At 73.2% G+C, this 55,661-nt stretch carries 53 protein-coding genes and 2 pseudogenes (2 of these 55 only partly in view); 27 read left to right on the forward strand and 28 right to left on the reverse strand.

All coding sequences use genetic code 11. The annotated features are described in order from the left end of the window. The 8 genes from ACZ5GP_RS28925 to ACZ5GP_RS28960 form a co-directional block, all read right to left on the reverse strand. Window positions 1-1,158 carry the 5' portion of an MFS transporter gene (locus ACZ5GP_RS28925; RefSeq protein WP_468753629.1) on the reverse strand. 63 nt of this gene lie to the left of the window's left edge, so the window shows 1,158 of its 1,221 coding nt (coding positions 1-1,158); the start codon lies at window positions 1,156-1,158; its stop codon lies beyond the left edge, outside the window. Window positions 1,159-1,267: 109 nt separating this feature from the next. Next, window positions 1,268-1,867, reverse strand: a complete 600-nt coding sequence (locus ACZ5GP_RS28930) for a TetR/AcrR family transcriptional regulator (protein WP_468753630.1) — start codon at window positions 1,865-1,867, stop codon at window positions 1,268-1,270. 43 nt (window positions 1,868-1,910) lie between these two features. Continuing rightward, window positions 1,911-2,846 carry a phosphotriesterase family protein gene (locus tag ACZ5GP_RS28935; protein WP_468753631.1) on the reverse strand — a complete coding sequence of 312 codons (936 nt, stop codon included), beginning with the start codon at window positions 2,844-2,846 and terminating at the stop codon, window positions 1,911-1,913. After that, entirely contained in the window at window positions 2,843-3,427 is a 585-nt protein-coding gene (locus tag ACZ5GP_RS28940; RefSeq protein WP_468753632.1) for a DUF4865 family protein, read from the reverse strand. The genes ACZ5GP_RS28935 and ACZ5GP_RS28940 overlap by 4 nt, the downstream gene beginning before the upstream one ends. Window positions 3,428-3,450: 23 nt before the next feature. Continuing rightward, window positions 3,451-3,846 (reverse strand): (R)-mandelonitrile lyase, encoded by a 396-nt coding sequence (locus ACZ5GP_RS28945; protein WP_468753633.1) that lies wholly within the window; start codon window positions 3,844-3,846, stop codon window positions 3,451-3,453. A 51-nt stretch (window positions 3,847-3,897) separates the two neighbouring features. Further along, on the reverse strand, window positions 3,898-4,503 hold the full coding sequence (locus ACZ5GP_RS28950; RefSeq protein WP_468753634.1) for a TetR/AcrR family transcriptional regulator: 606 nt from the start codon (window positions 4,501-4,503) through the stop codon (window positions 3,898-3,900). A gap of 298 nt (window positions 4,504-4,801) precedes the next feature. Then, window positions 4,802-5,275, reverse strand: a complete 474-nt coding sequence (locus ACZ5GP_RS28955) for an ATP-binding protein (RefSeq protein ID WP_468753635.1) — start codon at window positions 5,273-5,275, stop codon at window positions 4,802-4,804. A 608-nt stretch (window positions 5,276-5,883) separates the two neighbouring features. Then, window positions 5,884-6,213 carry a hypothetical protein gene (locus tag ACZ5GP_RS28960; protein WP_468753636.1) on the reverse strand — a complete coding sequence of 110 codons (330 nt, stop codon included), beginning with the start codon at window positions 6,211-6,213 and terminating at the stop codon, window positions 5,884-5,886. A 330-nt stretch (window positions 6,214-6,543) separates the two neighbouring features. Here ACZ5GP_RS28960 and cds1 point away from each other — a divergent pair, with 330 nt between their 5' ends. Beyond that, window positions 6,544-7,641: an L-cysteine desulfhydrase Cds1 gene (gene cds1, locus ACZ5GP_RS28965; protein ID WP_468753716.1), complete on the forward strand. Its 1,098-nt coding sequence runs from the start codon at window positions 6,544-6,546 to the stop codon at window positions 7,639-7,641. Window positions 7,642-7,653: 12 nt separating this feature from the next. On the opposite strand, the gene ACZ5GP_RS28970 is transcribed toward cds1, so the two are convergent. Continuing rightward, window positions 7,654-8,550 carry a DeoR/GlpR family DNA-binding transcription regulator gene (locus ACZ5GP_RS28970; RefSeq protein ID WP_468753637.1) on the reverse strand — a complete coding sequence of 299 codons (897 nt, stop codon included), beginning with the start codon at window positions 8,548-8,550 and terminating at the stop codon, window positions 7,654-7,656. A gap of 284 nt (window positions 8,551-8,834) precedes the next feature. Between ACZ5GP_RS28970 and ACZ5GP_RS28975 the strand changes: the two genes are divergently transcribed. Further along, a complete protein-coding gene (locus tag ACZ5GP_RS28975) occupies window positions 8,835-11,099 on the forward strand; it encodes a hypothetical protein (RefSeq protein ID WP_468753717.1) in 2,265 nt (754 codons plus the stop codon). On the opposite strand, the gene ACZ5GP_RS28980 is transcribed toward ACZ5GP_RS28975, so the two are convergent. The 4 genes from ACZ5GP_RS28980 to ACZ5GP_RS28995 all read right to left on the reverse strand — a co-directional run bounded on the left by ACZ5GP_RS28980 (window position 11,059) and on the right by ACZ5GP_RS28995 (window position 15,751). Continuing rightward, a complete protein-coding gene (locus ACZ5GP_RS28980; protein WP_468753638.1) occupies window positions 11,059-13,458 on the reverse strand; it encodes a right-handed parallel beta-helix repeat-containing protein in 2,400 nt (799 codons plus the stop codon). The genes ACZ5GP_RS28975 and ACZ5GP_RS28980 overlap by 41 nt on opposite strands. 173 nt (window positions 13,459-13,631) lie before the next feature. After that, entirely contained in the window at window positions 13,632-14,237 is a 606-nt protein-coding gene (locus tag ACZ5GP_RS28985; RefSeq protein ID WP_468753639.1) for an Rv1733c family protein, read from the reverse strand. Window positions 14,238-14,445: 208 nt separating this feature from the next. Continuing rightward, entirely contained in the window at window positions 14,446-15,270 is an 825-nt protein-coding gene (locus ACZ5GP_RS28990; RefSeq protein ID WP_468753640.1) for an MOSC domain-containing protein, read from the reverse strand. 46 nt (window positions 15,271-15,316) lie between these two features. Next, the gene (locus ACZ5GP_RS28995) at window positions 15,317-15,751 is read right to left on the reverse strand and encodes a DUF6643 family protein (protein WP_358913455.1); all 435 of its coding nucleotides are present in this window, start codon (window positions 15,749-15,751) and stop codon (window positions 15,317-15,319) included. 301 nt (window positions 15,752-16,052) lie between these two features. Here ACZ5GP_RS28995 and ACZ5GP_RS29000 point away from each other — a divergent pair, with 301 nt between their 5' ends. Beyond that, window positions 16,053-17,327, forward strand: a complete 1,275-nt coding sequence (locus tag ACZ5GP_RS29000) for a TerD family protein (RefSeq protein ID WP_468753718.1) — start codon at window positions 16,053-16,055, stop codon at window positions 17,325-17,327. A 4-nt stretch (window positions 17,328-17,331) separates the two neighbouring features. On the opposite strand, the gene ACZ5GP_RS29005 is transcribed toward ACZ5GP_RS29000, so the two are convergent. Beyond that, on the reverse strand, window positions 17,332-18,519 hold the full coding sequence (locus tag ACZ5GP_RS29005; RefSeq protein ID WP_468753641.1) for a glycosyltransferase: 1,188 nt from the start codon (window positions 18,517-18,519) through the stop codon (window positions 17,332-17,334). A 58-nt stretch (window positions 18,520-18,577) separates the two neighbouring features. Here ACZ5GP_RS29005 and ACZ5GP_RS29010 point away from each other — a divergent pair, with 58 nt between their 5' ends. From ACZ5GP_RS29010 to ACZ5GP_RS29040, 7 genes are all read left to right on the forward strand, one after another. After that, window positions 18,578-19,366, forward strand: coding sequence for a glutamate racemase (locus tag ACZ5GP_RS29010; RefSeq protein ID WP_468753642.1), 789 nt, complete (start codon window positions 18,578-18,580; stop codon window positions 19,364-19,366). Window positions 19,367-19,452: 86 nt separating this feature from the next. Continuing rightward, entirely contained in the window at window positions 19,453-20,010 is a 558-nt protein-coding gene (locus ACZ5GP_RS29015) for a hypothetical protein (RefSeq protein WP_468753643.1), read from the forward strand. A 95-nt stretch (window positions 20,011-20,105) separates the two neighbouring features. Continuing rightward, the gene (gene lnt, locus ACZ5GP_RS29020) at window positions 20,106-21,716 is read left to right on the forward strand and encodes an apolipoprotein N-acyltransferase (RefSeq protein ID WP_468753644.1); all 1,611 of its coding nucleotides are present in this window, start codon (window positions 20,106-20,108) and stop codon (window positions 21,714-21,716) included. A gap of 52 nt (window positions 21,717-21,768) precedes the next feature. Beyond that, window positions 21,769-22,248 carry an NUDIX hydrolase gene (locus ACZ5GP_RS29025; protein ID WP_468753645.1) on the forward strand — a complete coding sequence of 160 codons (480 nt, stop codon included), beginning with the start codon at window positions 21,769-21,771 and terminating at the stop codon, window positions 22,246-22,248. Between the two features lie 160 nt (window positions 22,249-22,408). Beyond that, window positions 22,409-23,578, forward strand: coding sequence for a methyltransferase (locus tag ACZ5GP_RS29030; protein ID WP_468753646.1), 1,170 nt, complete (start codon window positions 22,409-22,411; stop codon window positions 23,576-23,578). 295 nt (window positions 23,579-23,873) lie between these two features. Continuing rightward, entirely contained in the window at window positions 23,874-26,237 is a 2,364-nt protein-coding gene (locus tag ACZ5GP_RS29035; RefSeq protein ID WP_468753719.1) for a phosphoketolase family protein, read from the forward strand. Next, window positions 26,227-26,910, forward strand: a complete 684-nt coding sequence (locus ACZ5GP_RS29040) for an alpha-ketoglutarate-dependent dioxygenase AlkB family protein (protein WP_468753647.1) — start codon at window positions 26,227-26,229, stop codon at window positions 26,908-26,910. The genes ACZ5GP_RS29035 and ACZ5GP_RS29040 overlap by 11 nt, the downstream gene beginning before the upstream one ends. A 12-nt stretch (window positions 26,911-26,922) precedes the next feature. Here ACZ5GP_RS29040 and ACZ5GP_RS29045 read toward each other — a convergent pair whose 3' ends face one another. After that, a complete protein-coding gene (locus ACZ5GP_RS29045; protein WP_468753648.1) occupies window positions 26,923-27,417 on the reverse strand; it encodes a methylated-DNA--[protein]-cysteine S-methyltransferase in 495 nt (164 codons plus the stop codon). Window positions 27,418-27,638: 221 nt separating this feature from the next. Here ACZ5GP_RS29045 and ACZ5GP_RS29050 point away from each other — a divergent pair, with 221 nt between their 5' ends. Together ACZ5GP_RS29050 and ACZ5GP_RS29055 are read left to right on the forward strand one after the other, a co-directional pair. Continuing rightward, entirely contained in the window at window positions 27,639-29,660 is a 2,022-nt protein-coding gene (locus tag ACZ5GP_RS29050; protein ID WP_468753649.1) for an oxidoreductase, read from the forward strand. 21 nt (window positions 29,661-29,681) lie between these two features. Next, complete coding sequence (locus tag ACZ5GP_RS29055) at window positions 29,682-30,215, forward strand: PadR family transcriptional regulator (RefSeq protein WP_468753650.1); 534 nt, start codon at window positions 29,682-29,684, stop codon at window positions 30,213-30,215. Between the two features lie 98 nt (window positions 30,216-30,313). Here the strand turns inward: ACZ5GP_RS29055 and ACZ5GP_RS29060 are convergent, their stop codons facing one another. After that, window positions 30,314-30,820 (reverse strand): hypothetical protein, encoded by a 507-nt coding sequence (locus ACZ5GP_RS29060; RefSeq protein ID WP_468753651.1) that lies wholly within the window; start codon window positions 30,818-30,820, stop codon window positions 30,314-30,316. A 190-nt stretch (window positions 30,821-31,010) separates the two neighbouring features. Beyond that, the gene (locus ACZ5GP_RS29065; RefSeq protein WP_468753652.1) at window positions 31,011-31,436 is read right to left on the reverse strand and encodes a nuclear transport factor 2 family protein; all 426 of its coding nucleotides are present in this window, start codon (window positions 31,434-31,436) and stop codon (window positions 31,011-31,013) included. A 124-nt stretch (window positions 31,437-31,560) separates the two neighbouring features. On the opposite strand from ACZ5GP_RS29065, the gene ACZ5GP_RS29070 reads away from it, so the two are divergent. Beyond that, window positions 31,561-32,133: a PadR family transcriptional regulator gene (locus ACZ5GP_RS29070; protein WP_468753653.1), complete on the forward strand. Its 573-nt coding sequence runs from the start codon at window positions 31,561-31,563 to the stop codon at window positions 32,131-32,133. A gap of 9 nt (window positions 32,134-32,142) precedes the next feature. On the opposite strand, the gene ACZ5GP_RS29075 is transcribed toward ACZ5GP_RS29070, so the two are convergent. The 4 genes from ACZ5GP_RS29075 to dhaK form a co-directional block, all read right to left on the reverse strand. Continuing rightward, window positions 32,143-33,129, reverse strand: coding sequence for a fibronectin type III domain-containing protein (locus ACZ5GP_RS29075; RefSeq protein WP_468753654.1), 987 nt, complete (start codon window positions 33,127-33,129; stop codon window positions 32,143-32,145). 187 nt (window positions 33,130-33,316) lie between these two features. Further along, window positions 33,317-33,727 (reverse strand): PTS sugar transporter subunit IIA domain-containing protein, encoded by a 411-nt coding sequence (locus tag ACZ5GP_RS29080; RefSeq protein WP_468753655.1) that lies wholly within the window; start codon window positions 33,725-33,727, stop codon window positions 33,317-33,319. After that, the gene (gene dhaL / locus ACZ5GP_RS29085) at window positions 33,720-34,340 is read right to left on the reverse strand and encodes a dihydroxyacetone kinase subunit DhaL (RefSeq protein WP_468753656.1); all 621 of its coding nucleotides are present in this window, start codon (window positions 34,338-34,340) and stop codon (window positions 33,720-33,722) included. The genes ACZ5GP_RS29080 and dhaL overlap by 8 nt, the downstream gene beginning before the upstream one ends. 138 nt (window positions 34,341-34,478) lie before the next feature. After that, window positions 34,479-35,471, reverse strand: coding sequence for a dihydroxyacetone kinase subunit DhaK (gene dhaK, locus ACZ5GP_RS29090; RefSeq protein ID WP_468753657.1), 993 nt, complete (start codon window positions 35,469-35,471; stop codon window positions 34,479-34,481). 214 nt (window positions 35,472-35,685) lie between these two features. Here dhaK and ACZ5GP_RS29095 point away from each other — a divergent pair, with 214 nt between their 5' ends. Further along, window positions 35,686-36,348 (forward strand): hypothetical protein, encoded by a 663-nt coding sequence (locus ACZ5GP_RS29095; protein WP_468753658.1) that lies wholly within the window; start codon window positions 35,686-35,688, stop codon window positions 36,346-36,348. 60 nt (window positions 36,349-36,408) lie between these two features. On the opposite strand, the gene ACZ5GP_RS29100 is transcribed toward ACZ5GP_RS29095, so the two are convergent. Then, entirely contained in the window at window positions 36,409-37,272 is an 864-nt protein-coding gene (locus tag ACZ5GP_RS29100; protein ID WP_468753659.1) for a class I SAM-dependent methyltransferase, read from the reverse strand. A gap of 131 nt (window positions 37,273-37,403) precedes the next feature. Here ACZ5GP_RS29100 and ACZ5GP_RS29105 point away from each other — a divergent pair, with 131 nt between their 5' ends. From ACZ5GP_RS29105 to ACZ5GP_RS29120, 4 genes are all read left to right on the forward strand, one after another. After that, window positions 37,404-37,988: a TetR/AcrR family transcriptional regulator gene (locus tag ACZ5GP_RS29105; RefSeq protein ID WP_468753660.1), complete on the forward strand. Its 585-nt coding sequence runs from the start codon at window positions 37,404-37,406 to the stop codon at window positions 37,986-37,988. A gap of 182 nt (window positions 37,989-38,170) precedes the next feature. After that, window positions 38,171-38,860, forward strand: a complete 690-nt coding sequence (locus tag ACZ5GP_RS29110; protein ID WP_468753661.1) for an ABC transporter permease — start codon at window positions 38,171-38,173, stop codon at window positions 38,858-38,860. Beyond that, window positions 38,857-39,537 (forward strand): ABC transporter permease, encoded by a 681-nt coding sequence (locus ACZ5GP_RS29115; protein ID WP_468753662.1) that lies wholly within the window; start codon window positions 38,857-38,859, stop codon window positions 39,535-39,537. Before ACZ5GP_RS29110 ends, ACZ5GP_RS29115 begins: the two co-directional genes overlap by 4 nt. Before the next feature lie 86 nt (window positions 39,538-39,623). Then, window positions 39,624-40,619: an ABC transporter substrate-binding protein gene (locus ACZ5GP_RS29120; protein ID WP_468753720.1), complete on the forward strand. Its 996-nt coding sequence runs from the start codon at window positions 39,624-39,626 to the stop codon at window positions 40,617-40,619. Window positions 40,620-40,746: 127 nt separating this feature from the next. Here ACZ5GP_RS29120 and ACZ5GP_RS29125 read toward each other — a convergent pair whose 3' ends face one another. From ACZ5GP_RS29125 to ACZ5GP_RS29145, 5 genes and pseudogenes are all read right to left on the reverse strand, one after another. Beyond that, a complete protein-coding gene (locus tag ACZ5GP_RS29125; protein WP_468753663.1) occupies window positions 40,747-41,910 on the reverse strand; it encodes an ABC transporter ATP-binding protein in 1,164 nt (387 codons plus the stop codon). A 22-nt stretch (window positions 41,911-41,932) separates the two neighbouring features. Next, complete coding sequence (locus ACZ5GP_RS29130) at window positions 41,933-42,580, reverse strand: LutC/YkgG family protein (protein ID WP_468753664.1); 648 nt, start codon at window positions 42,578-42,580, stop codon at window positions 41,933-41,935. Beyond that, window positions 42,577-44,088: a LutB/LldF family L-lactate oxidation iron-sulfur protein gene (locus ACZ5GP_RS29135; RefSeq protein WP_468753665.1), complete on the reverse strand. Its 1,512-nt coding sequence runs from the start codon at window positions 44,086-44,088 to the stop codon at window positions 42,577-42,579. The genes ACZ5GP_RS29130 and ACZ5GP_RS29135 overlap by 4 nt, the downstream gene beginning before the upstream one ends. Then, complete coding sequence (locus tag ACZ5GP_RS29140) at window positions 44,085-44,846, reverse strand: (Fe-S)-binding protein (RefSeq protein ID WP_468753666.1); 762 nt, start codon at window positions 44,844-44,846, stop codon at window positions 44,085-44,087. The genes ACZ5GP_RS29135 and ACZ5GP_RS29140 overlap by 4 nt, the downstream gene beginning before the upstream one ends. A gap of 87 nt (window positions 44,847-44,933) precedes the next feature. Continuing rightward, window positions 44,934-45,765: pseudogene (locus tag ACZ5GP_RS29145) on the reverse strand (FGGY-family carbohydrate kinase); the annotation flags it as partial. On the opposite strand from ACZ5GP_RS29145, the pseudogene ACZ5GP_RS29150 reads away from it, so the two are divergent. From ACZ5GP_RS29150 to ACZ5GP_RS29160, 3 genes and pseudogenes are all read left to right on the forward strand, one after another. Beyond that, a pseudogene (locus ACZ5GP_RS29150) lies at window positions 45,762-45,905 on the forward strand (LacI family transcriptional regulator); the annotation flags it as partial. The pseudogenes ACZ5GP_RS29145 and ACZ5GP_RS29150 overlap by 4 nt on opposite strands. Window positions 45,906-46,010: 105 nt before the next feature. After that, window positions 46,011-47,312: an alpha/beta fold hydrolase gene (locus tag ACZ5GP_RS29155; RefSeq protein WP_468753667.1), complete on the forward strand. Its 1,302-nt coding sequence runs from the start codon at window positions 46,011-46,013 to the stop codon at window positions 47,310-47,312. A gap of 70 nt (window positions 47,313-47,382) precedes the next feature. Further along, a complete protein-coding gene (locus ACZ5GP_RS29160) occupies window positions 47,383-48,150 on the forward strand; it encodes a PIG-L deacetylase family protein (protein WP_468753668.1) in 768 nt (255 codons plus the stop codon). Between the two features lie 79 nt (window positions 48,151-48,229). Here ACZ5GP_RS29160 and ACZ5GP_RS29165 read toward each other — a convergent pair whose 3' ends face one another. Continuing rightward, on the reverse strand, window positions 48,230-49,291 hold the full coding sequence (locus ACZ5GP_RS29165; RefSeq protein WP_468753669.1) for an NAD(P)/FAD-dependent oxidoreductase: 1,062 nt from the start codon (window positions 49,289-49,291) through the stop codon (window positions 48,230-48,232). A 115-nt stretch (window positions 49,292-49,406) separates the two neighbouring features. Between ACZ5GP_RS29165 and ACZ5GP_RS29170 the strand changes: the two genes are divergently transcribed. From ACZ5GP_RS29170 to ACZ5GP_RS29195, 6 genes are all read left to right on the forward strand, one after another. Continuing rightward, window positions 49,407-50,018 carry a helix-turn-helix domain-containing protein gene (locus ACZ5GP_RS29170; protein WP_468753670.1) on the forward strand — a complete coding sequence of 204 codons (612 nt, stop codon included), beginning with the start codon at window positions 49,407-49,409 and terminating at the stop codon, window positions 50,016-50,018. Between the two features lie 75 nt (window positions 50,019-50,093). Beyond that, window positions 50,094-51,062, forward strand: coding sequence for an NADPH:quinone oxidoreductase family protein (locus ACZ5GP_RS29175; RefSeq protein WP_468753671.1), 969 nt, complete (start codon window positions 50,094-50,096; stop codon window positions 51,060-51,062). Further along, window positions 51,059-52,243, forward strand: a complete 1,185-nt coding sequence (locus ACZ5GP_RS29180) for an acyl-CoA dehydrogenase family protein (protein ID WP_468753672.1) — start codon at window positions 51,059-51,061, stop codon at window positions 52,241-52,243. Before ACZ5GP_RS29175 ends, ACZ5GP_RS29180 begins: the two co-directional genes overlap by 4 nt. Continuing rightward, window positions 52,240-53,331: an acyl-CoA dehydrogenase family protein gene (locus tag ACZ5GP_RS29185; RefSeq protein ID WP_468753673.1), complete on the forward strand. Its 1,092-nt coding sequence runs from the start codon at window positions 52,240-52,242 to the stop codon at window positions 53,329-53,331. Before ACZ5GP_RS29180 ends, ACZ5GP_RS29185 begins: the two co-directional genes overlap by 4 nt. A gap of 136 nt (window positions 53,332-53,467) precedes the next feature. Continuing rightward, a complete protein-coding gene (locus ACZ5GP_RS29190; RefSeq protein ID WP_468753674.1) occupies window positions 53,468-55,057 on the forward strand; it encodes an ABC transporter substrate-binding protein in 1,590 nt (529 codons plus the stop codon). Window positions 55,058-55,116: 59 nt separating this feature from the next. Next, window positions 55,117-55,661, forward strand: the 5' portion of a protein-coding gene (locus ACZ5GP_RS29195; protein WP_468753675.1) for an ABC transporter permease. 421 nt of this gene lie beyond the right edge of the window; the window shows 545 of its 966 coding nt (coding positions 1-545); it begins with the start codon at window positions 55,117-55,119; its stop codon lies beyond the right edge, outside the window.

Raw genomic sequence — 55,661 nt, forward strand, 5'->3', positions numbered from 1 at the left:
CGCGCTCGTCCTCTCCCCGGCCCGGTGGCGCAGCGCGTCCGGCACCAGCGTGCCGAGCCCGAGCGCGGCGAGTCCCGCGCCGATCCACAGGGGTGCCCGCAGCCCGAAGGCGTCGATGGCGGGGCCGCCGACGGACGTGGCGATGATGATGCCGAGGGTGATGAACGAGGAGTGGACGGTGTTCACCAGCGGCCGCGCGTTGCCGGCCCGCTGGACCCGGGTCGCCAGGGCCGGGTTCATGGTGACCCCGACCAGCCCGATGCCCATCAGCAACGCCACGGCGGGCACGGCCAGTTGGGCGAAGAGCGCGAATGCCGCCAGGAAGGCGACGTTCAGCGTGAGCCCCGCGACGAGGACGGCGACGGCGCGGCGGTCGGCGAGCCGCCCCACGATCGTGTTGCCGACGACGGTGGCGGCCCCGTACGCGATGAGCAGCAGGGGGACGGTCCCGGTGGCGAAGCCGGTGACCTCGGTGAGGATCGGGTTGAGGTAGCTGAAGGCGGAGAAGGTGGCACCGATGACGAAGGTGCTGGTGGTGAGGGTCAACCACAGGCGCCGCTTGCGGAAGGCGCCCAGCTCCGCGCGGAGACCGCCGCTCTCCTCGGCCCCGCCGTCCGTACCCGGCACGCCGGCGAGCGTGGCGAGCGCCGCGAGCACGGTCAGGGCGGTGATGGCCCAGAACGCGGCGCGCCAGCCCAGGTGTTCGCCGACGACGGTGGACAGCGGCAGGCCGAGCAGGGTGCCGAGCATCAGCCCGTTGAGGGCCACGGCGATGGCGCGCCCACGCATGTCGGGCCGGGTGAGGCGGGAGGCGAGGGAAATGGAGACGCCGAAGAAGGCCTGGGACGCGATGCCGGTGAGCACCCGGGCCACCAGCATCGTGCGGTAGTCCGGCGCGAGGGCGGCGAGCACGTTGCCGATGAGAAAGATGCCGAACAGCAGCATGAGCGCGGTTTTCTGACGCAACCTCAGGAGGGCCACGGTGAGGCAGGGCCCGCCGAGGGCCATCGCGGCGGCGAAAGCGGTGATGAGGTAGCCGATCTCGGGGATCGTGGCGTGCAGCCCCTCGGCCAGCTGCGGCATCAGGCCTGCCACCACGAACTCGCTGGTCACCATGGCGAAGATGCCGAGGGCCAGGATGTATACGGCACGGGGCATGACGGTGTGCTCCTGTCGGCGCGGAGTGCGCTTGTTTTGGATGGGTCAGTACAAAACGAGGGCATGCGAAGGCGAGGAAAGCGTGTGTGGGGCCCGACTCCGGGGCCGGTCAGCGAACCGCCAACGCGTCGAGGGCGGTCTCGGCGATGGCCTCCAGGGCGGCGCGGTCGGCACCGCCCTGCGCGGAGATCCGCATTCCGCCGATGACGGCGTTGACGTAGCGGGCGAGGGTGTCCGCGTCCCGCTTCCGCGTGATGTCGCCGTCCCGCTGCCCGGAGCGGATCGTGGCCCGCAGCGCCGTGAGCCGGATCGCGAGGTCCCGCTCCAGCATCGCGGCCGACTCCGGGTCGCGCGCGGCGAGTTCGACGGTCGTGTTGACGGTGAGGCAGCCGATGCTGCGCCCGTCCTCGCGGTGCTCGAACTCGCCGTCGATGATGCGGGCGAGCAGCGCGCGGACGCGCTCCGTCGCCGACCGCTCCCCGTCCTCGAGGATCTCGAGCTGGGCGGCGTTCATGCTCTGCATGTAGCGGGCCAGGGCGCGCCGGAACAGGTCGTGCTTGCTGGTGAACGTGTTGTAGATGCTGCTGCGGCCCAGGCCGGTGGCCTCGCACAGATCCTGGGTCGAGGTGGTCTCGTAGCCGTTCACCCAGAACGCGTGCATGGCCGCGTCCAGGGCCCGTTCCTCGTCGAAAGTCCTCGGGCGGGCCATGGGGAGACCGTACAGGTTTTGGAACGGGCGGTGCAATACGTTCCTACGCCCACTCGACCCCGAACGCCCGTCCCGCGTTGACCGTGAGCATCAGTTCCACCGGCTCCGCGCCGACGGCGGCCTCGAGCCGGGTCCGCACTCCCCGCAGCAGATGGGGCATCCCCGGCCCGCCCCGCACCGACCTCGCCCCTGCCGTGGTCGTGTCGCCGCCCAGCAGCAGGCGGTCCGCGTACCCCGCCTCCGCCAGGGCGCACACCGCTTCCGGCATGCGCCAGTCCGTGGCGTGATGGGCGCGGGAAGGGCCGTCGAAGGCCAGGAAGACACCTGCCTCGGCGGCCCGGCGGTGGACGGCGAGGTCGGGGGAGCGGTTGAGGTGCCCGAGGATCACCCGGTGCGGGGCGACCGCCAACTCGCCGCACAGCAGGTCGAGTACGTCCAGCGCGGCGGTGCCCAGCTCCAGGTGGACGGCGATCGGCGCGCCCGTCGCGTGGTGCGCCTCGGCCGCCGCGCCCATCGTCCAGCGCGCGTGGGCGTCCAGCCCGTGGAAACCGCCCGCGACCTTGATCAGCCCGGCGCGTACACCACAGTCCCCGATGCCTTCCGTGATCTCGCGGACGAACAGCTCCGCGAGCCCCTCGGCGCGCAGCCGCGCCGGCAGCTCCGGTGGGTAGTGCACGGCTTGGTGCAGGCCCGTCGCGGCGACGATCCGTACACCGGTCGCCCGGGACAGCTCCGGCAGGCGGGCCGCGTGCCGCCCCATCCCGTACGGCGTCCACTGCACGACGCCGCGCCCGCCCGCCGCGTGGAACGCGGCCAGCTCCTCCGCCGCGGCTTCCACCGAGTCCAGCTCCTGGCCCGGCAGTTGCGGGCTGCGCAGGAAGAGGTGGTCATGGGCGTCGCAGACGCCGAGGTCGGCCGGGGCGATGTCTCCGAGGACGGTACGTACCGTGGGGGCGGCGCCGGGGTCCGCCGGGTTCACCACTGCCGTCCCGTCGCCGACTTCTCGCGTTCGGGCGCGGACAGGTGCAGCACCTGGAAGACCTCCCCGGGGCCCTGGGGCGCCGCACCCTCCCAGAGCGAGAAGTGCACCGCCTCCCAGGTGCGTGGGTCGATCGCGGTCAGCGCGCCCACCGCGCCGTCGTGCCGCACCGACCGCCGTGCCTCGTCGGCGAGTTGCTCCACCAGCTCGGGCAGGCGTGACGTCGCGGGGATCGGTCTGCGGTGGCGTACCGCCGTCCGCGGTGTCACGGAGGGTGCGCCCGTGTCCTCGTACGCGAGGACCGACCAGTGCTGCACCACCGGCCGCCCGAAATCGTCGGCGAGCTGCTGGAAACCGGGCCCCCACAGGAAGGAGTTCATGCCCGCGGCGGTGTTCCAGCAGTAGAACGGCGCGTACTGGTTGACGGGCGAACCGTCCTTGCCGCGCTCGCGCATCAGGTACGCCTTGAAGCCGAGCCCGGCGAACGCGTCGAGGAGGTGGCCCTTCGAGGCGACGCGGTGGCGGATGATCCCCATGTCGTAGTCGGCGGGCAGTGTGATCTCGTACTGCATGGCACGCATCGTGTACTTCCTTGGTGACGGGCTCAGTTGGGGTAGGCGTCGGCGGCGACCAGGGCGCCCCAGTCGGCGGTCGTCCCGTCCTCGGCCGCCTCGACCACGGCCAGATGCGTCATGAACGTGCGTGGCCCTGCGCCGTGCCAGTGCGCCTGGCCGGCCTCGATCCACACCGTGTCACCCGCCCGGATGGGCTCCACCGGGCCGCCCTCGCGCTGCACGAGGCCCTCGCCCTCGGTGACGTGGAGGACCTGGCCGTGCGGGTGGCGGTGCCAGGCGGTCCGGGCGCCGGGCGCGAAGTGGACACTGAACATCCGCAGGCGTGAGGGGGGCGGAGGCGCGGCGATCTCGTCGAGCCAGACCGTGCCGGTGAAGTGCTCGGCCGGGCCCGGCCGGCTGTCGGGCCGATGACGGGTGATGTGCAACGGATGTTCCCTGCTTACTCGTTGGTGTTGGTGTTGGTGTTGGCATTGGTGTCAGGGGCGATGACGGTGGGTGGCGTGCAGGGCCGCGCAACCCCTGAGCAGCGCGAGCAGGCCGCGTACCGCCGCGTCGAAAGCGGCCGGTGAGCCGGCGGAGCGGGCCAGCACGTAACCGCCCTGCACCGTCGCGACGACCGTCGACGCGATCTCCCGCGCGTCGAGCGCGGACGTGAACTCGCCCCGCGCACGGCCCTCTTCGAGGATTCCCGCGAGCCGGTCACGCAGCCAGTCGAGGGTCGCGGTGACCGGGGCGCGCAGTTCGTCGCTCGCGATGACGTCCGGGTCCATCGTGAGCCGCCCGACCGGGCAGCCCCGCAACACGTCCCGCTCCCGCAGCAGATACGCCTCGATCCGCCCGTACGCGGACCCCGGGGCGCCCAGCACGGCCTCGGCGGCGGCCCGCATCTCCTCGGCCGTCCGCCGGATCGCGGCCAGCGCGAGATCGGGCTTACCCGCGAAGTGGTGGTACATGCTGCCCTGCCCCGCGCCCGCGTGCTGCTGGATCGCCTTGGGGCTGGTGCCGATGTAACCCCGCTCCCACAGCAGCTCGCGGGTGGACTCGATCAGACGCTCCGGAGTGCTCATGCGGACACTGTACATACTAGTAGGTACAGAGGTCTACGGGCGGTGTGTCTCTCGCGGTCCTCGGCACATCTGCCGCCAACATGCCGGCGCACCCGCCCTGTTGCGTGCTGCGAGTCGGGTCGGGTGGCGTCCGGTGGCGCGACGGACAGCTCCTTCAGGTCCGCCGTGCCGCCGGGGCGGCTCGCGGTGGTCGCGCCGGGGGGCCCGGCCGGGGGAGCCTCGGGGGCCCGCGCCCCGCTCGGCGGGCGGCACGCCTCGGTGTGCCGCCGGCCGTCTCCACCGGGTGAGGCCGAGGAGGACGGTCACCGCCCGGTCAGCCGGCAACGGCCGACCGGGCGGGAGTCTTCGCGGCCGACCCGTACGCGGGATACGCGGGCACGGTCGTCAAGGGGCAGGGCGCGGGCAGCGTGAACCACACGGTCTTGCCCGTGTCGCCCCGCGGGCACACGCCCCAGCTCTCGCTGACCGCCGCGACCATCGCGAGGCCGCGGCCGCAGGTGGCGAAGGGTTCGGCGTCGTGGACCTCGGGGAGCCGAGGGTCGTTGTCGTGGACGGAGACTGTGAGGCGGTCGAGCAGCAGCTCGATCTCCACGGTGCAGCCCTTGTCCGGTTCGGCGTGCCGGTGGACGTTGCTGAGCAACTCGGTCACACCGAGCGCGGCCTGGTCTATCAAGGGATCGAGATGCCAGTAGCGCAACTGCGCAGAGACGATTCTGCGGACCTGGCGGATCCGCGACGGCAGAGCCTGGAGCTCCACCGTGCAATGCCTGCTTGGTTGGCTGATCACGGCTGCGACTCCCCGAATTGAGGTCCGGAAGAAGACGACGTTCGGATCGAGCAGGGGGCCGCGTGGTCTGCCGCCTGCTGCGTGGCCGGCGGCGGGCTGGTTCTTCAGCGTCATCGCCGGTAAACCCAGAGTGATGTGAGACCAGAGTGACTCAGGGGGTGCGGGCGTGCAACCGCGCGCGCCGCCGGGGGTCCCGCCGCCCGGCGGCGCCCACGGCGCCGAGGCGCCTGCCGTCCGGCTCCGCCCAGGGCGGCGCCGGCTCTTCCCTCCGCCCCGGCCCACGGCGCCGGACGGCCTTCCGCCCGGCCCCGCCCACGGCACCGGGAATCCGGGTGTCCAGTTCCGCCCACGGCGGCCAACAGCCTTCCGCCCGGCCCCGCTCACGGCACCGAACGGTCTTCCGTCCGGCCCCGCCCGTGGTAGCGAGGACCTGTGCGTCCGGCTCCGCCCACGGCGGCCAACAGCCTTCCGCCCGGCCCCGCTCACGGTGCTGGACGGCCTTCTGCCCGGCCCCGCCCGCGGTGCCGGGAATCCGGGGGTCCGGCCCCCGCCCGGCGCGCCGAGGACCCGCGCGGCCGGCCCGCTCACGGCGCCGGGGGCGCTTACGCTCAGCTCCGTCGGCGCCGCTCGCCGGCCCGGCGGACGGCTTCGATGAACCGGCGCACGGTCGGCGGGCCGCCCTGCCCCGGGCCCGGCTCCCGCTCGCCGAGCGTGAGTGTGTAACGCCTGCCGTTCACGTCGGCCAGCGCCTGATCCTCCGCCGCGAACCACGGCTTGCCCGTGCGCACCGCCTGCACCGGCGCGCTGTCGATCTCCTTGCCGTAACTGGTGAGCAACTCCAGTCTGCCGTCGGCGATACGGACCTGCCCGGCCCGGGTGAGGGAACGCAGGCGCCGGCCGATCCGCACGCCCGTGGCCGTGAACTCCGGCTCCGCCATGAGGCTCCGCCCCCTTGTGCTTCTCGGTGAACCGCTCCTGTCGGGACACGTGCCCCGTGCGGTGCAGTCTGCACGCCACCGGCGCCGAGCACCAGTGTGCGTGGAGACCTCCCGACATGTGGCGGACGGCCCGTGCCGCCCCCGCGCCACCGGCTGTCCGACGGAGGGGGCCAGCAGTGGCTTTGGGCTGCCCAAAGGTGTGTTTATGCAGGTGAGGGGCGTGCCGGGGGTGTTTATGATCGGGGGGTACGGCCGCGTCGAGTCGCGTCCGGCACGACGCGAAGGAGCCCCGCGGTGAGCACCCCACAGCCGGATCGAGCCGACGGTCCGATGCCCACGCTCGACGTCGACCACAGCGACGAGGAGTACCGCGCCTGGCTGAAAGAAGCCGTCCGCAAGGTCCAGGCCGACGCCAACCGGTCGGCCGACACCCACTTGCTGCGCTTCCCGCTGCCCGAGCACTGGGGCATCGACCTGTACCTGAAGGACGAGTCGACGCATCCGACCGGCAGCCTCAAGCACCGCCTCGCCCGTTCGCTCTTCCTCTACGGTCTGTGCAACGGCTGGATCAGGCCGGGCCGCCCCGTCATCGAGGCCTCCAGCGGCTCCACGGCCGTCTCCGAGGCGTACTTCGCGAAACTGGTCGGCGTGCCCTTCGTCGCGGTGATGCCGCGCACGACCAGCGCCGAGAAGATCCGGCTGATCGAATTCCACGGCGGACAGTGCCATTTCGTGGACGACCCGCGCACGATGTACGCCGAGTCGGCCGCCCTCGCCGTCGAGACCGGCGGCCACTACATGGACCAGTTCACGTACGCGGAACGCGCCACCGACTGGCGCGGCAACAACAACATCGCCGAGTCGATCTACCAGCAGCTCCGCCTGGAGCGCTACCCCGAGCCGGCGTGGATCGTCGCCACGGCCGGTACCGGCGGCACCTCGGCGACCATCGCCCGCTACGTGCACTACATGCAGCACGACACCCGCATCTGCGTGGCCGACCCGGAGAACTCCTGTTTCTTCGACGGCTGGACCAAGAGCGACCCCGACGCGACGAGTGACTGCGGCTCCCGCATCGAGGGCATCGGCCGCCCCCGCATGGAACCGAGCTTCGTGCCCGGCGCGATCGACCGCATGATGAAGGTGCCCGACGCGGCGTCCGTCGCCGCCGTGCGCGCCCTGGAGCAGGCCATCGGCCGCAAGGCGGGCGGCTCCACCGGCACGGGCCTGTGGAGCGCCCTGAAGATCGTCGCCGAGATGGTGTCCGCGGGCCGCACGGGCAGCGTCGTCACCCTGATCTGCGACCCGGGCGACCGCTACCTGGACAAGTACTACTCCGACACCTGGCTCGCCGAACAGGGCCTGGACATCACGCCGTACGCCCGGGCGATCGACACGCTGCTCGCGACGGGAGCGTGGCCCGAGTAGACCGACGGCCCGTCAGGTGCCGGTCGCATCCTCGGTGTCCGTCGGGCCCCCGGCGTCCGACGTCTCGTCAGCGTCGGCGGTCGGTGCCGTGCCCGCGCCGCCCTCGCCCGCCACGAGCAGCCGGTTCAGCCGCTCGGAGATCTCCGCACGCGCCTCCGCCGGCAGCCCCGCGTCGGTCACCAGCGTGTCCACCTGCGAGAGCGTGGCGAACGAACTCAGCCCCACCGTGCCCCACTTGGTGTGGTCCGCGACCACCACGACCCGCCGCGCCGACCGCACCAGCCGCCGGTTCGTCTCCGCCTCGGCCAGATTGGGCGTCGACAGGCCGGCCTGCGGCGATATGCCGTGCACCCCGAGGAAGAGCACGTCGAAGTGGAGCGAGGCGATCGCCTGGTCCGCGACCGGCCCGACCAGCGAGTCGGAGGGCGTGCGCACCCCGCCGGTCAGCACGACCGTGGCCCCGCCCTGCCGCTGCCCCGAGCTGCGCTGGGCGCTGTGGAACACGTCCGCGACGCGCACCGAATTGGTCACCACCGTCAGATCCGGCACGTCGAGGAGGTGGTGCGCCAGCGCGTACGTCGTCGTGCCGCCGGACAGCGCGATCGCCGAGCCCGGCGCCACCAGGGACGCGGCGGTGCGCGCGATGTCCTCCTTGGCGGTCGGCTCCAGGCCGGACTTCGCCTCGAACCCGGGCTCGTGCGTGCTCGCCTCGACCACCGGCACCGCACCGCCGTGCACCTTCTCCAAGACTCCCTGGCGCGAGAGTGCGTCGAGATCCCGGCGGACCGTCATGTCGGACACGCCCAGCTTCCGGGTGAGTTCGTTGACACGGACCCCGCCCCGGCGACGCACCTCGTCGAGGATCAGGGCACGGCGCTGCTCGGCGAGAAGGTTCTGGTTCTCACTCACACCCGGCCCGGCCCCTCTGCCTCGTCACACCCGCCGCGCCCGACCGGCGCACGGCCTCATCCTCGCATGTGCCACCGACAGCCGGACGATCACCCGCGCGCGGGTTCACGGCCACCCGGGAAGGGGAGATTACGTGACGAGGGGTGCGCCGTCGGCAGTGAGCCGGGATCCTTGTTCCCCACCACGCACACCTCGGGGGAAGCGGAACAGTGGAGCGTGCGACACAGGACGAGACGGCCCTGGAACTCCTGGTCCATGGAGTCGGGGGCACCACACCGGACCAGATGCTGGGCGACCCGCGCACCGTGCGGATCGCCGGCGACGACACGGCGGCGCTCTTCCGCCGTGCCGAGGACGCCGACGCGGAAGCGCGCCCCGACGACTACCGCGGCAAACCGGTCCCCGAGGCCTACGTCTGGTGCAACCTGACCTCCGGCAACGGCTCCCGCGCCCTGTGGCTCCTGCTGCTGCCCTTCATGGTCGTCAACCTCGCCCACTGGATGCGCCCCACCTCCCGCCACCGCCGACGCCTCGCGCGCACCTACGGCCTCCTGGTGCGGCTGACCGGGCTCACCCTCACCGTGCTGCTCGTCGCCGCCGCCTGCGAGGTCGCGCTCGACCTCACGGCCTGGCAGTGCGCGGGCACCCCCCGGTGCTCCGCCGGCCGCGCCTGGCTCGGCTTCCTCGCCACCGACGGCGCGGGCCACGGCGGCTGGTGGGCCCAGCCCGGCCGCCGCCTGGCCCTCGCCGCCCTGCTGCCCGCCGCCCTCACCGGCCTGCTCTGGTACCTCTCCCACCGCACCTGGAGCGCGTACGAATCCCAGCAGCCGCTGCCCCACCAGCCCGACCCGGAGGAGGAGACCAGCCGCACCGCGCTCGGCAGGCCCGGCTTCTGGTACGGCCGGCGGCTCGTCGCCCGGCTGCGCGCCGCCCACACCGCCGCGGGCCTGCTCACCGTCGCCGCCGCGGTCGGCGCCGCGGCCGCGCGCCACGACCGGCGCCCCGGCGGCCCCGCCCTCCTCGACGTCCTCGGCTGGACCCTCGTCACGGCGTTCGTCCTCGGCACGGGAGTCGTCGTGTGGGTGGTGTGCCGCAGGGGGCGCACCGAGAACCGCCTCGACCGCGAACTGGACCGGGCCCTCGTGCGCGGGCTCCCCCTGGCCACGCTCGCCCTGCTCGTGCTGACCCTGCTGTACGCGGGCTGGTCACGCCCCGGCTGGCAGTCCGCGGGCAGACTGCCCGGCGACGCGACCTTCGGCGGCATCGCCCTCGTTCAGGGCCTGTTGATCGTCGCCCTCGCCGGATGTGCCCACTGCCTGTACCGCACCTCGCCCAACGCCCGTACCGCCATCCGCGGCCTCGGCGGCCCCGCCGTCGCGATGCTGGCCTGCTCCCTGGGCGGGGTGATGTCCGGCGGCGGCGCACAGCGGGTGGCCGACTGGCTGGACGGCGCACACGGCTCCATCGCCGGCCCGCCCGTGCTCCTGACCTGGCAGGCGTCCGTGATCCCGGCGCTCCTGGTCGTCGTCGCCCTGCTGTGCGCCTGGTTCGGCGTGCGCACCCTCCAGCGCAAGCGCCGCGAGATGGCCGCGGTGGCGGCCGAGTACGCAGGCGAGCCCCAGGACACCACCCGCACCCGCCGCATCGCGGGCACCCGCGCACGGGCCGCCCTGACCGACCGCGCCCCGCTGCTCGTCGGCATCATCTCCGCCGTCACCCTGCTGCTCGGCGCGGGGGCCCTCGCCGGTGCCTGGCTGACGAAGAAGGTCCCCGCCAAGGCCGCGCAAGGCACCCCCGACATCGTGGAGGGCGCCGCCGAGACCTGCCAGGCGCTCGGCTCCTGGCTGATCGGCTTCGGCTTCATACTGTTCGTCACCTGGGGCCGGCGCGCCTACAAGGACGCCTCGGCCCGCCGCACCATCGGCATCCTGTGGGACGTCGGCACGTTCTGGCCGCGCGCCGCCCACCCCTTCGCCCCGCCCTGCTACGCCGAGCGGGCCGTCCCCGACCTGACCTGGCGGATGGCCGCCTGGACCCGGGCCACCAGCGCCACGGGCGGCCGCCTCGTCCTCTCCGGTCACTCCCAGGGCAGCGTCCTCGCCGCGGCGGCCGCCTGGCAGCTGCGCCCCTCGGTGCGCAGGCGGGTCGCCCTGCTCACCTACGGCTCGCCCCTGGAGCGCCTCTACGGCCGCTGGTTCCCCGCCCACTTCGGCCCGGCGGCGCTCACCTCCCTGCACCGCGAGGTCGACTGCTGGCGCAACCTGCACCGCCCCACCGACCCCATCGGCGGCCCCATCGACCTGCGCGGCGACTGCGGCCCACAGGTCGACCGCGCCGCCCTCAAGGACCCCCTCGCCTACGGCCGTACGGAGGAACACCCGCTCCCGGCACCGATCCGCGGCCACGGCGACTACCAGTCCGACCCCGCGTTCGCCGAGGAACGCGCGCGGCTCCTCGCCCGCCTCAAGGCGGTCGTGCCCGCCCCGAGGCCCGCGGCGACACCACCGCTCACACCGGCTCCGGCAGATCCTCCGGATACAGCAGGGTGAGGTCGTCCTTGCTCGGCTCGGGCAGTTGGGCCACGCGGCCCGCGTGCCGCTCCACCATCGCCTCGAAGGTCTGCCGCGCGGTGCGGCCGTTGCCGAACGCCGGACCCTTCGGGAGCGCCGTGAAGTACTTCAGGAGCGCCTCGCCGGCGCCCGCACCGAGCCGGTACTCGTGCTCCTCGGCCTGCTGCTCCACGATCCGCAGCAGCTCCTCGGGGGCGTAGTCGCTGAAGGTGATGGTCCGCGAGAACCGGGACGCGACGCCGGGGTTGACGGAGAGGAAGCGCCGCATCTCGGCCGTGTAGCCGGCGACGATCACCACGACGGCGTCGCGGTGGTCCTCCATCAGCTTCACGAGCGTGTCGATGGCCTCCCGGCCGAAGTCGCGCCCGGAGTCCTCGGGCGACAGGGCGTACGCCTCGTCGATGAACAGCACCCCGCCGCGCGCCCGGTCGAAGGCCTCCTGGGTGCGGATCGCCGTCGAACCGATGTGCTCGCCGACCAGATCGACCCGCGAGACCTCGACGAGATGGCCGCTCTCCAGGACACCGAGCGAGGCGAGGATCTCGCCGTAGAGCCGGGCGACCGTCGTCTTGCCCGTGCCCGGCGAGCCGGTGAAGACCAGGTGGCGGCGGGCGGAGGCGGCCTTGAGCCCGGCCAGCTGCCTGCGGCGGCCCACCTCGATCATGTCGGTGAGGGCGCGGACCTCCCGCTTGACGCTGTCCAGGCCGACCAGTGCGTCGAGTTCGCCCAGCACCTCCTTGGCGGCGCGGGCGGACGGCACGGGCACCGGCGGCACCTGCTGGGCGGGGACGGGGGCGAGCAGCCCCACGGTCTGGGTGGCGGTCCGCACGGCCGGCGCCTCCTGCGGCGGTGCACCCGGAGCGCGCGGCCCGCCGCTCTCGTCGCTCGCGCAGTCCTCGACCAGCGGACCCTCCTCCGCGAACTCGAAGCCGCCGCGCGCGCACCGCTCCGTGCGGCACTTCTTGAGCGTCGTACGACAGCCGTCGATGACGTGGAAGCCGTACCCGCCGCTGCCGCTGACCCGGCAGCCGTGGAAGCCGCCGCGGCCGCCCGCGGAGACGTAGAAACCCGCCTCGGCGGGCGAGGTGACCGTGCAGCGCTCGATGGTGGGATCCGCGCCCTTGGTGACGATCACGCCGGTCTGTACGTCGTCGATCGTGCAGCCGGAGAGGGTGCCGCCGCTGCCGTGGTCGCGGAACCACGCGCCCGTCGCCGCCTCCCGGATGCGGCAGTCGTCCAACTGCGCGGTCGCGCCGTCGCTCACCGACACCGCCGTGTTGCGCACCTGCGTCAGATCGCTGTCCACGACGTCGGCGCGCGAGCCCCGGTCCAGGACGAACAGCGCGTCCGGCACGTCCCGCACCCGGCAGGACTCCAGGACGGCCGTCGCGCCGTCGCTGACCCAGACCGCCGGGTAGTCGCCCGTGCTGTCGTGGATCTCGCACTGGTTGGCGTCCACGCGCGTGCCCGGGTCCCACACCGACAGGCCGTTGCGGCCGAACCGGCAGACCGTGGAACGCGTCAGCGTGAGCACGGAGCGCGAACGCAGGTCGATCGCGTTCTCCGGGATGTCGTGGATGCGGCAGTCCGCCAGGGTCAGCACGGCGTCCGTGTCGAGTGTGACGCCGTCCGCGGTGGTGCGGTGCACGTCGCAGTCGGTCAGCTGGGCCGACGCCCGCCCCGTGACGTGGACGCCCGAGCCCTTGACCTCGTACACCTCGCAGCCGATGGCCTCCAGGCCGGTGTGCTCGCCGGTCACCGAGAACCCGGCGCCCGACGCGTGGTGCACCCGGCAGCGCTCCAGGCGCGGGTGAGCGCCGCCGCGCACCGCCACGCCGGACTGGCCCGCCGCGACGACCTCGCACTCCTCGAAGACCCCGCCGCCGCCGTCGAGCACCGCGATGCCGATGCCGCCGGGATTGTCGACGGTGCAGCGGCGCACGGTGGGGCGGGCGCCGCCGCGCACCTCTATGCCGGCCGCGGAGCGGGTCACGACCCGGATGTCCGTCAGCTCGGGGGCGCCGTCCTCGACGAGCAGCGCGGGCGCGGCGGAGTCCTGGCCCTCGATGTGCAGGTCCCGCACGATCGCGGAGGCCCGCACCGTGAGCGGCACGCCGTCGGACGGCGCGATGCGCACGGAACCCCCGGGACCCTCCGGGCCGCGCAGCGTGACCGCGCGCCGGACCACGAGGTTCTCGCGGTAGGTGCCCGGGGCGACGGTCAGTATGTCGCCGTCGGCCGCGGCCTCCAAGGCGGCGGCGAGGGATGCGTACTCGCCGGTGCGGCGCCGCCACCGCGACGTGCCGGTGTGCGTCACCTGGACCGTGCCCTGTGCCATGGAGTTGCTCTGCCCCCACCTCGTCGTACGCGGGATCCTGCGCCGGTGTGCGCGATGTGCCGCACCGCCGCGCGAGGAGCCGAAGACCTCGGCCGGTCCACCGTAGCGCGCGGGAGCAGGGCCAGTTGACCCGATCGCCGGGCTGCTGCCCGCGCGGTCGGCCGCGCGGCGGCTCAGGAACCGGTGCCGGTCCTGCCCCAGTCCGGGCCCGCCTTGGCCCAGGCCTGGTCCAGACGGCGGTGGCGGCCGCGCACGATCCGCCACAGGACGAGCCTGCGGGTGCCCTCGATGACGGCGACGCTCGCCGTGGCCGCGCCGAATCCGGCGAGGACCGCGTGCGTGGTCGCCGTCGCGGTGTCCAGCGGCCGGCCGACGACCCGGCCGCGCTCATCGGTCCACAGCCGGAAGCGGTCCCCGGCCTCCGGGGTGTCGAGCGCCGCCACGACGACCCCTGCGCGACGGGTGCCGTCCGGCGCCGTCCAGCGCGCGAGCACGCGGCTGTGGGCGTCGCGCGCCGACGAGGTCTCGGGGTCGGGGTCGAGCGGGGGAGCGGGGACCCGCCGCAGGACCGAGGCGACGACCGCGTGGCGGGTCTCGCGCTGCTCGCGCACCGAACCGAGCAGGGCGCCGCGCGAGACACCGGCGGCGAGCGTGCCGACGAGGGGGGCGCCGACCACGATCAGCACGAGCGCGGCGAGCGCCAGCCAGGCCTCGGCCAGGTCGGTCCCGCGACGCAGCGGATTGTGCCGCCACCGCCAGAGTCCGGCGACTGCTCGCACAGCCCCGCACCCCCCTTCCGCGTCCGTCATGGCCGGGACTGGATGGGCACGGCCCGCGCGCGGGTGGCCGGATGGGGGAGCGGCATCGTCCTGCGGAGCCGCCCTCCTTCACGACACCTACGCGGCCGAGCTCGTCCCTCTCGCGTCCACGAACCTCAACGCCTGTGCCCCGCCTACGAGTTCCCCGCGGGGATGCCGGTCATGCCGGTCATTCGAGGATCGTGACGGCGTCACCGACGCGGATCGTGCCGGTGTGTTCGGGCACCAGATTCTGCCCGAAGACGAGCTGGTCGCCGAAGCGGCGGTGGCGGGCCAGCGTGCGCAGCGGTTCCTTGCCGCGCTCCGCGGTGTTCTGGTCGGTGGTCGTCACGACGCAGCGCCCGCACTTCTTGACGACGCGGAAGGTGACCTCGCCTATGGACAGGCGCTTCCAGTCGTCCTCGGCCCAGGGCGGGGTGCCGTCCACGACGACATTGGGCCGGAAGCGGTTCATCGTGAGCGGGCCCTCGTCGGCGTGGTCCCCCTGGGCGATCAGGGAGTTCAGGGCGTCCAGCGAGGAGAGCGTGGTGAGCAGCAGCGGAAAGCCGTCCGCCAGGCTGACCGTCTCGCCCTCCTCGGCGTACCCGGGGTGGAGGGGGCGGCGCTCGGCGGGGTCGTCGAGGTGCACGAGCCGCACGCTCGTGTCGAGGTGGGCGCTGAACCAGACGTGCGCCTCGGCGCTCGCCGGCACCGCCTCGACCTTGTCCCGCCAGATCTCCACCGGCACCGTCTCCACCGGCTCGGGCACGGCGATCGAAAGGGGCCTGCGGCCGGGAGCGGACACCCGGATGCCGCCGCCGGGCAGAAGCCCGGCGGCGGCCAACGCCATGCGCGGATGCGCCCGTTGCGAGATGAACCGGCCGTCGTCGTCCACCAGCATCCACCGTCGGTCACCCGCGAGCCCCCAGGGCTCCACGACGGCCTCGCGCGGGGCATGCCCCTGGGCCGCCTTGAGCGGGTGGATGTGGATCGACCGAAGGGCTGGTTTCGACATGGGGGACATCCTGCCAGCAGTCACTGACAGCGACGCCCCAAGGCGATCAGTACCCGCGATAGGGGCGGTTGTACGGATCCTCGTACGGCGCGGGAGCGGGGCGGGGCGCCGCCGGGCGCATCGCCTCGTACCCCGTGCCGGCGGCCGGCCGCTGGGGCTGGGCGCCGGGATACCCGCGCGGAGCGGCGGCCTGCTGCGGGATGTAGGGCGCGGGAGCGGCCTGGTGCAGCGGGGCCGGCTGCTGGGCCTGCGGGTAGCCGTACCCCGGATTGTGCTGGGCGGGGGCCGCCGGCAGCGCGGGCAGCGCGGACTGGAGGGCGGGCAGGTGGCTGTGGCTACCCGTGTCGTACGCGGAGGGGACCCGAATCGGGGCGATCTGGGGAGTGCCCCGCTCTGCGACGAGGGAGTCGTAGATCGGAGTGTCCGTGAAGGACGGCGCGGAGTAGTAACCGCCGCCATAGGTGGAGCGGGGGGAGGTCATACCCCATAAGTTAAGCCCTTGATGTGCTGGTTGGGGAGACCGATAAGAGGGTTGTTTTACGTGTCGGCGGTGGCGATGGACCCCCAATGCGAGCGAACTTGGGAAAATCGGTCGCCGAACGGCGTACGAATCGTGTAAAGACCGTGATCCTGGCGGGTTACCCGCGGTCGGCCGCAGCGCGGGCGCGAGGCCCGCGGGACGCGGTCATGGGCCCGCCTGTGACGCGGGTAATAGGTTGGCGGCGAACGGAATCGGCGGCCCTGCCGGACGCGGTGACTCACGATTGGGTGCGGACATGACCATGTCTAAAGGATCGAACGTTCCCCTGCCGGCATCCGCGGTGCGGGTGGAGCTGGGGTGGGCCTCGGGCGCCGGGGTGCCCGACGCCGACGCGTCCGCCCTGCTGCTCACCGCTTCCGGGAAGGTGCGCTCGGACGCGGACTTCGTCTTCTACAACCAGCCCGCCCACTCCTCCGGCGCGGTGCGCCACGAGGGCAAGCGGCGCGCCGAGGGCGGCGTCAGCGACGTGCTGACCGTCGACCTCGCGCGCGTGGAGCCCGCGATCGAGACCGTGGTGCTCGCGGCCTCGGCCGACAGCGGCACCTTCGGGCAGGTCCCCGGCCTGTACATCCGGGTGCTCGACGCGGCCGGCGGCGCCGAACTCGCCCGCTACGACAGCGCGGACGCGACCGTGGAGCGGGCCTTCGTGCTCGGCGAGCTCTACCGGCGCCAGGGCGCGTGGAAGTTCCGCGCAGTGGGCCAGGGATACGGCAGCGGCCTGGAGGGGCTCGCGACGGACTACGGGATCACGGTGGACCAGCCGGCCAGGACACCGCCTCCCGCCGCCGCACCCGCACCGGCACCCGAACCCGCACCGGTACCTGCCGCCGCACCCGCGCCCGTGTCTCCACCCGCACCCGACCCCGCCCCCACCCCTGTGCGCCTGACCAAGGTCACGTTGACGAAGGACGCCCCGTCCGTCTCGCTGACCAAGCAGGGCGGCACCTCGGGCGCCATGCGCGTGAACCTCAACTGGCAGACGCGCAAGCAGTTCAAGAGCTGGGGCGCGAAGCTCGGCAGGGCCGTCGCCCTGCACGCCGACCTCGATCTGGACCTCTGCGCGCTCTACGAACTCGCCGACGGCCGCAAGGGAGTCGTCCAGGCCCTCGGCAACGCCTTCGGGGCGCTGCACCAGCCGCCGTACATGCTGCTCGACGGCGACGACCGCACCGGCGCGGTCGCCAGTGGTGAGAACCTCACCATCAACCTCGACCACATCAAGGACTTCCGCCGCGTCGTCATCTTCGTGACCATCTACGAGGGCGCCCGCAGCTTCGCCGACCTCAACGCCACCGTCACCCTCCAGCCGCAGCACGGCGCCGCGGTCGACTTCTCGCTCGACGAGTGCACGGTCCCCTCGACGGTGTGCGCGCTGGCCCTGCTCACCAACACCGGCGGCGACCTCGTCGTCCAGCGCGAGGCCCGCTACCTCGTGCCCGAGCGCGGGGTGAGCCCGCAGCGCACCATCGACCAGGCCTACGGGTGGGGCATGAACTGGACCCCGGGCAGGAAGTGACCGCTCAGCGCCGCTCCACGGCGGGCCCGGTCGCGGCGTCCGGGCGCGCGTACGTACGCCCCTTCCAGGCCGCGCCCCGCCCCTTGTAGTGCCGCACCGCCGAGTCGACCGTCATCAGGAGGTACAGGAAGGCGGTCGCGGGCAGGAGGGGAGCGAGCCACCAGGGCTGCCCGTAGTACCGCAGCATCGGCAGGTACGTGCCGGTCATCACCAGCCACGCCAGGCCCCCCGGCACGGCGGCCCACACTTCGCCCGTGGCCAGGCCCACGACCAGGGCGCACGGCGGGGCGAGGTAGACCACCCCGAGCCCGACGACCGTGCCGGCGAGCACGAGCGGGTTGTGCCGTAGCTGGGCGTACGCGCTGCGCGCCACCATCTGCCACAGATCCGCGAGGCGGGGATAGGGGCGCACACTGTCGACGCCCTCGGCGAGCCCCAGCCAGAGGTGGCCGCCCGAGCGCCGCACCGCGCGCGCCAGCGCCACGTCGTCGATCACCGCGTGCCGGATGGAGTCGGGAACGCCCGCCCGCTCGGCGGCGTCGGCGCGCAGCAGGACGCAACCGCCCGCCGCGGCCGTCGTGCGCGCCCCCTTCCGCCCGATCTGGCGGAAGGGATAGAGCTGGGCGAAGAAGTAGACGAAGGCCGGCACCACCAGGCGCTCCCACAGGCTGCGCACGCGCAGCCGGGCCATCTGCGACACCAGGTCGAAACCGCCCGCGTGGGCGGCGGCCACGAGCTGCCGCAGGCTGTCCGGCGCGTGAGCGATGTCCGCGTCGGTGAGCAGCAGGTACTCCGGGTCCCGGGCACGGGCCAGACCGATCCCGTGCCGCACCGCCCAGAGCTTGCCCGTCCACCCCGCGGGCGGTTCACCGGGCGAGCCGACGGTCAGCGGCAGGCCCCCGTGCCGTTCGGCCAGCGCGCGCGCCAGCTCGCCCGTGCCGTCCGAGCTGCCGTCGTCGACGAGGAAGACCTCGGCCCGGCCCGGATAGTCCTGCGCGAGCAGGGACGGCAGGCTCACGGGCAGCATGTCCGCCTCGTCCCTGGCGGGCACGACCACACCGACCGACGGCCAGCGCCCGGGGTCCGCACGGGGCGGAAGGCGTACGTCCGTACGCCAGAAGAAACCCTGCCCCCACAGCAGCCACAGCCACGCGGCAAGCGATCCGGCGGCGGTCCACGCAACGGCGCTCATCCGTCGAAGTCTGCCCCACGGAACCGGGCCCGTGGGGGCCATCGACTATGGTGACCGGGTGAAGATCGCGCTCATGGACTCCGGTATCGGACTGCTCGCCGCGGCTGCCGCGGTGCGCCGCCTGCGGCCCGACGCCGATCTGGTGCTCGCCTCCGACCCCGACGGGATGCCGTGGGGGCCGCGCACCCCGCAGGACCTCACCAGGCGTGCCCTCGCCGTCGCCGAGGCCGCCGCCGCGCACCGGCCCGACGCCTTGATCGTGGCCTGCAACACCGCGTCCGTGCACACGCTGCCCGCCATGAGGGCCCGCCTGGAGCCCGCCATCCCGGTGATCGGGACCGTGCCGGCCATCAAGCCCGCCGCCTCCGGTGGCGGCCCCGTCGCCATCTGGGCCACGCCCGCCACCACCGGCAGCCCCTACCAGCGCGGCCTCATCGAGCAGTTCGCGAGCGGCGTCGCCGTCACCGAGGTGCCCTGCCCCGGCCTCGCCGACGCCGTGCAGTACGCGGACGAGCAGGCCATCGACGAGACGATCGCCGCCGCCGCTGCCCTGACCCCGCCCGATGTAAGGGCCGTCGTCCTGGGCTGCACCCATTACGAACTGGTCGCGGAGCGGATCCGCGCCGCCGTGCAGCAGCCCCAGCTGCCGCCGCTCGTCCTGCACGGCTCGGCCGGTGCCGTCGCCGCCCAGGCGCTGCGCCGGGTCGGCCGGTCGGCCGACGCCGGGTCCGGCACGACGGCGCCCGGTCTCACGGTGCTGCTGAGCGGGCGCGAGGAGCGGCTGCCGGCGGCGGCGCTCGCGTACGCCGAGGGGCGCATGCTCGCGGCGGTCAGCCCCGCGCTCTGACTCTCCCCGGCGCTGCCCCTGCTCCCGTGATGGTCACTCTGAGCGACGGCATGCCTTCGCGGCGGAACCTGAGTAGTCTCGAAGCCATGAAGGACCGAGCCCATGAGGAGCACGGCGAGCGAGCCGTGACCGACGGCCAGGCCGAGGTCTGGACCGGCCGCGCGACCAACCGCGTGCAGTGGCTGCTGGCCTGCGCGGGCGCGGCCTGCCTGGCCCTCGGCATCGCGCTCGCGGTCGGCTCCGTGTGGACCTCGGGCATCGCGCCCCTGCTCATGTCCGTCGTGGGCTGCATCGCCGCCGGCCTGCTGATGCTCTTCGGGACCCTCGCCTTCGTCCATGTGGCCGTGAAGGTCGACAAGGACTCCCTGGAGGTGCGCTGCGGCCATCTGGGCCTGCCGCGCCGCCACATCCCGCTCTCCCACGTCGTCGGCGCGGACTTCGCCCCCACGGTCACCCCCCGGCACTGGGGCGGCTGGGGCTACCGGTGGCGGCCCGAGAAGGGCACGGCCGTCGTGGTCCGGCGCGGCGAGGGCATGGTGATCCGGCTGGGCGACGGCCATACGTTCACGGTGACCGTGGACGACGCCGAATCCGCGGTCCGCGCGATCCGGGCCCGGCTGAAGCTCAGGGGTACATCGCCCTGACCCCGGGCGAGGGCGTCCACCGCGCCGGAACGGGGTGCCTTCGGGCGCTCCGACCGCGCTGTCGGCGCCCAGGTGAGGCGCCGTACACTCCCCGGGTGACCGCCACCACCACTCCCGTGGACGAGCCGGACCAGCTCGATCCGCGGCCCGCGCCGGCCCCCCGCCCCACGCGCGCCCTGCGACGGCTCGTGCCCGCCACCTCGGCGGCCCTCTCCGGAGTGCTGCTCTACGTCAGCTTCCCGCCCCGCACGCTGTGGTGGCTCGCCCTGCCCGCCTTCGCCGTCCTCGCCGGGACGCTGCGCGGCCGCACCTGGAAGGCCGGCTTCGGCCTCGGCTACCTCTTCGGCCTCGGTTTCCTGCTGCCGCTCCTGGTGTGGACCGGCGTCGAGGTCGGCCCGGGACCGTGGCTGGCGCTCGCCGCCGTCGAGGCCGTCTTCGTCGCCCTGGTCGGCGCGGGCATCGCGGCGGTCTCCCGCCTGCCCGGCCATCCGCTGTGGGCAGCCGCCCTGTGGACCGCGGGCGAGGCGGCACGCGCGCGTGCGCCCTTCGGCGGCTTCCCCTGGGGCAAGATCGCCTTCGGCCAGGCGGACGGTGTCTTCCTGCCGCTCGCCGCGCTCGGCGGCACCCCCGTGCTCGGCTTCGCGGTCGTCCTGTGCGGCTTCGGCCTGTACGAGGTCGCGCGCCGGGCCCGGGACGCGCGCGCCGAGGGTGGTCCGCGGCGCGGGGCGATGGCCGTCGCCGTGCTCAGTGTGCTCGTACCCCTCCTCGGCGCCTTCGCCGCGCGGCCCCTCGTCGGCGACGACGCGCAGGACGGCAGCGCGACCGTCGCCGCGATCCAGGGCAACGTCCCGCGCGCGGGGCTCGGCTTCAACGCGCAGCGCCGCGCGGTCCTCGACCACCACGTGCGCGAGACCAAGCGCCTGGCCGCCGAGGTGAAGGCCGGCCGGATCAAGCGCCCCGACCTCGTGCTGTGGCCGGAGAACTCCTCCGACATCGACCCGTTCACCAACCCCGACGCGCGCCAGGAGATCAAGGACGCCGTCGCGGCGATCGGGGTCCCGCTGTCGGTGGGCGGCGTCGTCGAGAAGCCGGACGGCAAGCTCTACAACGAGCAGATCCTGTGGGACCCGGAGAAGGGCCCCACGGACACCTACGACAAGCGGCAGATCCAGCCCTTCGGCGAGTACATCCCGCTGCGCGGCCTCATCGGGGTCTTCAGCAGCGACGTCGACATGGTCCGCCAGGACTTCAGCCGGGGATCCCGGCCCGGCGTCTTCACCATGGCCGGCACCAAGGTGGGCATCGCGACCTGCTACGAGGCCGCCTTCGACCGGGCCGTGCGGGACACCGTGACGGGCGGCGCCCAGATCATCTCCGTACCCAGCAACAACGCCACCTTCGACCGCAGCGAGATGACGTACCAGCAGCTCGCGATGTCCCGGGTGCGCGCGGTCGAGCACAGCCGCGCCGTCGTCGTCCCGGTGACCAGTGGCGTCAGCGCGGTCATCATGCCGGACGGCACGGTGCGGGCGAAGACGAAGTGGTTCACCGCCGACTCGCTCGTGGAGGAGATCCCGCTGCGCTCGTCGCGGACCCCGGCCACCCGCCTCGGTGCGCTGCCCGAGGGCGTCCTGGCGCTGCTCGCCGCGGGCGGACTCGGCTGGGCCCTGGCGTCGACGCGGACCCGGCGGACCACCGGCGAGTGACCCCCGGCCGGTGTCGGCAGGGGCGGCGGTGAGGCGCGGCTAGGGTCGGAACATGGCAACTCCCGATTTCATCCGCACGATCCGCGCCGACGCGGGCCAGCAACTCCTGTGGCTCCCCGGGGTCACCGCCATCGTCTTCGACGACGCGGGCAGAGTGCTGCTCGGACGGCGCTCCGACAACGGCCGGTGGTCGGTGATCGGCGGGATCCCGGAACCGGGGGAGCAGCCCGCGGAGTGCGCGGTGCGCGAGGTGTACGAGGAGACGGCCGTGCGCTGCGTGCCCGAGCGCGTGGTGCTGGTGCAGGCGCTCGAACCGGTCACCTACCCCAACGGCGACACCTGCCAGTACATGGACATCACGCTGCGCTGCCGGGCCGTCGGCGGCGAGGCACGCGTCAACGACGACGAGTCGCTGGAGGTGGCGTGGTTCGACGTGGACGCGCTGCCGGACCTGCACGAGTTCTCGCTCTTCCGCGTCAAGCAGGCGCTGGTGGAGGGCCCCACGTGGTTCGAGCCGACCGCGGAGCGCTGAGAGGCGGCCACGGAGCGCCGAGAGCGGCACGGGCGCCCAGAGCGGGCACGGGTGCCGAGAGCGGGGCGCGGGACGCCGAGTGCCGGCCGTGCCCTGCCGGCTGCCGTGTCCCACCGGGCCCCGCCGCGGCCGGTGGGACCTCCGTTAGCCTGAGGGCACGATGAACCGTTTGAGCACGTCATGGGGCGCGTACGACCTCACCCGCTTCCCGGAGGACCCCCGCGATCAGCTGCGCGCCTGGTCGGCGGCCGACGCCTATCTGCTGCGGCACCTCGCCGGCGAGGAAGGGGCGCCGGCCGCCGACCTGAGCGGCACCGTCGCCGTCCTGGGCGACCGGTGGGGGGCGCTGACGACCGTTCTCGCCGGGCACACGCGCGTGCCGGTGCAGATCACCGACTCCTTCCTCGCCCAGCGGGCCACCCTGGTCAACCTGGGGCGGGCGGGCCTGGCGCCGGACGCGGCACGGCTCCTGACGACCAGGGACACGCCGCCCGCGCGGATCGACGTCCTCCTGGTCCGCGTGCCGAAGAGCCTCGCTCTCCTGGAGGACCAGCTCCACCGGCTGGCCCCCGCACTGCACGAGGGCACCGTCGTCGTCGGCACCGGCATGGTCACCGAGATCCACACGTCGACGCTGGAGCTGTTCGAGCGGCTCGTCGGGCCGACCAGGACCTCACTGGCCCGGCAGAAGGCGCGGCTCGTCTTCAGCACCCCGGACCCGGCGCGCACCCCGGGACCGAGCCCTTGGCCGACCACCTACGCGCTGGCCGACGACGCCGGGGCCGGCGCCGGGCTGACGGTCGTCAACCACGCCGGCATCTTCTGCGCCGACCGGCTCGACATCGGCACCCGCTTCTTTCTGAAGCACCTGCCGCGCGCCCGCGCCGGCGCGCACGTCGTGGACCTGGGCTGCGGCAACGGAGTGCTCGGCACCGCCGCGTCCGTCGCCGAGCCCGACGCCGCCGTCACCTTCATCGACGAGTCGTTCCAGGCCGTCGCCTCCGCCGAGGCCACCTTCCGGGCCAATGCCGCCCAGGGCGCGAAGGCGCACTTCGTGGCCGGGGACGCGCTGGCCGCCGTGCCGCCCGGGTCGGTGGACCTCGTCCTGAACAATCCGCCGTTCCACAGCCACCAGGCCACGACCGGCGCGACCGCCCGGCGCATGTTCGGCGGCGCGCGGGCCGCGCTGCGCCCCGGCGGGGAGCTGTGGGTCATCGGCAACCGCCACCTCGGCTACCACGTGAAGCTCCGCAAGCTCTTCGGCAACGCGGAAGTCGTGGCGAGCGACCCGAAGTTCGTCGTGCTGCGGGCGGTCAAGGGCGGCCACTGAGCCGCGGCGGGCCGTCGCCGCGCCGCGCCCGCGTGTGCCGGCCGCCGCCGCGCCGGTTCCCGCCGGCGGGGCCGAACGGCCCTCTTCGGGTTCGCGGCGGCGCCCGGGCGGTGGCAGCGTCGGAGGGAGGAATGCCGAGGCCGATCCGTTCCGGTGCAGCCGGTCCGTTCCGGTTACGCCGGATCCAACCGTCTCGCGACGACTGACCCGGCGTTCTCGTGGAACCCGCGCCCCCACCACGTATCCCTGTATCCGCCGCACACCCCGACCCTCGCGAGGAGACCTCATGGCGCCCATGGCGAAGGAGGACCTGGCGGCACTCGACGCACACTGGCGTGCCGCCAATTACCTGGCCGTCGGCCAGATCTACCTGATGAGCAACCCGCTGCTGACCGAGCCGCTGCGACCCGAGCACATCAAGCCGCGCCTGCTGGGCCACTGGGGCACCTCACCGGGACTCAATCTCGTCCACACCCACCTCAACCGCGTCATCAAGGAACGCGACCTGGACGCGCTGTGTGTGTGGGGGCCCGGCCACGGCGGCCCGGCCGTGCTCGCCAACTCCTGGCTGGAGGGCAGCTACACCCAGACGTACCCGGCGGTGACGCGGGACGAGGAGGGCATGGCGCGGTTGTTCCGCCAGTTCTCCTTCCCCGGCGGGGTGCCGAGCCACGTCGCGCCCGAGACGCCCGGCTCGATCCACGAGGGCGGTGAGCTCGGCTACTCCCTCGCGCACGCCTACGGCGCGGCCTTCGACAACCCCGACCTGGTCGTGGCCTGCGTCATCGGCGACGGCGAGGCCGAGACCGGGCCGCTGGCCGGATCCTGGCACTCGAACAAGTTCCTCGACCCCGTGCACGACGGCGCCGTCCTGCCGATCCTCCACCTCAACGGCTACAAGATCGCCAACCCGACGCTGCTCGCCCGCCTGCCCGACGCGGAGCTGGACGCGCTGCTCAAGGGCTACGGCCACGAGCCGCTGTACGTGGCGGGCGACGACCCGCTCACCGTCCACCAGACGATGGCCGACGCCATGGACGAGGCGCTGGACCGCATCGCCGCCCTCCAGCGCGCCGCCCGCAGCGGCGGCGCGCACACCCGCCACCGCTGGCCCGTGATCGTGCTGCGCACCCCCAAGGGCTGGACCGGCCCGGCAATGGTGGACGGCGAGCCCGTCGAGAACACCTGGCGCGCCCACCAGGTGCCGCTCTCCGAGGTCCGGGAGAACCCGGCTCATCTGCGCCAGTTGGAGCAGTGGCTGCGCTCCTACGGCCCCGAGGACCTCTTCGACGCGAACGGCACACCCGTCCCCGAGGTCCTGGCGTGGGTCCCGGCGGGCGAACGCCGGCTGGGCGCGACGCCGCACGCCAACGGCGGCCTGCTCAGCAGCCCGCTGCCGCTGCCGCCGTTGGAGGACTTCGCCGTCCCCGTCGAGCGCCCCGGCGCCACCCTGCACGAACCGACCCGGGTGACGGGCGAACTGCTCGCCCGCGTCATGGCCGACACCGCGCGGCGCCGGGACTTCCGCGTCGTGGGGCCGGACGAGACCGAGTCGAACCGTCTGGGGGCGCTCTACGGGGTCACCGGCAAGGCCTGGCAGGAGCGCGTCCTCGACACCGACGAGAACCTCGCCCAGGACGGCCGCGTCATGGAGGTCCTGTCCGAGCACCTGTGCCAGGGGTGGCTGGAGGGCTACACCCTCACCGGCCGGCACGGCCTGTTCTCCTGCTACGAGGCGTTCGTCCACATCGTCGACTCGATGGTCAACCAGCACATCAAGTGGCTGAAGACCTCGCGTTCCCTGCCCTGGCGCGCGCCCGTCCCCTCGCTCAACTACCTGCTCACCTCGCACGTGTGGCGCCAGGACCACAACGGCTTCTCGCACCAGGACCCCGGGTTCGTGGACCACGTCCTCAACAAGAGCCCCGACGTCGTACGCGTCTACCTGCCGCCGGACGCCAACACCCTGCTGTCGGTGACCGAGCACGTCCTGGCCAGCCGCGACTACGTCAACGTGGTCGTCGCGGGCAAGCAGCCCTGCTTCGACTGGCTCTCCCTCGACGCGGCCAGGGCGCACTGCGCGCGCGGTGCCGGTGTGTGGGAGTGGGCGGGCACGGACGACGGCTCGCGCGAACCCGACGTGGTCCTGGCCTGCGCGGGCGACGTGCCGACGCAGGAGGTCCTCGCCGCGGCGAGCCTGCTGCGGGAGCTGCTGCCCGAGCTGGCCGTCCGGGTGGTGAACGTCGTGGACATCGCCCGCCTCATGCCCCGCGAGGAGCACCCGCACGGCATGCCGGACGACGAGTACGACGCCCTCTTCACCGCGGACCGGCCGGTGATCTTCGCCTATCACGGGTATCCGTGGCTGATCCACCGCCTGGCCTACCGCCGCACCGGGCACGCCAACCTCCACGTGCGCGGGTACAAGGAGGCGGGCACGACCACCACCCCCTTCGACATGGTCGTCCGCAACGACCTCGACCGGTACCGGCTGGTCATGGACGTCATCGACCGCGTCCCCGGCCTCGCCGCACGGGCCACGGCCGCGCGCCGGACGATGGTCGACGCCCGTACCCGCCACCACGCGTGGATCCGCGAGCACGGCACCGACCTGCCGGAGGTCGCCGACTGGAAGTGGCCGGGCGCCAGTGCCGGATGAGCTGTTCGGTGCCGGACTGTTCCCCCGGGCCCGCGCCGAGATCGGCCCGGGGGCCGTGCACCTGCCGGACTGGCTGCCGGCGGCGGCGCAGCTTCGGCTGGTGGAGGCGTGCCGGCGGTGGGCGAAGCCGCCGGCCGGGCTGCGGCTGGTCAGCACGCCCGGCGGCGGGACCATGACGGCCCGGCAGTTCGGCCTGGGGTGGCACTGGTATCCGTACGGGTACGCGCGCACCGTCGTCGACGGGGACGGCGCGCCCGTGAAGCCGATGCCGCCGTGGCTCGCCGAGCTGGGCCGCGCGGCGGCCGAAGCGGCCGGGTACGGGAGCGAGGAGCCGGACGGGGAGGCGTACGACATCGCACTGGTCAACTTCTACGAGGCCGACGCCCGCATGGGCATGCACCGCGACAGCGACGAGAAGTCCCTGGCCCCGGTGGTGTCGCTGAGCCTCGGCGACACCTGTGTCTTCCGCTTCGGCAACACCCGCACGCGCGCCAAGCCCTACACCGACATCGAGCTGCGCAGCGGCGACCTCGTGGTCTTCGGGGGTCCGTCCCGTCTCGCGTACCACGGGGTGCCCCGGGTGCTGCCCGGCACGGCGCCGCCGGCGCTCGGGCTGACCGGGCGGCTGAACATCACGCTGCGGGTGAGCGGACTGCGGGACGACGGGCCGTGAGCCCAAGGGCTCTCAGGCCTCCAGGTCGAGCAGCTGCCGCTTGCGTTCGAGACCGCCCGCGTACCCGGTGAGGGAGCCGTCGGCGCCGATCACCCGGTGGCAGGGGCGCACGACGAGCACGGGGTTGCGGCCGATGGCCGTGCCGAGGGCGCGGACCGCCGCCCGGGACAGGCCCAGCTGTTCGGCGAGCCGCCCGTACGTGGTCGTGGTGCCGTAGGGGACCGTGTCCAGGGCCTGCCAGACCTTGCGCTGGAACGCGCTGCCCGCCCCCACGGCGTACTCGACGTCGAAGTGGGTCAGGCTCCCGGCGAAGTAGGAACGAAGCTGGGCGGCGATCGCCCCGAACGCCTCGTCGTCACGGACCCAGCCCTCGCGCACGACCGCCGCGCCCTTCTGGCCCGGCATGGACAGCGAGGCCAGCGCCGTGCCGCCCTTGGCGGTGGCCGACGGCTCGCCCACCAGCAGCAGCTCGCCCAGCGGACTGTCGATCGTCGTGTGGACGGTCATCGCAACTCTCCTCGCGTTCTGTGACTGGAGTCCAGTCTGCGCCCCGCACGCGGCTGCGGCTGGCGGGATTCGGACACGACGCTCAGGTAGGGCCCCGGTGGCCCCCGGTGTGCCGGGAGACGTGCGCCGTGAGATGCCGCTCACGCTTTATGCAACTAGTTGCACAAGCTTCCCGGCGTCGTCTACAACTGTCGGGTAGACACCGCGTACGGAGGCGCCGCATGAGCCGTTACCCGAACCTGCTGAACCCGCTCGACCTGGGCTTCACCACCCTGCCCAACCGGGTCCTGATGGGCTCCATGCACGTCGGCCTGGAAGAGGCGCCGAACGGGTTCGAGCGCATGGCGGAGTTCTACGCGACCCGCGCGCGCGGCGGCGTCGGCCTCATCGTCACCGGCGGCATCGCCCCCAACGACGAGGGACGCCCCTACGAGGGCGGCGCCAAGATGACCACCGAGGCCGAGGCCGAGGAGCACGCCCGCATCACCGCCGCCGTGCACGCCGAGGGTGGCCGCATCGCGATGCAGATCCTGCACTTCGGGCGGTACGCCTACCACGACAAGCTGGTGGCCCCGAGCGCGCTCCAGGCGCCCATCAGCCCCTTCGTGCCCCGCGAACTCACCGACGACGACGTAGAGCGGACCATCGATGACTTCGTCCGCGCCGCCGAGCTGGCCAAGCTCGCCGGCTACGACGGCGTCGAGATCATGGGCTCCGAGGGCTACCTGATCAACGAGTTCATCGCGGCCCCCACCAACCGGCGCACCGACCGCTGGGGCGGCGCCTACGAGAACCGCGTGCGCTTCCCCGTGGAGATCGTCCGCCGCACCCGCGAGCGCGTCGGCACCGACTTCATCCTCATCTACCGGCTCTCCATGCTGGACCTGGTCCCCGGCGGCTCCACCCTGGAGGAGGTCGTCCACCTCGCCAAGGCGATCGAGGCCGCCGGCGCCACGATCATCAACACCGGCATCGGCTGGCACGAGGCGCGCATCCCCACCATCGCCACCTCGGTGCCGCGTGGCGCCTACACCTTCGTGACCAAGAAGGTGATGGGCGAGGTCTCCGTCCCGCTCGTCACCACCAACCGCATCAACACCCCCGAGATCGCCGAGCAACTGCTCGCCGACGGCGCCGCCGACATGGTCTCCCTGGCCCGCCCGCTCCTCGCCGACCCCGACTTCGTCGCCAAGGCCGCGGCCGAGCAGTCCGAGGCGATCAACACCTGCATCGGCTGCAACCAGGCGTGCCTGGACCACACGTTCAACCTCCAGATCACCTCCTGCCTGGTCAACCCGCGCGCCTGCCACGAGACCGAGCTGGTGCTCTCGCCGACCCGCACCAAGAAGAGCATCGCCGTCGTCGGCGCCGGACCCGCCGGACTCGCCTTCGCCGTCTCGGCGGCCGAGCGCGGCCACGACGTGACGCTCTTCGACGCGGCCCCCGAGATCGGCGGGCAGCTCAACGTCGCCCGCAAGGTCCCCGGCAAGGAGGAGTTCGACGAGACCCTGCGCTACTTCCGCACGCAGCTCGCCCTGCGCGGCGTGAGCGTCCGGCTGAACACCGTCGTCACCGCCGACGACCTCGCCGAGGCCGCGTACGACGAAGTGGTCGTCGCCACTGGCGTGACCCCCCGCACCCCCGAGATCCCCGGCACCGACCACCCCAGCGTCGTCGGCTACCTCGACGTGCTCCGGGACGGCGCGCCCGTCGGGGAGCGGGTCGCGGTCATCGGCGCGGGAGGCATCGGCTTCGACGTCGCGGAGTACCTCACCGACGGCGGCGAGAAGGCGAGCCTGGACCCGGCGACGTACTTCCGCCAGTGGGGCGTCGACATGGACTACCGCGAACGCGGCGGTCTGACGAAGCCCGAGCGGCCCACCCCGCCGCGCACCGTCCACCTGCTCCAGCGCAAGGCGACCAAGGTCGGCCAGGGCCTCGGCAAGACGACGGGCTGGATCCACCGCACCGAACTGCGCCACCGCGGCGTCACGATGGTGGCGGGCGTCAGCTACGACCTGATCGACGACGCGGGGCTGCACATCACCGTCGACGGCGTCTCCTCCGTCCTGCCCGTCGACACCGTCGTCCTGTGCACCGGCCAGGAACCGCGCCGCGGCCTCTACGACGAGCTGCGCGCCGCCGGGCGCAGCGTGCACCTCATCGGGGGCGCCGACGTCGCCGCCGAGCTGGACGCCAAGCGCGCCATCAAGCAGGGCACGGAGCTGGCCGCGGCCCTGTGAGCCCGTCCCTAGGATGACCCCATGTCACTCCCGCACGCGATCCTCACCGCCCTCCTGGAGAAGCCGTCGTCGGGGCTCGAACTGACCCGCAGGTTCGACAAGTCGATCGGCTACTTCTGGTCGGCCACGCACCAGCAGATCTACCGTGAGCTGGGCAGACTGGAGCGCGAGGGGGCGATCCGCGCGCTGCCGCGGGAAGGGGCGACGCGCGGGCAGAAGAAGGAGTACGAGGTCCTGCCCGCGGGCCGCGCCGAACTGGCCCGCTGGACCGCGGCGAGCCAGGACCCGAAGCCGATGCGGGACACCCTGCTGCTGCGGCTGCGCGCCGCCGCGGTCGTCGGCACCGAGGGCATCCAGGAGGACCTGCACCGCCATCTGGAGCTCCACCGGCGGCAGTTGGCCCAGTACGAGGAGATCGAGCGCCGGGACTTCCCGCCGGGGAAGGACGCCCTGGAGGACCGACTGCGGCATGTGGTGCTGCGCGCGGGCATCGACCTGGAGACGTTCTGGACGCAGTGGCTCACCCGGACGATCGAGGAACTTCAGGCGCCGTAGTCCGGCGGAGCGCCCGCCGGCCGGACATGCGGCGGCTGCCGCCCGCCCGACGTGCTGACGGGAGGGCGGCAGCCGATGCCGCTGTGTCGCGTGTCCGGTCACATCCGGTGATCCGCGCCGCGTCGGCGCAGGTACCAGACGCCGCCGCTCGCGGCCACCAGGGCCACCAGGGCCCCGCCGGTGACGAGCGTGAGCGTGCCCCGGTCCTTCGAACCGCCCCCGAGTCCACCGCGTACGCCGCGCGAGGGCGCGGTCGTCGAGGAGGCCGTCGGCGCCGCGCCGACGGTGACGGTCTGAGGCCCGGCCTGCGAGCCGTCCTGACACGTGACCAGGACCGTGTAGGAGCCGGCACTGACATTCCGCCAGATGGCGCTGCCGTTCGACAGCGGCATCTGTTGGCCTCCCGCGAAGCTCGCGTTGCGGTTGCCCATCAGTGAGGCCGTTCCGCCGGTGGGACACGCGGCGGTGCTGACCTGCACGGTGGAGCCGGTGGCGGTGACGTCGATGCCACCGCCCGCGAACGCCGACGGGGTGGCCAGCGCCAGCGGCAGCGCGGCGGAGGCTACGGTCAGGCCGGCACGGACACATATCTGAGTAGTACGCATGAGTCTGCCCTCCGGTGGCACGGGAGGCGGTACAACCCATGCGCCGCCGCGAATCGGGGAACGCCCGTGCTACCTGACGAAGAGCCAACTCGTGCCGGGCCGAAACCGCATGCGGACTGCCTCCGGGCAGGTGACGGAATCCATCGTCCGGCCCAGAGCCGACCCGATCCCGCCCGCCGACCCGGCCCGCCTAGCCGGGAGGGACCAGGCCGTCCGCGACGAGGCCCTCGTGCACGGCCTGCCCGAGCGCCCGCACCGCGGACTGCGGGCGCACCATCACGGTGAACTCCTTGATCCTGCCCTCCTCGTCGAAGTGCAGCAGGTCGATGCCGTGGATCTCCTTGCCGCTCACCACCGTGCGGAACAGCAGGACGGCCGAGTCGGCCTCGCTCCCGTCGGCGCTCGTGTGCGCCTGACCGGCGTACGACCCGACGTACCGGAAGTCCTCGAACGTGCGCAGTAGCACCCCGAAGAGCCCGAGCATCATCGGCCTGCCCTCGAAGGGGGTGAACTTCACCGGGCTGTAGAAGCGGACGTCCGGCGTGAGCAGATCCGCCAGGGCGTCGAGATCGCGCTTCTCGGCCACGGCGCGGAAACGTTCGGCGGTGGGGTGCACGGCGGTCCTCCAAAGGGTGGGGCCAGAGCCGGAGCCATGGCCTGGCAATAGTCATCAATATGACTAGTCAGAATGATGACTATGATGGGGGTGAGAGGTGGCGGAAGGGAAGGGGACCCGGGCGATGGCTCTGCGGCACGCGGTGCTCGCGGCACTGCTGGACGGCGAGTACAGCGGCTATCAGCTGGCCAAGGGCTTCGACATCGGCGTGGCCAACTTCTGGCACGCGCTGCCCCAGCAGCTCTACGCCGAGCTGGCCAAGCTGGAGGCGGAGGGCCTGGTCCACGGCCGGGAGGTCGTCCAGGAGGGCCGTCCCAACAAGCGGCTGTTCCGCGTCACCGACGAGGGCCTCGCCGAGATGGAGCGCTTCGCCGCGCGCGCCGCCAAGCCGTCCTTCATCCGCGATGACCTGCTCGTCAAGGTGCAGGCCGTCGACGGTGTCGCCGCGGCGCCGGTGATCGAGCAGCTCGCCGAGCGGGCCGAGGTGGCCGACGCCAAGATCGAGGTGCTGGAAAAGCTCCTGGTGAAGCTGCGCGGCGGCACGGACGAGGACGAGTTCCTGCGCACCGGCGACCGCGTCGGCCCCTATCTGACCTGCCTGCGCGGACTCGCCTTCGAGCGCGAGTCGCGTGACTGGTGCCGGCGCGCGGCGGCCCTCTTGGACGAGCGGGCGGCCGCCGCGCGACCGGGAGGCTGAGCGCCGGGGTCAGCCCGTGGTGACGGTCCGCTCGGGCGAGTAGGCGCCCCACGTCCCGTCCGGCAGCTTGGGGCGGACTTGTATCCGGTGCCGCTCCCCGGCCTTCCTGCCGATGTAGAAGCTGTGGTCGGCCTTGTCCGTGGGCGCGGTGCCGCCGAAGACGAGCGAGGTGGCGGTGCGCCCGTCCAGCCGGATCTGGTACTCCGTCACGGCGCCGCCGGTACGCGGCGGCCGCCAGGACAGGTCGATGTAGTACGCCCCGTCGGCACGGTGCGTCGCGGCGCGGAACGCCGTGGGGGCCGTACCGCGCCCCGAGTCCTTGCCCGCGGCGGTCGTGAGGCGGAGCTTCGGCCCCGCGTCGGAGAAGTTGTCGGCGGCGTCGCGCGCTTTCACCGAGAAGGTGTAGTCGGTACCGGGCCGCAGCCCTGTGACGAGCGTCGCCGTCTGCCCGCCGCCCACGCTGTGGATCTTCGAGGTGCCCTGATAGATCTCGTACGAGGCCACACCCCGGTCGTCCGACGACTTGTCCCAGGTCAGCATTGCCGACCGGCTCCCCTCGGCCCGGCCGCGGAGCCGGGTGGGCGGGGTCGGCGGCTCGTGGTCGGCGGCGGCCGCGGCGGGCGTGGTGACGGACAGTCTCCTGCTGTCGGGGCTGACGTTCCCGTCGGCGTCGCGGGCGCGCACGGTGAAGGCGTACCTCGTCGCGGGCCGCAGGCCCACGACGTCCACCATGTGCTTGCCGCCCGGCACCTCCTCGACCTTCTTGGCGTCGCGGTACACCTCGTAGCCGGTGACCTCGGTGTCGTCGGTGGCCTGGTTCCACATGACGTGGGCGGTGGTGGCGCTGCCCGCCTGCACGGTGAGGCCCCGGGGCGCGGCGGGGGGCGTGGTGTCGCGCCGGTCGTCCTGACCGCCCCCGGCGCAACCGCCGAGCGCGGCACCCGCGACGACGGTCAGCAGTGCCAGGGAGCGGGCCAGCCGGGGGGTGCGGGGCATGGCGCTGCCTTCCACTCGACGGCACGGTCCGGACCGACCGCGTTGCCGGACCGGCCGCGTTGCTCCGGACCGACTGCATTGGTCCGGACCTATTTGACACAGATGGCGGGGCCACATCAAGGGGTGCGGCGCACGTATCTCCCGGACACTCCGGTCGCTCTCGTGGACTCGCCCGGCCGCGGGCGGCTCACACCTTGCGGTAGGCGTACGCCTCGGTGGCCGCCGCCTCGACCGCCGCGAGGTCGGCGCCCGCCGACGCGGTCACCACGGCCGCCACCGCACCCTCCACGAAGGGGGCGTCCACCAGGCGTGCGCCGGTCGGCAGTCCGTCGCCCTCCGCGAGCAGGGCCTTCACGGTGAGGACCGCGCTGCCGAGGTCGGCGAGGATCGCGATCCCCGCGCCGCGGTCGACCCGCGCGGCGGCCGCGGAGACCGACTCCGCGCTCGTACCGAGGCCGCCGTCCGGGGCCCCTCCCGCGGCGGCCACCGGGGCGGTGACGCCACCCTGGGCGAGGCCCGTGGCGAGGGCGGCGGCCGCCTCCGCGACGGGGCCGCTGTGCGACACGAGGACGATGCCGACGAGCGGGCCGTCAGGCACGGCGCGCTCCCGGCGTGCCCTGCGCGGTCTGGGCCAGCGCCTCGAAGAGCAGCGCCGAGGACGTCGCGCCCGGGTCCTGGTGCCCGACGCTGCGCTCGCCCAGATAGCTGGCCCTGCCCTTGCGCGCCCGCAACGGCACCGTCGCGACCGCGCCCTGACGCGCCGCCTCCAGCGCCGCGCCGAAGGAGGTGCCGAGCGCGTCCACCCCGGGGACGAGGGCGTCCAGCATCGTCTTGTCGCCGGGTGCGGCACCGCCGAGCGCGGCGACGGCGTCGACGCCGGTGCGCAGGGCCGCGGCGAAGGCGGCCTCGTCGACCTCGACGGCGTCGCCGAGGGCCTTGCCGGTGCGGCGCAGCAGCGTGCCGTACAGCGGCCCCGACGCGCCGCCCACGGTCGAGATCAGCTCCCGTCCCGCCAGCGTGAGGACGCCGCCCACGGTGGCGGGCGCCTCCTTCTCCAGGGCCGTCACGACGGCGGACAGACCGCGCCGCAGATTGCTGCCGTGGTCGGCGTCGCCGATGGGCGAGTCCAGCTCGGTGAGCCGGGCCGCCTCACGGTCGACGGCCGCGGCGGCGTTCGTCAGCCAGCGGCGGAAGAAGTCGGCGTCGAGCACGGGTTCTCCTCTGCTTGATCGGCGGGACGACTGCCTGACCGGGTGGAGCGGCACGGCTGCTCGATCAGGCTTGGTCCCAGGGTGCACGGCCGGGCGGGCGGGCGCACGGGCACGGGTGAGCCGCGGCCCTCGGGCGTGTCAGGCGCCCCACCGCAGCGCGGCCGTGCGCACCGGCGCGTCCCACAGCCGCAGCAGTTCCTCGTCCACCTGGCACAGGGTCACGGACGCCCCGGACATGTCCAGCGAGGTCACGTAGTTGCCGACGAGCGTGCGCGCCACCGCCACGCCCCGCTCCACGAGCACGCGCTGCACCTCGGCGTTGAAGCCGTACAGCTCCAGGAGCGGAGTGGCCCCCATGCCGTTGACCAGCACGAGTACGGGATTGCGCGGGCGCAGATCGTCCAGTACGGCGTGCACGGCGAAGTCGGCGATCTCGCGGGAGGTCATCATCGGACGCCGCTCGCGCCCCGGCTCGCCGTGGATCCCGATGCCCAACTCCAGCTCCCCGGCGGGCAGGTCGAAGGTGGGGCCGCCCTTGTCCGGTGTGGTGCACGCGCTGAGGGCGACCCCGAAGCTGCGCGCGTTCTCGTTCACCCGCCGGGCGATCGCCTCGACCCGCTCCAGCGGCATGCCCGCGTCGGCCGCGGCGCCCGCCAGCTTCTCCACGAAGAGGGCGGCGCCGGTACCGCGGCGCCCGGCGGTGTGGAGACTGTCGGTGACGGCCACGTCGTCGTCGACGAGCACCTTCGCCACCTGCACGCCCTCGTCCTCGGCCAACTCGGCGGCCATGTCGAAGTTGAGCACGTCGCCCGTGTAGTTCTTCACCACGAACAGCACGCCCGCGCCGCTGTCCACGGCGGCCGCGGCCCGCACCATCTGGTCCGGCACCGGCGAGGTGAACACCTCCCCGGGGCAGGCGGCCGACAGCATCCCCGGTCCCACGAACCCCCCGTGCAACGGCTCGTGCCCCGATCCGCCGCCCGAGACGAGGGCGACCTTCCCTTCCACGGGGGCGTCCCTGCGGACGATCACGCGGTTCTCGACGTCGACCGTCAGTTCCGGGTGCGCCGCGGCCATGCCGCGCAGCGCGTCGGCGACGACTGTCTCGGGAACATTGATCAGCATCTGCATGAGGGACCTCCTGATGAGACGGCGACTGCCTCGAACGGTATACGCGGGTCGGCCGAAAGCAGCAGGCGCTCACCGGCGCACACCCGCGTCGCGCCCGTCCCCGCGACCGCCCCTCGTGCTCCCGCCCGACGTGGCGGGCCATGGACCGGGGCGGCCCTCCGCGCGGAGGGTTGACGGTGTGTCACGTACGGCACCTTCGACCTGGGAGACGCCCGTGATCCACATCAGTGAGTCCCTCGTGCTGCAGACCGTCGAGAGGTTCCTCACCCACGAGGAACTGGCGACCCTGAGCAAGATCATGGACGCCGATCCGCACCTCGCGGACCGGAGCCCGCGCTTCGAGGCGGAGGTCGTCGCGGCGCCGCCGCAGGCCGAGGAGATCCTTCGGCACGCCACCGCCAGGGCGATGCCGGCCCTGCGCCGCGCCGTTCCGTCCCTCCGCTCCGCCGCCCCCTGGGCCTACACCGAGCTGACGGCCGGCCGCTGCGTGCCCACGCACGTCGACGGCATCCCGGACCCGGAGGCCGAGCACTGCCGCCTCGGCAGGATCGGCGTCGTGCTGGAGGAGGCCGACGGCGGGGGCGAGTTCTACATCGAGACCACGGCCGACGACAGCATCTGGAGCGGGCAGGTCGTCGGCGAGAAGGAGAACTTCCTGCCCGACACCCCGCTGGCCAGGAGCATGCCGCACGCCTCCGGGCCCGCGAGCGGCCCGCACCACAGCGTGCCCGGATGGCTGGCCGACGCGGATCGCACCCGCTGGCTGACGGACGCCGGCGCGGGTGTCGCCATCGCCTACGGCGCCCAGGTCATCCACGGGGTGCGGCCGGTGCGCGGCGGCCGGCTGCGGAAATTCGTCACGGACCTACTCACCTGACCGGGCTCCGGTACGGGGTGACCGGGGCCGCCCTCCTCGCCGGGCGGCTGCCGGGACCCCTCAGGCCGGTCGGACGGCGGTCACCAGCAGGGCCGCACTGAGGAGGCGTACGGCGCCGTCGCGTTCGTAGGGGCGCAGGATCTCGGTGAGCCGGTGCCGGGCGCGCTCCCGCGTCCGCGGCGGGACCTGGCCCATCAGATGGCGTCCCGGGCCGCTGTCCAGGAGGAAGCCGGCGGCGTCGGCGGCGTCCCGCCCCCAGACCCCGTACGCCTCCACGCGCGTCACCCCGATGTCCGCGAACCCGGCGGCGGACAGCAGCCCGCGTGTCCTGTCCGCGTCCGCGAGGGAGAACATGCCCGGCCCGCCCGGCTTGCCGAAACCGCCGATGGGAAGGATGTCGCCCAACGCGGTGAAGGCCCGCAGCCATTCGTTGTCCTCGGGGTACGCGCCGCAGACGAACGCCGCGCGCCCGCCGGGGCGCAGCGCTCGCCCGATGTTGGCGAAGGCGGCCACCGGGTCGGCGAAGAACAGCACGCCGTAGCGGCTGATCGCGACATCGAAGGCGCCCGGTGCCAGGGCGTGGATCTGGGCGTCGCCCTGCTCGAAGGAGGTGTTGTCGAGGCCTTCTCGGAGCGCGCTCAGGCGTGCGCGCTCCAGCATCGGCGCCGACAGGTCCAGGCCGAGCGCGTGACCGCCGCTCGCCCTGTGCGCGGCCAGCCTGGTCGTCTGTCCGGCGCCGCACCCGATGTCGAGGACGCGATCCTGCCCGCCGATCGACGCGGCGGCGAGGAGCGGGGCGTTGAGGCCCGCGTTCACGGCGTCCCAGCGGTCCTGGTGGCGGGCCCAGTGCTCGCCCTCGTATCCGTTCCACGCTTGCGCCTGTTCGGCGTTGGCGGTGCCAACGGCGCCGAAGGTGTTCCGCATGCGTCTGCCCCCTCATGGTCGAGGCGCCTGCACACGACTAGTATGGGCGCTCGCCCAAAGAGTATGGGCGAGCGCCCATACTGGCAAGGGGCGGCCGTTGCACACCGACCGTTGCACACCGAGGAGAGACCATGGCACCGCGCGGCGTAGCGATCCCCGACCTGCGGGAGCGGCTCTTCGACGCCGCGGAGCGGATCGTCGCCCGGGCCGGGGCGTCCGCCCTGACCAGCAGGGCGATCACGGGGGAGGCGGGGTGCGCCAAGGGGGTGTTGCACACGCACTTCGGCGGAGTGGACGCGTTCGTCGCCGAGCTGGTGCTCGACCGGTTCGCGCGGACCGCGCGGGAGGCGGCGAAGCTGCCCGCGCACGCGGGCCGGGACACGGTGGCGGGCAACCTCGTGGGGGTGGCGCTGTCACTCCTGAACTCCCTCGACCCGGGGGTCGTGGGCCTGGCCATGACCAGCCACGCCACCTCCCGGACCATCCGCGAGGCGATGGCGGCGGGCGCGCCGGGCTTCGCCTCGATCCAGGACGCGCTCACCGGCTACCTCGACGCCGAACTGCGCCTCGGCCGCCTGGCCGACGGCACGGACACCGCCGCCATCGCGCTCGCGCTGGTCGGCACCGTCCACCATCTGCTGATGACCGGCTGGGCCGGCGCGCCCGACCCGCGGGAACAGACGGAACGGCTGGTGGCTCTGCTCGTGTCGCGCTGAGGCCGCCGGCGCCGCCGTGGCGCCGGCCCGCGGGGTGGCCGTACGAAGGGTGCCCGCCCGGAACGTCCGGAAGGTGAACGTCCGAAAGGTGTCGGCGAGGCTGCGGCAGGCGCCGGGGCGGCCGCGCTCGTACGGGTCACCAGAACGCGCCGTCCCCCGCCGTCCCGGCCTTCAATGGACGGGTGACCGCGCCTCCCGACGACTGCCTCGCGCGCAACGAATGGATCTGCGGCGAGTATCTGAGCACCCGCCGCCAGATCATCGTCGACGCGGTCGTCCAGCATCTCCAGCTGACCGCGCTCTCCGTCGCGCTCGCGCTGGTCGTCGCCGTGCCGCTCGCCGTCCTCGCCCGCCGCTGGTCCTGGGCCGCGGGCCCGGTCCTCGCGCTCACCACGGTCCTCTACACCATTCCCTCGCTCGCGATGTTCTCGCTGCTGCTGCCGGTGTACGGCCTCTCCGCGTCGCTCGTCGTCGCGGGACTCGTCCTCTACTCGCTCACCCTGCTCGTACGCAACATCCTCGCCGGGCTGCGAGCCGTCCCCGAGGACACCCGGCAGGCCGCACGCGGCATGGGGTACGGCCCGATCCGGCTCCTGCTCGCCGTCGAGATGCCCCTCGCGCTGCCCGCCGCCATGGCCGGGGTGCGCATCGCCATGGTCTCCGCCGTCTCCCTGGTCACCGTCGGCGCCATCGTCGGCTTCGGCGGGCTCGGCAACCTCATCTACGCGGGCATGAACACCTACTTCAAGGCCCAGGTGCTCACCGCCTCCGTGCTCTGCGTCGTCATCGCCGTCGCCGCCGATCTGCTGCTGCTCGGCGTGCAGCGCCTCCTCACCCCCTGGGAGAGAGCCGCACGGACGGCCCGCCCATGAACACCCTCGGCGACGCCTGGGCGTGGCTCACCGACCCGGCGCACTGGGCCGGCGACGACGGCATCTGGCACCGGCTCACCCAGCACCTCGTCCTCACCCTCGCCTGCCTGCTGATCAGCTGCCTCATCGCCCTGCCGGTCGCGCTCGTCCTCGGCCACCTCGGCAAGGGCGGCGCGCTCGCCGTGAACCTCTCCAACGTCGGCCGTGCCGTGCCCACCTTCGCGGTGCTCGTCCTGCTCCTGCTGACCCCGCTCGGCACCTGGGGCGACGGCCCGACCGTCGTCGCCCTCGTGCTCTTCGCCGTGCCCCCGCTGCTCACCAACGCCTATGTCGGGATGCGCGGCGTGGACCGGGGCGTCGTGCAGGCGGCCCGCGGCATGGGGATGACGGGACGCCAGATGCTGTGGCGCGTCGAACTGCCGCTCGCGCTGCCCCTGGTGCTCAGCGGTATCCGCATCGCCGCCGTCCAGCTCGTCGCGACCGCCACCATCGCCGCGCTCGCGGGCGGCGGCGGCCTCGGCCGGATCATCACCGCCGGGTTCAACCTCGCGAGCACCCCGCAGGTGGTGGCGGGCGCCGTGCTCGTCGCCGTGTTCGCGCTGCTCGTCGAGGGGGTCTTCGAGGTGGCCGAGCGGATCGCGCCCGGGTGGACGCGGGGCCGCGGGAGTGCCGGGTGAGGCGGGCGCGTCGGACGCTGCGGGCGCACGGGATGCCACAGGCGCACTGGGCGCAACAGGCGCTCCGGATGCCGCCGGGGTACTGGATGCGGCGGGGGCACCGGCTGTGGCGGGGGCGCCCCCGAGTGCGGTGGGCGTGGCCCGTGCGGCCCGGAGCCGCCGTGGGGGCCGCCCTGCTCGTCCTGGTGGCGGGCTGCGCGTCCGGGCCCTCGCTGGAGAACCGGGGCGAGGTGACGGCGCCGCCCGGCGACAACAAGAACCTTGTCGTCGGCTCCGCGGGCTTCACCGAGTCCGACCTGCTCGCCCAGATGTACGCGCTGCTGCTGGACAAGGCCGGTTACGGCACGCGGATCCTCTCCGTCGCCAACCGGGAGCTCTACGAACCCGCCCTGGAGTCCGGCCAGATCGACGTCGTCCCCGAATACGCGGCGACGTTCGCGGACTGGCTGAACGCCAAGAAGAACGGCGCCGACGCACCGCCCGTCGGCTCACCCGACCTCGCCACCACGATGAAGGCCCTGCGCCGGCTCGCCGCGCCGCGCGGCCTGACCGTCCTGGACCCCGGCAAGGCGGTCGACCAGAACGCCTTCGCCGTCGCCGCCCCGTACGCCGCCCGGCACCGCCTGAAGACGCTCGGCGACCTCGGCAGGTCCGGCCTGAAGGTGCGCCTGGCCGCGGGCGACGAATGCGTCCGGCGCCCCTACTGCGCCCCCGGCCTCAAGAAGGTGTACGGCATCGACATCACCGGCGTCGATCCCAAGGGCGTCGGCACGACCCAGGCCAAGAAGGCCGTCCAGAGCGGACAGGACCAGATGGTGCTCACCACGTCCACGGACGCCACCCTCGAAGATTTCGGCCTCGTGCTCCTGGAGGACGACAAGCACCTGCAGAACGCCGACTACATCGTGCCCGTGGTCAACCGCTCCCAGGCGGGCAGCGAGGGCGTCGCGGCCGCGCTGGGACGGCTCAACTCCGTCCTCACGACCGCCGACCTCGCTGCCATGAACGAGCAGGTCGACAGCTGGCGGCGGTTGACCCAGGACGTGGCACGGGCCTACCTGGAGGACAAGGGGCTGCTGTAGCGCCCTGTGAGGGGGCGCGAGGAACCGCGCGCGACCAGTCGCAGCCGGCCGGCGGCGACGGAAGACCGGCCGACCGGAGCTGGCCCTACGCGTCGGCGACCGAGGCGCCGGTCGACCGGCGAAGCGCCTACGCGTCGGCGACCGAGTCGAACTCCACCTCGTCGCGTGCCACGCCCTGCGCGTCCGCGTCCACCGAACGGCGCAGCGCCTCGTGCAGCTTCGCCGGGGTCAGCACGCCGAGGAAGCGCGCCCCGTCGAGAACCGCGACCCAGCCCGCGTCGTGCTGCAACATCACCCCGAACGCCTGCTTGAGCGGGGCACCGACCGGCACCCAGGAGTTCATGCGGTGCGCCAGATCGCCCACCGTGCCCCCGGTACCGGCCAGCGCGACCTCGTCGACGCCCACCCAGCCGTGCAGATCACCGTCCGCGTCCAGGACGACCGCCCAGCGGGCCTCCTCCTCGCGCAGCCGCGCCGCCGCCTGCGCGGCCGGCTCGTCCAGGCGGGCGATCGGCGGCGCCTCCAGGTCGTCCGTCTGGATCTCGGTGACCGACAGCCGCTTCAAACCACGGTCGGCGCCCACGAACTCCGCGACATACGGCGTCCTCGGCGTCCCCAGCACCGCTCCCGGCGTATCGAACTGCTCGATGCGTCCCTTGCCGTACACCGCGATGCGGTCACCGAGCCGGACGGCCTCCTCGATGTCGTGCGTCACGAGCAGCACCGTCTTGCGCACGGCCGCCTGCATCCGTAGGAACTCGTCCTGCAACTGCTCCCGCACCACCGGGTCGACCGCGCCGAACGGCTCGTCCATCAGCAGCACCGGAGGATCGGCGGCCAGCGCCCGCGCCACCCCGACCCGCTGGCGCTGACCGCCGGAGAGCTGCTCGGGATAGCGGGAGCCGAAGGTCTTCGGGTCCAGACCCACCAGGTCGAGCAGTTCCGCCGCCCGGGCCCGCGCGCGGGACTTCTTCCAGCCGATGAGCGCGGGGACGGTCGCCGTGTTGTCGAGGACCGTGCGGTGCGGGAAGAGGCCGACCTGCTGGATGACGTAGCCGATGCGGCGGCGCAGGTGGACCGGGTCCACCTCGGCGATGTTCTCGCCGTTGACGAAGATGCGGCCCGAGGTGGGCTCGATGAGGCGGTTCACCATCATCATCGTCGTGGTCTTGCCGCAGCCGGACGGGCCCACCAGCGTGACCAGTTCGCCCTCGGCGACCTCGAAGGAGAGGTCGTCCACGGCCGTCGTGCCGTCCGGATAGCGCTTGGTCACCTGCTCGAACCGGATCATGTCCTCACGCTAGCCGCGCGCGTCACCCACCGCTCACCAACACCACCTCCAACGTGCGCGGCCCGTGCACTCCCTCGACCCGGTCAAGCTCGATGTCGCTGGTCGCGGAGGGCCCCGAGATCCAGGTGAGCGGCCGGGCCGGGGCCAGCCGTTCGAGGGCCTGCGGCACGGACGAGACGACTTGGCCCGGCACGCGGACGACGCAGATGTGGTGGTCGGGGACGAGGGTGATGCGGCGCCGCCCCTGGTCCGGGGAGCCGTCCAGGACGAGCGTGCCGGTCTCGGCGACGGCGACCGCGCAACCCGTGACGACGCTGTCCACCCGGTCCAGCTCGCGCGCGGTGCTCGCCGCCCGGTCGCCGACGAGGGTGACGTCGACAGCCTCCAGCCAGTACGGCGGAAGGCCCGGCGGCACGAGGACGGTCCGCGAGCCGCGCCGCGCGAGCAGGCGCGCCAGCAGTTGGGGCAACTGGGCGTCGGCGCACCGGTGCACGAGCGCGCGGTAGTCCGCCAGATTCTCCGCGAGCAGGTCGACGGTCTGCGCGACAGTGCGCCCGCCGTGCTCCCGCAGATACGCGCGCTCCACCGCCCGCTCGTACGGGGTCTCGTCGGCCGGCACATCGGCCAGCGCCCGCCGCACCCGGCCCAGGATCCGGTCCCTGCTGCTCACCCGGTGTTCCCCTCGGTCGTGTCCCCGGTCGTGCCCTCGCTCCTGCCGCCCCGCGTGCGCTGCCACCAGTCGCGGAACGGCTCGGGGGGAACCTTCGGCAGGTCCCGGGTGGCGCTCCAGGCCCGCCCGGCGCCCGGCAGCGTGCGCGGATGGAACCGGCGGGTGCGGGAGGCGAGGCGCTGGCCGAGGCGCAGCACCCCCGGGCGGGCGAAGGCCAGGCCCGCCGCGCGCATCGCGGCCCGCTCCGCCGCGTGCCCCTTCGCCGGCTTCAGCGTCACCTTCACCCCGCGCCGGGTGACCTCACCGCCCTGCACGACGCGCTCCCTCAGATGCACGAGGACCTCGGGGATGTCGATGGCGACGGGACAGACCTCGTAGCAGGCGCCGCAGAGCGAGGAGGCGTACGGCAGGGAGGCGTCGATCTCGCTGCCGGTGCCCCGGAGCTGGGGGCTGAGGATGGCGCCGATGGGGCCCGGGTAGACCGAGCCGTACGCGTGACCACCCGCCCGCTCGTACACCGGGCACACGTTCAGACACGCCGAGCAGCGGATGCAGCGCAACGCCTGGCGGCCGACCTGGTCGGCGAGGGTGTCGGTGCGGCCGTTGTCGAGCAGGACCAGGTGGAAGGCGCGCGGGCCGTCCTGGTCGGTGGTGCCGGTCCACATCGAGGTGTAGGGGTTCATGCGCTCGGCCGTGGAGGAGCGGGGCAGGGTCTGGAGGAAGACCTCCAGGTCGCGCCAGGTGGGGATGGTCTTCTCGATGCCGACGACGGAGATCAGCGTCTCGGGGAGGGTGAGGCACATGCGGCCGTTGCCCTCGGACTCCACGACGACCAGGGTGCCGGTCTCGGCGACCATGAAGTTGGCCCCGGAGATGCCGACCTTGGCGCGCAGGAACTTCTCCCGCAGATGCAGGCGGGCGGCCTCGGCCAGTTCGGCGGGGGTGTCGGTCAGTCCCTGAGGGGCGGGCCGGCCCCAACCGGCCATCTTCTCGCGGAAGATGTCACGGATCTCGCCGCGGTTGCGGTGGATCGCGGGGACGAGGATGTGCGAGGGGCGGTCCTCGCCGAGCTGGACGATGAGCTCGGCGAGGTCCGTCTCGTAGGCGCGGATGCCCTGGGCCTCCAGCGCTTCGTTGAGCCCGATCTCCTGCGTCGCCATCGACTTGACCTTGACGACCTCCCGCTCGCCGGTCGCTTCGACGAGGTCCGCCACGATCCGGTTCGCCTCGTCGGCGTCGGCCGCCCAGTGCACGGTGCCGCCGGCCCGCGTGGCGGACTCCTCCAGCTCCACCAGATAGCGGTCCAGGTGGCGCAGTGTGTGGTCCTTGATGCGCCGGCCCGCTTCGCGCAGCTCGGCCCAGTCCGCCAGCTCGGCCACGGCCTTGGCGCGCTTGTCGCGGATGGTGTGGGTCGCGTGGTGCAGGTTGGCGCGCAGGGTCTTGTTCCCCACCGCATCGCGGGCCGCCTCGGGGAAGGCGGGCATGCCGACGAATGTGCCGCCGCTCATGACAGGGGCTCCTCTTCCGTGCTCGCCAGGATCTCCGCGATGTGGACGGGGCGCACCCCGCTCCCGAGCCGGGCCGTGGTGCCGCCGATGTGCATCAGGCAGGAGTTGTCGGCCGCGCACAGCACCTCGGCCCCGGACGACTCGGCATGGCGCACCTTGTCCGCGCCCATCGCCGCCGAGACATCGGGGTTCTTCACGGCGAAGGTGCCGCCGAAGCCGCAGCACTCCTCGGCACCGGGCAGCTCGACCAGTTCGAGCCCCTTGACCGCCTGGAGCAGCCGGGCGGGCCGCTCGCGCAGTCCAAGGCTCCGCAGGCCGTGACAGGTGGGGTGGTACGTCACCTTGTGCGGGTAGTACGCCCCGACGTCCGTGACACCGAGGACGTCCACCAGGAACTCGGTCAACTCGAAGGTCCTGGGCACCACCGGCGCCAGCCGCCGCGCCAGAGCATCACCCCGGCCCTCCGCGCGCGCCCGCTCGCCCATGCGGGGATACAGCTCGCGCACCATGGCCCCGCACGAACCGGACGGCGTCACGATCGCGTCATAGGCGTCCGAGCCGAAGACATCGGAGAAATGCCGGGCGAGCGGCTCCGCCTGATGGCGGTAGCCCGTGTTGTAGTGCGCCTGCCCGCAACAGGTCTGCGCCATCGGGAAGTCGACGTCGACTCCCAGCCTGGTCAGCAGCTTCACCACGGCACGGCCCGTGTCCGGATAGAGCGTGTCGTTGACACAGGTCAGGAACAGAGCGACTCGCATCGCGAGGTCCCCCTCCTCGGTCATCGGATGGATGCAGCGTACGCGGGACGGGAGCGGGGTGGGAGTGGGACGGGAGTGGGGGAGGAGTCATCGGTGGTCGCGCCGGGCGGGGCCACTCCCGAGCCGCTCCTGTGCCGCCCGCCACCCGGCCGTGTCGCCCCGCGGCTCATAGCGGACCGGCGGCAGGGCATCGGCCACCAGGCCCGTGCCTCCTCACGGCTGCCCAGCACTCCGTGTGCCCGCGCCTGGATGAGGACATTGCCCAGCGCGGCGGCCTCCACCGGGCCCGCGAGGACCGGCAGCCCGCAGGCATCGGCGGTCAGTTGGCACAGCAGGGCGTTGTGTGTACCGCCACCGACCGGGTGCACGACCTCCACCCGCGTCCGGTCAGGCGCCGGGCGTCCACCAGGGCCCGGCGGTGGGCGAGCGCAAGGGAGTCGAGGACGCAGCGGGTCGTCTCGACTGTTCCGTCCACCCCCGGTTCGTTGGTGAAGTTCGCCCTGCGGCTCTCCTCCGTCAGGACCGGGGCGTCCAGTTCGAGCCCGGCGAGGGACCAGGTGCCGGTGCACAGATACGCGAAGGGAGTGCCGTCCCTCGCCGGGACCGCCGCCACGGCGGAGGCCGTGTCGTGCGCGACCGCCGTCACCGGCACCGGCCCCCTCAGGCCGGTGTCCTCCAGGACTTCGGGCCTCAGCAGGCCCGCGGGTTCACCGGGCCGGCGCAGGGGCGGGAACAGGCCGAGGTCGATGCCGGCTCGGGCGGCCGTCCCGCGCGACCAGTCCCTGGTACGGGGGTCGATGAGCTGTGTGGTCGAGGCATTGGTGAGTTCGGTGCCGAGGCGGCCGGTCAGCCAGTATGTGAGCAGGTCGGGGGTCAGCAGGAGGTGTCTGGCCGCGTCGAGTGGCCGTCCGCCATCAGCCCGCCGTCACCATGGGCGCCCTGGCCGCCGAACTCCTCCTGGAAGGGACCGAGTCGGGCGGCGCGGTGCCGCACGAGCACCGGCGCGTCGTGCTCACGCCCGAGCTGGTCGTACGACGCTCCAGCCTGGCGCCGCGCTGAGCGGAACCGCGCCGCACTAGGGCCGGGGGCCCGGCCGGCCCCCTGATGTGCTGGACTGGGGCACAAGACCAGCCTGCAACCCCAGTGTCCAGTCCAGGAGCAGCCTTGACCGTCTCGTACCGCCAGCCGGGAGTCGTTCTCACCGACCGCCGCTTCAGTGTTCCGCTCGATCACGACGATCCGGCGGGGCAGCGGATAGAGCTCTACGCGCGCGAGGTGGTCCCCGCGGGGCGCGGTGGCGCGGACCTGCCCTGGCTGGTGTATCTCCAGGGCGGCCCGGGGTTCGGGGCCACCCGCTTCCACGGCAGGGAGTCATGGCTGGACCGCGCCCTGCGGGACTTCCGCGTCCTCCTGCTTGACCAGCGCGGCACCGGCAGCTCCACGCCCGCCAACCGCCAGACGCTGCCCCTGCGCGGCGGGCCACGCGAACAGGCCGACTACCTCGCCCACTTCCGCGCCGACTCCATCGTCCGCGACTGCGAGGCGATCCGCCCCGAGGTGACGGGCGGCGCCCCCTGGACGGTCCTCGGGCAGAGCTTCGGTGGTTTCTGCGCCACGCACTATCTGTCGGTGGCGCCCGAAGGCCTGGCCGGCGCGCTCATCACCGGTGGGCTGCCGACGCTCGAGGGCGACGCGGACGCCGTGTACCGTGCCGCCTACCCGCGGATGGCGCGCAAGAGCGCCGCGCACTACGCCCGTTACCCCCAGGACGTCGAGCGCGCCCGCCGCATCGCCGCGTATCTCGCCGAACACGAGCCGGTCCTCAACGGCGGCTACAAGCTGACCGTTCCCGCCTTCCAGGCCCTCGGCATCCTGCTCGGCACGGGCGACGGCAGCCACCGCCTGCACTACCTCATGGAGGACGCCTTCGTGCGGACGCCGTCGGGGACCGCACTGGGCGACGCGTTCCAGGAGAACGTGCAGGCCCTCCTCTCGTACGCGGGCAACCCGCTCTACGCCGTGCTGCACGAGTCGATCTACGGCCAGGGGGAGCGGCCCACGGCCTGGGCGGCCGAGCGGGTGCGCGCCGAGTTCCCGCGGTTCGACGCGGACAAGACCCTCGCGGGCGACGAACCGCTGCTGTTCACCGGCGAGGCCGTGCAGCGCTGGATGTTCGACAGCGACCCGGCGCTGCGCCCGCTGCGCGAGACCGCCGAGCTGATCGCCGCGCGGAGCGACTGGCCGCGCCTGTACGACGTGGACCGCCTCGCGGCGAACGAGGTGCCGGTCGCCGCCGCGATCTACCACGACGACCTGTACGTGGACACGGAGCACTCGCTGAGCACCGCGCGCGCCGTGCGGGGGCTGCGCACCTGGGTCACGGACGAGTTCGAGCACGACGGCCTGCGGGTCGGCGGCCCGAGGGTCCTCGACCGTCTCCTCGCCCTCATGCGAGGGGAGGCGTGAGGAGCGGTACGTGGCACTGACGGGCGGCGGGGGGAAGGACGTTGTCAGTGGTCTTGGCTAGGCTGCGATCATGACCGAGTCGCAGACCGCAGCCGAGGCCGCAGCGCCCGTCCAGCTCGCCCCCATGCCCGAGGACTGGCAGCGCGCGCTCGCCGTCGTCGCGCACCCCGACGACCTGGAGTACGGCTGCGCGGCCGCCATCGCCGGCTGGACGGACGCGGGCCGCGACGTCGCCTACGTCCTGGCGACCAGGGGCGAGGCAGGCATCGACACGATCGACCCCGCCACCTGCGGTCCGCTGCGCGAGCGGGAGCAGCGGGCGAGTGCGGCCGTCGTCGGCGTCGAGACGGTGGAGTTCCTCGACCACAGGGACGGCGTCATCGAGTACGGCACGGCTCTGCGCCGTGACATCGCCGCCGCGATCCGCAGACACCGGCCCGAACTGGTCATCACGCTCAACCACCGCGACACCTGGGGCGGCGTCGCCTGGAACACCCCCGACCACGTCGCGGTGGGCCGCGCCACGCTCGACGCCGCGTCGGACGCGGGCAACCGCTGGATCTTCCCCGAACTGATCGCGGAGGAGGGCCTGGAGCCCTGGAACGGTGTGCGGTGGGTCGCCGTCGCCGGTTCGGCGACGCCCACGCACGCGGCGGACGCCTCGGCCGGGCTCGACCGCTCGGTGGCCTCCCTCCTCGAACACCGCACCTACATCGAGGCGTTGACGGACGAGGACCCGGAGAAGTACTGCCGTACGTTCCTGACGGGCAACGCCCAGGCGTTGGCGCCCCGCTTCGGCGGGAGACCGGCCGTCGGCTTCGAGGTGTTCAGTCGCTGAGCCCCCGAGCCGGTAAGTCCCTTCAGGAGCCGAAGCCCACGCGGAAGCCGAAGCCCACGCCGGAGCCGCCCCACCACCGCTACCGCGCCAGCCCATGTTCGCGGCCGCGCGCGACCACCCGCGCCGCCGTCGCCTCCATCACCGGCGAGAAGACGCCCGCCCGGCGCCGGGCGGCCCGCGCCTCGATGTCCGCCATGACCAGCTCGGCGTTGATCATGACGCCGGCGCGGTAGCCGGCGGACGCCGCGTTGATCACCTGCTCCATGGGCCCCGCGGCGTTGCCCACCGCCCAGACGCCGGGGACGGTGGTGCGGCCCGTCTCGTCCACGGCCGGGTAGGGGCCGACCGGGGTCTCCCGCGTCTCGGCGCCGAGCGCGCTGAGCAGGCCGTCGCGCGGCACCGGCCGCGCGGCGACGAACAGGACGGAACGGGGCACCACTCGGCCATCGGCCAGCCGCACGCCCGTCAGCCGGTCGTCCTCGACGTCCACGCCCGCCACCTCGCCCTCCACGACCGGGACACCGGCCGCCGCGAGGCGCGCCCGCTCCGCGTCCGGCAGCTCCCGCACGGTGTGCAGGAAAAGGGTCACGTCCTTGGACCACTGGGTGACGAGCAGCGCCTGGTGGCTGTTGAACGGCTCGGGAGCCAGCACACCGAAGGCCTGGTCCCGCACTTCCCAGCCGTGGCAGTACGGGCAGTGCAGCACGTCACGGCCCCAGCGCCCGGCGACGCCCGGCACGGCGGGCGGCTCGTCCACCAGACCGGTGGCCAGCACGATCCGGCGCGCGTGCACGGCCCCGCCGGCCGCGAGCCGCACCCCGAACTCCCCCCGGCCGTCCGGCAGCACCTCGGCCACCCGGCCCCGCACCACCTCGACCCCGTACCGCTCCAGCTCCCGGCGTCCCTCGGCGAGGAACTCGACGGGCGGCATGCCGTCCCGCGAGAGGTAGCCCTGCATGTGCGCGGCGGGCGCGTTGCGCGGTTCGCCCGCGTCGATCACCAGGACCCGGCGGCGGGAGCGGCCGAGCACGAGCGCCGCGCTTAGCCCCGCCGCGCCGCCTCCGACCACGACCACCTCGTACGCCTCGTCCCCCGTCGCCCTGTCCCACGTGTTCATCCCGTCCTCCGCATGCCGTTCCATCCCGTCCTCCGTGCGCCTCGTGCCTGCTGTCGCGATGGTTCAGACCATCGCTCGTGGGGCGCGGAAATGACAAGGAGCTTTGCCGTTTTAGCAATGGGGGCGTCATGATGGAGCCATGAGCGAAGAGACCGAAGTGCCGCAAGAGATGGTTCAGGTCCTCACCGAGGTCGGCCCCCGGCTGCGCCGCATCCGCAAGGAGCGCGGCGCCACGCTCGCGGGGCTCTCCGCCGTCACGGGCATCTCGGTCAGCACCCTGTCCCGCCTGGAGTCCGGCAACCGCAGGCCCAGCCTCGAACTGCTGCTGCCCATCGCCCGCGCCCACCAGGTCCCCCTGGACGAGCTGGTGGGCGCCCCGCCGGTGGGCGACCCGCGCGTGCGCGCCAAGCCGATCGTCCGGCACGGCCGCACGATGCTGCCGCTCACCCGCCAGCCCGGCGGCCTCCAGGCGTACAAGGTGATCGAGCCCGCCCGCACGTCCCCGGTCCCCGACCCCCAGACGCACGAGGGGTACGAGTGGCTGTACGTCCTGTCCGGGAAGCTGCGGCTGATCCTCGGCGACCACGACGTACTGCTCGGCCCGGGCGAGGCGGCGGAGTTCGACACGCGTGTCCCGCACTGGTTCGGGGCCACGGGTGAAGGGGGCGCGGAGTTCCTCAGCCTCTTCGGGCCGCAGGGGGAGCGCATGCACGTTCGGGCGCGCCCCTCGCGGAAGGACAAGGGCGATTAACGGTTCCCCTGGGGGCAAGCGACCGCTTAGTATGCGCACGAGCCAGGTCTACGACACCCCCCGTGGAGGCCCCGCATGCAGGCATGGCAAGTGCACGAGAACGGCGAGCCGGGCGAGGTGATGCGCCTCGCGGAGGTGGACCGCCCGACGCCCGCCGACGGGCAGGTGCTCCTGAAGGTCCGCGCCGCGAACATCAACTTCCCGGACGCCCTGCTCTGCCGCGGCCACTACCAGGTCAGGCCCCCGCTGCCCTTCACGCCGGGCGTGGAGATCTGCGGCGAGACCGAGGACGGGCGGCGCGTACTGGCCAACCCCGCCCTGCCGTACGGCGGTTTCGCGGAGTACGCCGTCGCGGACGCCGCCGCCCTGCTGCCCGCGCCCGACGCGCTGGACGACGCCGAGGCAGCCGCCCTGCACATCGGCTATCAGACGGGCTGGTTCGGCCTGCACCGGCGCGCCCACCTGAAGGAGGGCGAGACCCTCCTCGTGCACGCGGCGGCGGGCGGCGTCGGCAGCGCCGCCGTACAGCTCGGCAAGGCCGCGGGCGCCAAGGTCGTCGGCGTCGTCGGTGACGCGGACAAGGCGCGGGTCGCGCGCGACCTCGGCTGCGACGTCGTGCTCGACCGGCGTACGGACGACATCGTCGCCGGCGTCAAGGAGGCCACCGACGGCCGTGGTGCCGACGTGATCTACGACCCCGTGGGCGGCGACGCGTACACCAAGTCCGCCAAGTGCGTGGCCTTCGAGGGCCGGATCGTCGTCGTCGGCTTCGCGAGCGGCACCATCCCCTCGCCCGCGCTCAACCACGCCCTGGTGAAGAACTACGCGATCATGGGCCTGCATTGGGGCCTGTACAACACCAAGGACCCGCGCTCGATCGCGCGCTGTCACCAGGAGCTGACCGAACTCGCCACCAAGGGCGCCATCAAGCCCCTGGTGAGCGAGCGCGTGCCGATGTCCGGCGCGGCCGCCGCCGTACAGCGCGTCGCCGACGGCCTCACCACCGGACGCGTGAGCGTCCTGCCGCACGGGGGGGCCGCATGACCGACGCCGAACTGCGCGCCCGTACCCGCGAGTTCCTCGCCGCGCATCCGCCCGCCACCACCGACCCCGCCGACTTCCTCAAGGCCCGCTTCGACGCCGGGCTCGCCTGGGTGCACTACCCCGAGGGCCTGGGCGGCCTCGGGGTGGCGCGCTCCCTGCAAGCCGTCGTGGACGCCGAGCTGGGGGACGCGGGCGCGCCCGACAACGACCCGCGCCGCATCGGCATCGGCCTCGGCATGGCCGCGCCGACCGTCCTCGGCTTCGGCACGGAGGAGCAAAAGCGCCGCTTCCTGCGGCCGCTGTGGACCGGCGAGGAGGTGTGGTGCCAGCTCTTCAGCGAGCCGGGCGCCGGCTCCGACCTCGCCGCGCTCGGCACCCGCGCCGTCCGTGACGAGGCGAGCGGCGACTGGATCGTCAACGGGCAGAAGGTGTGGACCTCCAGCGCCCACACCGCCCGCTGGGCGATCCTCATCGCCCGCACCGACCCCGACGCGCCCAGGCACCGCGGCATCACGTACTTCGTGTGCGACATGACCGACCCCGGCGTGGAGGTGCGGCCGCTGCGCCAGATCACCGGCGAGGCCGAGTTCAACGAGGTGTTCCTGACCGACGTGCGCATCCCCGACGCGCACCGCCTCGGCGCGGTCGGCGAGGGCTGGAAGGTCGCCCAGACCACGCTCATGAACGAGCGCGTCTCCATCGGCGGCATGCGCATCCCGCGCGAGGGCGGCATGATCGGCCCCGTCGCCACGGCCTGGCGCGAACGCCCCGAGCTGCGCACCCACGACCTCCACCAGCGTTTGCTGAAGCTCTGGGTCGACGCCGAGGTCGCCCGGCTCACCGGCGAGCGGCTGCGCCAGCAACTCGTCGCCGGACAGCCCGGACCCGAGGGTTCCGGCATGAAGCTCGGCTTCGCCCGCCTCAACCAGGAGATCAGCGGCCTGGAAGTGGAACTCCTCGGCGAGGAAGGGCTGTTGTACGAGGACTGGACGATGCGCCGGCCCGAGCTGGTCGACTTCACCGGCCGCGACGCGGGCTACCGCTACCTGCGGTCCAAGGGCAACAGCATCGAGGGCGGGACCAGCGAGGTCCTGCTGAACATCGTCGCCGAACGCGTCCTTGGCCTGCCCTCCGAGCCGCGCACCGACAAGGACGTCGCCTGGAAGGACCTCGCGCGATGACTGATCTGCTGTACTCCGAAGAGGAAGAGGCGCTGCGCTCCGCGGTGCGCGACCTGCTCGCCGACCACTGCGACGCCGCGTCCGTGCTGGCCCGCGCCGAGACCGCCGAGCCGCACGGCCGCGCGCTGTGGAAGGCCCTCGCCGACGGCATGGGCCTGGCCGGCCTGCTGGTCCCCGAGGAACTGGGCGGCCAGGGAGCCACACACCGCGAGGCGGCCGTGGTCCTGGAGGAGCTGGGCCGGGCCGTCGCCCCGGTGCCGTATCTGACCAGCGCGGTCGTGGCGACCGAGGCGCTGCTCGCCTGCGAGGGCGAGGCGGCGCGCGAACTGCTCGGCGCGCTCGCCTCCGGCCGCAGGATCGGCGTGCTCGCCATGCCGCTGTCGCACGCCGGCGGGCAGACCCTGTTCCCCGTACGGGAGACGAGGGGCGCCCTGCACGGCCGGGTGACCGGCGTGGCGGACGCCGTCGTCGCCGACGTGCTCCTGGTGCCCACCGAAAGCGGGCTCTTCGCGGTCGACACCGCCGACAGCGGCGTGGACGTCGTCCCCCAGACCTCGCTCGACCTGACGCGCCCCCTCGCGGCCGTCACCTTCGACGGGGCACGCGCGCGGCCCATCGCCCCGGACGCCCGCTTCCCGGTCGGGCAAGGACTGCGGGCCGGGGCGGGTCTCCTCGCCTCGGAGCAGCTCGGTGTCGCCGAGTGGTGCCTGACCGAGACCGTGCGGTACGTGAAGGAGCGACACCAGTTCAACCGGCCCGTCGGCTCCTTCCAGGCGCTCAAGCACCGCCTCGCCCAGCTCTGGCTGGAGGTGGTGAACACCCGCGCCGCCGCCCGCCACGCCGCGGACGCGCTGGCCACGGGGAGCGACGAACCCCACCTCGCGACGGCGGTGGCACAGGCCTACGCGGCACCGGTGGCGGTGCGCGCCGCCGAGGAGGCGCTCCAGCTGCACGGCGGCATCGGCATGACCTGGGAGCACCCCGTCCACCTCTACCTGAAGCGGGCCAAGGCCGATTCGATCGCCTACGGCACGGCCGGGCACCACCGCGCGGCACTCGCCGAACTGGTCGCCCTTCCGGCGCCCTGACCTGCGCATCCACTCCCGAAGAGATCGATGCAGCCCGCACGTACCGCGTGCGGGCTGTGGGTTTTCCACCCCTTTGCGTGAGGCATAATTGCGAGCCGTTCGCAACAACCGTTGATCTTCAGTAGGGGTGTGGAGCATGAGGGCCCGATCGATACGGCGCACGGCCGGCGTGGCGGCGGCCGTCGCCACGGCCGTGGCGGCCTCGGCCTGCTCGGCGCCGGGCGAGCGCGCCGGGGGCGCCAAGGACTCGGCGGTGGTCGGCATCGCGTACGAGCCCGAGACCCTCAGCCCGCTCCTCGGCTACGGCAAGGACGGCAACTCGAAGATCTTCGACGGGCTGCTCACGCACGACGCCGACATGAAGCTCAGGCCCGCCCTCGCCGCCGACCTGCCCAAGGTCACCGACAACGGCAGGACCTACACGTACAAGCTACGCAAGGGCGTCAGGTTCAGCGACGGCAAGCCCTTCTCCGCCAAGGACGTCGTCTTCACCTACGAGACCATCCTCGACAAGAAGACGAACAACGCCTCCAAGACCGAGCTGGACGCCGTCAAGAACGTCGAGGCCAAGGGCGACGACACCGTCGTCTTCCACCTCAAGTACCCCTACGCGCCGTTCGCCGAGCGCACCGTCCTGCCCATCGCGCCCCAGCACATCGCGGCGAAGCAGGACGTGAACACCGGCGCCTTCACCACCAAGCCCGTCGGCACCGGTCCCTACGAGCTGGTCAAGTGGTCCAAGGGCGAGAAGCTGACCTTCAAGGCCAACCCCCACTACTGGGGCGGCGCGCCGAAGATCAAGAACTTCACGATGGCGATCATCAAGGACGACGACATCCGCGCTACCCGGCTCGACGCCGGGGAACTGGACGGAGCCATCCTGCCGCCCAACCTCGCCCAGAAGTACCAGGGCGACAGCGCCAAGCACACCTACGCCGCCAAGACCTTCGACTACCGCGTGGTGACGCTGCCCACCGGCAACAAGGTCGCCGGCGACACCGCGATCCGCCGCGCCCTCGACATCGGCGTCGACCGCAAGGCCATGGTCGACTCGATCCTGGACGGCGCCGGCAAGGAGGCCTACGGGCCCGTCCCGACCGACAGCCCGTGGTTCACCAAGGGCACCGAGCGGAAGTTCGACGCCGGCAGGGCGAAGAAGATCCTCGACGCCGCCGGGTGGAAGCCGGGCAAGGACGGCGTCCGCGAGAAGGACGGCGTCCCGGCCTCGTTCCCGCTCTGGTACCTCTCCGGTGACAAACTCCGCCAGGAACACGCCCTCGCCTACGCCTCCGACGCCAAGAAGCTCGGCATCGAGGTCGAGGTGCGGTCCGGCACCTGGGAGGTCATCGAGCCGCGCATGCCGAAGGACGCGGTCCTCGCCGGCGGCGGCTCCCCGGCCGACCCCGACTTCGACCAGTACACCCTCCTGAAGTCCTCCCTCGCCGGGGACGGCTTCAACAACATGGCGCACTACGACAACAAGAAGGTCGACCAGGCCCTCGAGGACGCCCGCAAGAGCGGCGACCACGCCGAGCGCAAGGCGGCCTACGACACCATCCAGCGCGAACTGGTGAAGAACCCCGGCTACACCTTCCTCACCCACATCGACCACCTGTACGTCGTCGACAAGCGCTTCGGGAACCTCACCACCCAGGTCGAGCCGCACGACCACGGCCTCGCCTCCGGGCCCTGGTGGAACGTCGAGGACTGGCAGCCGAAGAAGTGACCACCGCGCTACGCGAGACCCCGGGGAAGGCCACACGCCGGCGCCCTCCCTGGGGGCCGATGGCCCGCCTCGCCGGCCGCCGCGTGCTGTTCGCCGTGCCCGTACTGCTCGTCGTCACCTTCGGCGTCTTCGCCGTCGCCGCCGCCTCGCCGTTCGACCCCGTCAAGGCGTACGCGGGCACGGCGGGACTCACCGCCTCCCAGGACAACCTCGACCAGCTGCGCGCCAACCTCGGCGTCGACCGGCCCACGGCCGCCCGCTGGTGGGACTGGCTGACCGCCGCCCTCACCGGCGACCTCGGCGACTCCAGCACGCTGCGCCAGCCCGTCGCCGACGTCATCGGCGAACGCGTCGGCTGGTCCGTGCTGCTCGCCGCCACCGCGTTCCTCGTCGCGATCCTCCTCGGCACGGCGCTCGGCGTCCTCGCCGCGCGCCGCCCCGGCGGCCGGGTCGACCGCGCCGTCACCTCTCTCGCGTACCTCCTCGAAGCGGCGCCGCCGTTCTGGCTCGGCCTCCTCGCCGTCTGGCTGTTCGCGCTGAAGCTCGGCGTGCTGCCCTCGGGCGGCCTGACCGACACGGCCGGCTCCACCGTGACCGCCGGCCA

The organism is Streptomyces sp. NPDC031466, assembly GCF_055581265.1.

Bases quoted from the DNA above. Each gene is read 5' to 3' on its own strand.
- cds1 (WP_468753716.1), top strand. From the start codon at position 6,544: ATGCCCACGCTCGACGTCGACCACAGCGACGAGGAGTACCGCGCCTGG.
- ACZ5GP_RS29025 (WP_468753645.1), top strand. From the start codon at position 21,769: ATGGCAACTCCCGATTTCATCCGCACGATCCGCGCCGACGCGGGCCAG.
- ACZ5GP_RS29045 (WP_468753648.1), bottom strand. From the start codon at position 27,417: ATGACCGTCCACACGACGATCGACAGTCCGCTGGGCGAGCTGCTGCTG.
- ACZ5GP_RS29170 (WP_468753670.1), top strand. From the start codon at position 49,407: ATGAGCGAAGAGACCGAAGTGCCGCAAGAGATGGTTCAGGTCCTCACC.
- ACZ5GP_RS29005 (WP_468753641.1), bottom strand. From the start codon at position 18,519: ATGAGCGCCGTTGCGTGGACCGCCGCCGGATCGCTTGCCGCGTGGCTG.
- ACZ5GP_RS29165 (WP_468753669.1), bottom strand. From the start codon at position 49,291: ATGGAACGGCATGCGGAGGACGGGATGAACACGTGGGACAGGGCGACG.
- ACZ5GP_RS29015 (WP_468753643.1), top strand. From the start codon at position 19,453: ATGAAGGACCGAGCCCATGAGGAGCACGGCGAGCGAGCCGTGACCGAC.
- ACZ5GP_RS29055 (WP_468753650.1), top strand. From the start codon at position 29,682: ATGTCACTCCCGCACGCGATCCTCACCGCCCTCCTGGAGAAGCCGTCG.
- ACZ5GP_RS29060 (WP_468753651.1), bottom strand. From the start codon at position 30,820: ATGCGTACTACTCAGATATGTGTCCGTGCCGGCCTGACCGTAGCCTCC.
- ACZ5GP_RS28990 (WP_468753640.1), bottom strand. From the start codon at position 15,270: ATGTCGAAACCAGCCCTTCGGTCGATCCACATCCACCCGCTCAAGGCG.
- ACZ5GP_RS28960 (WP_468753636.1), bottom strand. From the start codon at position 6,213: ATGGCGGAGCCGGAGTTCACGGCCACGGGCGTGCGGATCGGCCGGCGC.
- ACZ5GP_RS29180 (WP_468753672.1), top strand. From the start codon at position 51,059: ATGACCGACGCCGAACTGCGCGCCCGTACCCGCGAGTTCCTCGCCGCG.
- ACZ5GP_RS29030 (WP_468753646.1), top strand. From the start codon at position 22,409: ATGAACCGTTTGAGCACGTCATGGGGCGCGTACGACCTCACCCGCTTC.
- ACZ5GP_RS29070 (WP_468753653.1), top strand. From the start codon at position 31,561: ATGGCTCTGCGGCACGCGGTGCTCGCGGCACTGCTGGACGGCGAGTAC.
- ACZ5GP_RS28975 (WP_468753717.1), top strand. From the start codon at position 8,835: ATGCTGGGCGACCCGCGCACCGTGCGGATCGCCGGCGACGACACGGCG.
- ACZ5GP_RS29120 (WP_468753720.1), top strand. From the start codon at position 39,624: ATGCGGCGGGGGCACCGGCTGTGGCGGGGGCGCCCCCGAGTGCGGTGG.
- ACZ5GP_RS29190 (WP_468753674.1), top strand. From the start codon at position 53,468: ATGAGGGCCCGATCGATACGGCGCACGGCCGGCGTGGCGGCGGCCGTC.
- ACZ5GP_RS29050 (WP_468753649.1), top strand. From the start codon at position 27,639: ATGAGCCGTTACCCGAACCTGCTGAACCCGCTCGACCTGGGCTTCACC.
- ACZ5GP_RS28980 (WP_468753638.1), bottom strand. From the start codon at position 13,458: ATGGCACAGGGCACGGTCCAGGTGACGCACACCGGCACGTCGCGGTGG.
- ACZ5GP_RS29100 (WP_468753659.1), bottom strand. From the start codon at position 37,272: ATGCGGAACACCTTCGGCGCCGTTGGCACCGCCAACGCCGAACAGGCG.
- dhaK (WP_468753657.1), bottom strand. From the start codon at position 35,471: ATGCAGATGCTGATCAATGTTCCCGAGACAGTCGTCGCCGACGCGCTG.
- ACZ5GP_RS29000 (WP_468753718.1), top strand. From the start codon at position 16,053: ATGTCTAAAGGATCGAACGTTCCCCTGCCGGCATCCGCGGTGCGGGTG.
- ACZ5GP_RS29135 (WP_468753665.1), bottom strand. From the start codon at position 44,088: ATGAGCGGCGGCACATTCGTCGGCATGCCCGCCTTCCCCGAGGCGGCC.
- ACZ5GP_RS28930 (WP_468753630.1), bottom strand. From the start codon at position 1,867: ATGGCCCGCCCGAGGACTTTCGACGAGGAACGGGCCCTGGACGCGGCC.
- ACZ5GP_RS28995 (WP_358913455.1), bottom strand. From the start codon at position 15,751: ATGACCTCCCCCCGCTCCACCTATGGCGGCGGTTACTACTCCGCGCCG.
- ACZ5GP_RS29175 (WP_468753671.1), top strand. From the start codon at position 50,094: ATGCAGGCATGGCAAGTGCACGAGAACGGCGAGCCGGGCGAGGTGATG.
- ACZ5GP_RS28950 (WP_468753634.1), bottom strand. From the start codon at position 4,503: ATGTACAGTGTCCGCATGAGCACTCCGGAGCGTCTGATCGAGTCCACC.
- ACZ5GP_RS29035 (WP_468753719.1), top strand. From the start codon at position 23,874: ATGGCGAAGGAGGACCTGGCGGCACTCGACGCACACTGGCGTGCCGCC.
- ACZ5GP_RS29105 (WP_468753660.1), top strand. From the start codon at position 37,404: ATGGCACCGCGCGGCGTAGCGATCCCCGACCTGCGGGAGCGGCTCTTC.
- ACZ5GP_RS29185 (WP_468753673.1), top strand. From the start codon at position 52,240: ATGACTGATCTGCTGTACTCCGAAGAGGAAGAGGCGCTGCGCTCCGCG.
- ACZ5GP_RS29125 (WP_468753663.1), bottom strand. From the start codon at position 41,910: ATGATCCGGTTCGAGCAGGTGACCAAGCGCTATCCGGACGGCACGACG.
- ACZ5GP_RS29115 (WP_468753662.1), top strand. From the start codon at position 38,857: ATGAACACCCTCGGCGACGCCTGGGCGTGGCTCACCGACCCGGCGCAC.
- ACZ5GP_RS29160 (WP_468753668.1), top strand. From the start codon at position 47,383: ATGACCGAGTCGCAGACCGCAGCCGAGGCCGCAGCGCCCGTCCAGCTC.
- ACZ5GP_RS29075 (WP_468753654.1), bottom strand. From the start codon at position 33,129: ATGCCCCGCACCCCCCGGCTGGCCCGCTCCCTGGCACTGCTGACCGTC.
- ACZ5GP_RS28940 (WP_468753632.1), bottom strand. From the start codon at position 3,427: ATGCGTGCCATGCAGTACGAGATCACACTGCCCGCCGACTACGACATG.
- ACZ5GP_RS29140 (WP_468753666.1), bottom strand. From the start codon at position 44,846: ATGCGAGTCGCTCTGTTCCTGACCTGTGTCAACGACACGCTCTATCCG.